This window comes from Pseudomonas sp. 300, from assembly GCF_055803035.1.
This window is the reverse complement of sequence record NZ_JAVLRV010000002.1, coordinates 3807892-3856616: the sequence shown is the minus strand read 5'-3', so window position 1 is coordinate 3856616 and position 48725 is coordinate 3807892. Positions and strand designations below refer to the sequence as shown.

The 48725-nt window shown below is 58.8% G+C and carries 47 protein-coding genes and 3 tRNA genes; 31 read left to right on the top strand and 19 right to left on the bottom strand.

What is annotated here, in order from left to right:
* The first annotated feature begins 309 nt into the window (after positions 1 to 309).
* On the top strand, positions 310 to 1647 hold the full coding sequence (gdhA, locus tag Q7W83_RS24255) for an NADP-specific glutamate dehydrogenase (protein WP_150638330.1): 1338 nt from the start codon (positions 310 to 312) through the stop codon (positions 1645 to 1647).
* On the opposite strand, the gene Q7W83_RS24250 is transcribed toward gdhA, so the two are convergent.
* The 4 genes from Q7W83_RS24250 to Q7W83_RS24235 all read right to left on the bottom strand — a co-directional run bounded on the left by Q7W83_RS24250 (position 1644) and on the right by Q7W83_RS24235 (position 5137).
* A complete protein-coding gene (locus Q7W83_RS24250; RefSeq protein WP_150638328.1) occupies positions 1644 to 2138 on the bottom strand; it encodes a GreA/GreB family elongation factor in 495 nt (164 codons plus the stop codon). The two genes, gdhA and Q7W83_RS24250, sit on opposite strands and share 4 nt — an antisense overlap.
* A gap of 70 nt (positions 2139 to 2208) precedes the next feature.
* Positions 2209 to 2565, bottom strand: coding sequence for a hypothetical protein (locus tag Q7W83_RS24245; protein WP_150633510.1), 357 nt, complete (start codon positions 2563 to 2565; stop codon positions 2209 to 2211).
* Positions 2566 to 2700: 135 nt separating this feature from the next.
* Positions 2701 to 4554 carry an Lnb N-terminal periplasmic domain-containing protein gene (locus tag Q7W83_RS24240; protein ID WP_473657381.1) on the bottom strand — a complete coding sequence of 618 codons (1854 nt, stop codon included), beginning with the start codon at positions 4552 to 4554 and terminating at the stop codon, positions 2701 to 2703.
* A gap of 94 nt (positions 4555 to 4648) precedes the next feature.
* Positions 4649 to 5137 carry a DUF3015 domain-containing protein gene (locus Q7W83_RS24235; protein ID WP_150633508.1) on the bottom strand — a complete coding sequence of 163 codons (489 nt, stop codon included), beginning with the start codon at positions 5135 to 5137 and terminating at the stop codon, positions 4649 to 4651.
* Positions 5138 to 5414: 277 nt separating this feature from the next.
* Here Q7W83_RS24235 and Q7W83_RS24230 point away from each other — a divergent pair, with 277 nt between their 5' ends.
* Both Q7W83_RS24230 and Q7W83_RS24225 read left to right on the top strand, forming a co-directional pair.
* The gene (locus Q7W83_RS24230; protein ID WP_150633507.1) at positions 5415 to 7853 is read left to right on the top strand and encodes a Lon protease family protein; all 2439 of its coding nucleotides are present in this window, start codon (positions 5415 to 5417) and stop codon (positions 7851 to 7853) included.
* Between the two features lie 337 nt (positions 7854 to 8190).
* Complete coding sequence (locus Q7W83_RS24225) at positions 8191 to 8532, top strand: PA4575 family protein (RefSeq protein WP_017340866.1); 342 nt, start codon at positions 8191 to 8193, stop codon at positions 8530 to 8532.
* 5 nt (positions 8533 to 8537) lie between these two features.
* On the opposite strand, the gene Q7W83_RS24220 is transcribed toward Q7W83_RS24225, so the two are convergent.
* Positions 8538 to 10367, bottom strand: coding sequence for a hypothetical protein (locus Q7W83_RS24220; protein ID WP_150633506.1), 1830 nt, complete (start codon positions 10365 to 10367; stop codon positions 8538 to 8540).
* 158 nt (positions 10368 to 10525) lie between these two features.
* Between Q7W83_RS24220 and Q7W83_RS24215 the strand changes: the two genes are divergently transcribed.
* From Q7W83_RS24215 to Q7W83_RS24205, 3 genes are all read left to right on the top strand, one after another.
* The gene (locus Q7W83_RS24215) at positions 10526 to 11014 is read left to right on the top strand and encodes a TIGR00645 family protein (protein ID WP_007943976.1); all 489 of its coding nucleotides are present in this window, start codon (positions 10526 to 10528) and stop codon (positions 11012 to 11014) included.
* A gap of 133 nt (positions 11015 to 11147) precedes the next feature.
* Positions 11148 to 11447, top strand: coding sequence for a DUF6482 family protein (locus tag Q7W83_RS24210; RefSeq protein ID WP_150633505.1), 300 nt, complete (start codon positions 11148 to 11150; stop codon positions 11445 to 11447).
* Positions 11448 to 11568: 121 nt separating this feature from the next.
* Positions 11569 to 12186 carry an FKBP-type peptidyl-prolyl cis-trans isomerase gene (locus Q7W83_RS24205; RefSeq protein ID WP_008028844.1) on the top strand — a complete coding sequence of 206 codons (618 nt, stop codon included), beginning with the start codon at positions 11569 to 11571 and terminating at the stop codon, positions 12184 to 12186.
* Between the two features lie 129 nt (positions 12187 to 12315).
* Here Q7W83_RS24205 and Q7W83_RS24200 read toward each other — a convergent pair whose 3' ends face one another.
* From Q7W83_RS24200 to Q7W83_RS24190, 3 genes are all read right to left on the bottom strand, one after another.
* Positions 12316 to 12573: a PA4570 family protein gene (locus Q7W83_RS24200; RefSeq protein WP_150633504.1), complete on the bottom strand. Its 258-nt coding sequence runs from the start codon at positions 12571 to 12573 to the stop codon at positions 12316 to 12318.
* Positions 12574 to 12779: 206 nt separating this feature from the next.
* The gene (locus Q7W83_RS24195) at positions 12780 to 13121 is read right to left on the bottom strand and encodes a zinc ribbon domain-containing protein YjdM (protein ID WP_010467527.1); all 342 of its coding nucleotides are present in this window, start codon (positions 13119 to 13121) and stop codon (positions 12780 to 12782) included.
* Positions 13122 to 13309: 188 nt separating this feature from the next.
* Positions 13310 to 14278, bottom strand: coding sequence for a polyprenyl synthetase family protein (locus Q7W83_RS24190; protein ID WP_017340860.1), 969 nt, complete (start codon positions 14276 to 14278; stop codon positions 13310 to 13312).
* Positions 14279 to 14518: 240 nt separating this feature from the next.
* On the opposite strand from Q7W83_RS24190, the gene rplU reads away from it, so the two are divergent.
* From rplU to Q7W83_RS24165, 5 genes are all read left to right on the top strand, one after another.
* Positions 14519 to 14833 (top strand): 50S ribosomal protein L21, encoded by a 315-nt coding sequence (gene rplU, locus Q7W83_RS24185; RefSeq protein ID WP_003176051.1) that lies wholly within the window; start codon positions 14519 to 14521, stop codon positions 14831 to 14833.
* A gap of 34 nt (positions 14834 to 14867) precedes the next feature.
* On the top strand, positions 14868 to 15143 hold the full coding sequence (gene rpmA / locus Q7W83_RS24180) for a 50S ribosomal protein L27 (protein ID WP_003215862.1): 276 nt from the start codon (positions 14868 to 14870) through the stop codon (positions 15141 to 15143).
* 193 nt (positions 15144 to 15336) lie between these two features.
* Positions 15337 to 16560 (top strand): Obg family GTPase CgtA, encoded by a 1224-nt coding sequence (cgtA, locus tag Q7W83_RS24175; protein ID WP_150633503.1) that lies wholly within the window; start codon positions 15337 to 15339, stop codon positions 16558 to 16560.
* 123 nt (positions 16561 to 16683) lie between these two features.
* On the top strand, positions 16684 to 17802 hold the full coding sequence (gene proB, locus Q7W83_RS24170) for a glutamate 5-kinase (protein WP_150654473.1): 1119 nt from the start codon (positions 16684 to 16686) through the stop codon (positions 17800 to 17802).
* Positions 17803 to 17814: 12 nt separating this feature from the next.
* A complete protein-coding gene (locus tag Q7W83_RS24165) occupies positions 17815 to 18279 on the top strand; it encodes a CreA family protein (protein WP_010467533.1) in 465 nt (154 codons plus the stop codon).
* A gap of 184 nt (positions 18280 to 18463) precedes the next feature.
* Here Q7W83_RS24165 and rpsT read toward each other — a convergent pair whose 3' ends face one another.
* Entirely contained in the window at positions 18464 to 18742 is a 279-nt protein-coding gene (rpsT, locus tag Q7W83_RS24160) for a 30S ribosomal protein S20 (RefSeq protein ID WP_008154937.1), read from the bottom strand.
* Positions 18743 to 18994: 252 nt separating this feature from the next.
* On the opposite strand from rpsT, the gene murJ reads away from it, so the two are divergent.
* On the top strand, positions 18995 to 20533 hold the full coding sequence (murJ, locus tag Q7W83_RS24155) for a murein biosynthesis integral membrane protein MurJ (protein ID WP_473657366.1): 1539 nt from the start codon (positions 18995 to 18997) through the stop codon (positions 20531 to 20533).
* Here murJ and Q7W83_RS24150 read toward each other — a convergent pair.
* On the bottom strand, positions 20486 to 20755 hold the full coding sequence (locus Q7W83_RS24150; protein ID WP_191623741.1) for a hypothetical protein: 270 nt from the start codon (positions 20753 to 20755) through the stop codon (positions 20486 to 20488). The two genes, murJ and Q7W83_RS24150, sit on opposite strands and share 48 nt — an antisense overlap.
* Between Q7W83_RS24150 and ribF the strand changes: the two genes are divergently transcribed.
* From ribF to ispH, 5 genes are all read left to right on the top strand, one after another.
* Positions 20663 to 21613: a bifunctional riboflavin kinase/FAD synthetase gene (gene ribF, locus Q7W83_RS24145; RefSeq protein ID WP_150633501.1), complete on the top strand. Its 951-nt coding sequence runs from the start codon at positions 20663 to 20665 to the stop codon at positions 21611 to 21613. The genes Q7W83_RS24150 and ribF overlap by 93 nt on opposite strands.
* Entirely contained in the window at positions 21614 to 24445 is a 2832-nt protein-coding gene (ileS, locus tag Q7W83_RS24140; RefSeq protein WP_150654472.1) for an isoleucine--tRNA ligase, read from the top strand.
* Complete coding sequence (gene lspA / locus Q7W83_RS24135) at positions 24438 to 24950, top strand: signal peptidase II (RefSeq protein ID WP_150633499.1); 513 nt, start codon at positions 24438 to 24440, stop codon at positions 24948 to 24950. The genes ileS and lspA overlap by 8 nt, the downstream gene beginning before the upstream one ends.
* Positions 24951 to 24957: 7 nt before the next feature.
* Positions 24958 to 25395 (top strand): FKBP-type peptidyl-prolyl cis-trans isomerase, encoded by a 438-nt coding sequence (fkpB, locus tag Q7W83_RS24130; RefSeq protein WP_191623740.1) that lies wholly within the window; start codon positions 24958 to 24960, stop codon positions 25393 to 25395.
* A 162-nt stretch (positions 25396 to 25557) separates the two neighbouring features.
* The gene (gene ispH / locus Q7W83_RS24125; protein WP_150633497.1) at positions 25558 to 26505 is read left to right on the top strand and encodes a 4-hydroxy-3-methylbut-2-enyl diphosphate reductase; all 948 of its coding nucleotides are present in this window, start codon (positions 25558 to 25560) and stop codon (positions 26503 to 26505) included.
* On the opposite strand, the gene Q7W83_RS24120 is transcribed toward ispH, so the two are convergent.
* The gene (locus tag Q7W83_RS24120; protein ID WP_150633496.1) at positions 26482 to 27030 is read right to left on the bottom strand and encodes a GspH/FimT family pseudopilin; all 549 of its coding nucleotides are present in this window, start codon (positions 27028 to 27030) and stop codon (positions 26482 to 26484) included. The genes ispH and Q7W83_RS24120 overlap by 24 nt on opposite strands.
* Positions 27031 to 27160: 130 nt before the next feature.
* On the opposite strand from Q7W83_RS24120, the gene Q7W83_RS24115 reads away from it, so the two are divergent.
* Genes Q7W83_RS24115 through thiO form a run of 7 tightly spaced genes read left to right on the top strand, consistent with a single transcriptional unit; the run spans position 27161 to position 33945 of the window.
* A complete protein-coding gene (locus tag Q7W83_RS24115) occupies positions 27161 to 27634 on the top strand; it encodes a GspH/FimT family pseudopilin (RefSeq protein ID WP_150633495.1) in 474 nt (157 codons plus the stop codon).
* Positions 27631 to 28080, top strand: coding sequence for a type IV pilus modification protein PilV (gene pilV / locus Q7W83_RS24110; RefSeq protein ID WP_150633494.1), 450 nt, complete (start codon positions 27631 to 27633; stop codon positions 28078 to 28080). The genes Q7W83_RS24115 and pilV overlap by 4 nt, the downstream gene beginning before the upstream one ends.
* Positions 28077 to 28790 carry a PilW family protein gene (locus tag Q7W83_RS24105; RefSeq protein WP_150638318.1) on the top strand — a complete coding sequence of 238 codons (714 nt, stop codon included), beginning with the start codon at positions 28077 to 28079 and terminating at the stop codon, positions 28788 to 28790. The genes pilV and Q7W83_RS24105 overlap by 4 nt, the downstream gene beginning before the upstream one ends.
* Positions 28791 to 28801: 11 nt before the next feature.
* Positions 28802 to 29284, top strand: coding sequence for a pilus assembly PilX family protein (locus Q7W83_RS24100; RefSeq protein WP_473657360.1), 483 nt, complete (start codon positions 28802 to 28804; stop codon positions 29282 to 29284).
* The gene (locus Q7W83_RS24095; protein ID WP_473657357.1) at positions 29268 to 32378 is read left to right on the top strand and encodes a pilus assembly protein; all 3111 of its coding nucleotides are present in this window, start codon (positions 29268 to 29270) and stop codon (positions 32376 to 32378) included. Before Q7W83_RS24100 ends, Q7W83_RS24095 begins: the two co-directional genes overlap by 17 nt.
* A 14-nt stretch (positions 32379 to 32392) precedes the next feature.
* Positions 32393 to 32791 carry a type IV pilin protein gene (locus Q7W83_RS24090; RefSeq protein WP_150633490.1) on the top strand — a complete coding sequence of 133 codons (399 nt, stop codon included), beginning with the start codon at positions 32393 to 32395 and terminating at the stop codon, positions 32789 to 32791.
* A 53-nt stretch (positions 32792 to 32844) separates the two neighbouring features.
* Positions 32845 to 33945 carry a glycine oxidase ThiO gene (gene thiO, locus Q7W83_RS24085; protein WP_473657354.1) on the top strand — a complete coding sequence of 367 codons (1101 nt, stop codon included), beginning with the start codon at positions 32845 to 32847 and terminating at the stop codon, positions 33943 to 33945.
* Positions 33946 to 34063: 118 nt separating this feature from the next.
* Here thiO and Q7W83_RS24080 read toward each other — a convergent pair whose 3' ends face one another.
* From Q7W83_RS24080 to Q7W83_RS24065, 4 genes are all read right to left on the bottom strand, one after another.
* Entirely contained in the window at positions 34064 to 35395 is a 1332-nt protein-coding gene (locus tag Q7W83_RS24080) for a sigma-54-dependent transcriptional regulator (protein ID WP_150633488.1), read from the bottom strand.
* Positions 35396 to 35397: 2 nt separating this feature from the next.
* Positions 35398 to 36987, bottom strand: a complete 1590-nt coding sequence (locus tag Q7W83_RS24075) for a sensor histidine kinase (protein WP_150638311.1) — start codon at positions 36985 to 36987, stop codon at positions 35398 to 35400.
* Positions 36977 to 37210, bottom strand: a complete 234-nt coding sequence (locus tag Q7W83_RS24070; protein WP_150633486.1) for a PP0621 family protein — start codon at positions 37208 to 37210, stop codon at positions 36977 to 36979. The genes Q7W83_RS24075 and Q7W83_RS24070 overlap by 11 nt, the downstream gene beginning before the upstream one ends.
* 124 nt (positions 37211 to 37334) lie before the next feature.
* A complete protein-coding gene (locus Q7W83_RS24065; protein WP_150633482.1) occupies positions 37335 to 38357 on the bottom strand; it encodes an outer membrane protein assembly factor BamD in 1023 nt (340 codons plus the stop codon).
* 151 nt (positions 38358 to 38508) lie between these two features.
* Between Q7W83_RS24065 and rluD the strand changes: the two genes are divergently transcribed.
* The 7 genes from rluD (at position 38509) to nadA (ending at position 44762) form a co-directional block, all read left to right on the top strand.
* The gene (rluD, locus tag Q7W83_RS24060) at positions 38509 to 39471 is read left to right on the top strand and encodes a 23S rRNA pseudouridine(1911/1915/1917) synthase RluD (RefSeq protein ID WP_150633481.1); all 963 of its coding nucleotides are present in this window, start codon (positions 38509 to 38511) and stop codon (positions 39469 to 39471) included.
* On the top strand, positions 39468 to 40193 hold the full coding sequence (gene pgeF, locus Q7W83_RS24055) for a peptidoglycan editing factor PgeF (RefSeq protein ID WP_150633480.1): 726 nt from the start codon (positions 39468 to 39470) through the stop codon (positions 40191 to 40193). Before rluD ends, pgeF begins: the two co-directional genes overlap by 4 nt.
* A 130-nt stretch (positions 40194 to 40323) precedes the next feature.
* On the top strand, positions 40324 to 42888 hold the full coding sequence (clpB, locus tag Q7W83_RS24050; protein ID WP_150633479.1) for an ATP-dependent chaperone ClpB: 2565 nt from the start codon (positions 40324 to 40326) through the stop codon (positions 42886 to 42888).
* A 298-nt stretch (positions 42889 to 43186) separates the two neighbouring features.
* Positions 43187 to 43262, top strand: a tRNA-Asn gene (locus tag Q7W83_RS24045).
* A gap of 9 nt (positions 43263 to 43271) precedes the next feature.
* Positions 43272 to 43348, top strand: a tRNA-Pro gene (locus Q7W83_RS24040).
* Between the two features lie 5 nt (positions 43349 to 43353).
* Positions 43354 to 43429, top strand: a tRNA-Lys gene (locus tag Q7W83_RS24035).
* Between the two features lie 274 nt (positions 43430 to 43703).
* Positions 43704 to 44762: a quinolinate synthase NadA gene (nadA, locus tag Q7W83_RS24030; RefSeq protein WP_150633195.1), complete on the top strand. Its 1059-nt coding sequence runs from the start codon at positions 43704 to 43706 to the stop codon at positions 44760 to 44762.
* A 134-nt stretch (positions 44763 to 44896) separates the two neighbouring features.
* Here the strand turns inward: nadA and Q7W83_RS24025 are convergent, their stop codons facing one another.
* The 4 genes from Q7W83_RS24025 to Q7W83_RS24010 form a co-directional block, all read right to left on the bottom strand.
* Positions 44897 to 45385, bottom strand: a complete 489-nt coding sequence (locus tag Q7W83_RS24025; protein ID WP_150633194.1) for an RDD family protein — start codon at positions 45383 to 45385, stop codon at positions 44897 to 44899.
* A gap of 96 nt (positions 45386 to 45481) precedes the next feature.
* Positions 45482 to 45694 carry a cold-shock protein gene (locus tag Q7W83_RS24020; RefSeq protein ID WP_007977299.1) on the bottom strand — a complete coding sequence of 71 codons (213 nt, stop codon included), beginning with the start codon at positions 45692 to 45694 and terminating at the stop codon, positions 45482 to 45484.
* Positions 45695 to 46085: 391 nt separating this feature from the next.
* Positions 46086 to 47210: a glycine cleavage system aminomethyltransferase GcvT gene (gene gcvT / locus Q7W83_RS24015; RefSeq protein ID WP_150633193.1), complete on the bottom strand. Its 1125-nt coding sequence runs from the start codon at positions 47208 to 47210 to the stop codon at positions 46086 to 46088.
* A gap of 41 nt (positions 47211 to 47251) precedes the next feature.
* Entirely contained in the window at positions 47252 to 48628 is a 1377-nt protein-coding gene (locus tag Q7W83_RS24010; RefSeq protein WP_150633192.1) for an L-serine ammonia-lyase, read from the bottom strand.
* Positions 48629 to 48725: the final 97 nt, after the last annotated feature.

The window sequence follows — 48725 nt, the reverse complement described above, 5'->3', positions numbered from 1 at the left end:
TTTTTTTTGCTTTCTGTGACACCGTGGTGCGGCCATCGCTAGCAGGCTAGCTCCCACAGGGGTTATGCGATCGATGCCAAACCACTGTGGGAGCTAGCCTGCTAGCGATGGCGATTTATCTGATGGTGCAAGACTCCAGAAGCAAATCCCTGTTTGGGTGCAAAAAACCCTCAAAAGGCCGATAAATTTATATCCTGCGCACCATTTGATTTCACAAACGCGACATTTTGCTCTGTTCCAGTGCGCATTCCGTTTGCTAAAGTCCGGCCCAATCTCTTTCAACGACAATAAATTTGCCGAGACTTTTCCATGATCGAATCCGTCGAAACCTTCCTTGCCCGACTGAAAAAACGCGACCCGGACCAACCTGAATTCCACCAGGCTGTCGAAGAAGTCCTGCGCAGCCTGTGGCCGTTTCTCGAAGCCAATCCGCATTATCTGACCTCCGGCATCCTGGAACGGATCTGCGAGCCGGAGCGGGCGATTGTATTTCGCGTTTCCTGGGTCGACGATCACGGCAAGGTGCAGGTCAATCGCGGGTTCCGCATCCAGATGAACAGCGCGATCGGCCCGTACAAGGGCGGTTTGCGTTTCCATCCTTCGGTGAACCTCGGCGTGCTGAAATTCCTCGCCTTCGAACAAACCTTCAAAAACTCCCTGACCTCGTTGCCCATGGGCGGCGGCAAGGGGGGCTCGGACTTCGATCCGAAAGGTAAAAGCGACGCGGAAGTCATGCGTTTCTGCCAGGCCTTCATGAGCGAGTTGTACCGTCACATCGGTGCGGACGTTGACGTGCCGGCCGGTGATATCGGCGTTGGTGCCCGCGAGATCGGTTTCCTGTTCGGCCAGTACAAACGCCTCAGCAACCAGTTCACCAGCGTATTGACCGGCAAGGGGCCGAGCTATGGCGGCAGCCTGATTCGCCCGGAAGCCACCGGTTTCGGCTGCGTGTACTTTGCCGAGGAAATGCTCAAGCGCAGCGGTGAAGCCGTCGAAGGCAAGCGCGTAGCGATCTCGGGTTCCGGTAACGTTGCGCAGTACGCGGCGCGCAAGGTCATGGACCTGGGCGGCAAGGTGATTTCGCTCTCGGACTCCGAAGGCACGCTTTACTGCGAGGCTGGTTTGACCGAAGAACAATGGCTGGCGCTGCTGGAGCTGAAAAACGTCACACGTGGGCGGATCAGCGAACTGGCCAGCCGTTTCGGTCTGGAGTTCCGTGCGGGTCAGTGCCCGTGGGATCTGGTGTGCGACATCGCGCTGCCTTGCGCCACTCAAAACGAACTGAATGCCGAGGCCGCGCGTACGTTGCTGCGCAACGGCTGTGTCTGCGTGGCAGAAGGCGCGAACATGCCGACCACCCTGGAAGCCGTGGACCTGTTTATCGATGCGGGGATTCTGTTTGCGCCGGGCAAGGCGTCCAACGCCGGCGGCGTTGCGGTGAGCGGGCTGGAGATGTCGCAGAACGCCATGCGACTGCTGTGGACCGGCGGGGAAGTGGACAGCAAACTCCACGGGATCATGCAGTCGATCCACCATGCGTGCGTGCATTACGGCGAAGAGAACGGCCGCATCAACTACGTCAAAGGCGCGAACATCGCCGGTTTCGTCAAAGTCGCCGACGCCATGCTCGCCCAAGGCGTGGTTTAAGCCGGTTCAATGCGGATGATTTCGATCATCTGATCGCCGGCCGGGCGTTGCCACAGCACCTCGTCGCCGAGTTGCGCCCCAAGCAATGCCCGGCCCAGCGGTGAACCCCAGTTGATCAGGCCCGCAGACGCGTCAGCCTGATCCTCGCCGACCAGTTGCACCGTTTGCTCGGTGCTGTGCTCGTCGGCGAAGGTCACGCGGCTGCCGATCTGCACTTTTTGCGTTGAGCGGGCGGCGGTCACGACCTGAGCGCTTTGCAGGCGCTGATTGAAGTAGCGCAAGTCTCGTTCAAGATCGGCCTGGCGCTGCTTGTCGGCGTGTTCGCCCTTGGACGATTGTTCGCTGTGCAATTGCTGCAGCTCGGCGACTTTCGCCTGCAATTGGGCAAGGCCTGTGGGCGTGACGTAATTAGGCTGCGTGCTGACCTGCCGTTCGACTGGCTGATCGGCTTGCGCGGCGGCGTTATCTTCGTTGACGAAGGCGCGACTCATGGTGTTCTCCCGTTATAGGGTTTGGGCCATGGTCACAGGCTTTTAGTTTCGGTGGATGTCTGGCAGCGACTCATTGCGAGCGAAACGCACGGGCGGCGTCCTGATCTTTCTGTTGTTGCCAGGCCTTTTCACGTTCATCCCAATGATGGCTGCGATAGTCTTCGCGGTCTTCGCTTTCACGCATGGCCTGGCACTGCCGGAAGCCATCACTCCAGCCTTCGGCGTATTGCTTGTCCTTGAGATAACGCGGGACGTTCTTGCGAAATTCACCGGTGATCGCCCCGGCGGCCTGTCGGCCACTGCTGCAGCCGTCATCGAAGCCATCGGCGAACGCGGGGGGATAACCCTTGGCGATCAGATCTTCGTGGGTTGTCTGACAGCCCATGATCAACATCAATACACCCACCACACCCACGCAACGCCACATCTCGGACTCCCGGCCGTTCAACGGCCTATACGTGAAGTCTAGGAGTGGATTCGTGAGGCGTTTGTGAAAGGAGCGTGATGGATCTGTCAGGAAGCGAAAATCCGTTATAGGAGCCGGCTTGCCGGCTCCTACAGGTCAGTAGTGATACCACTTCACCTCAAGCATCACTTCGTTTTCGGGGGAAGCGAGGTGGCTGAACTCGCGCTGGGCGCTCAGGCGTAAGCCGAGGTTGCGCGACAATTCCCACTGCTGGTTCAGACTCACGCTACGGCGTACTTCGCCATTGATGAAAAAATCCCCCTTGGCCTCCAGGCTGAAATTGCCCAGCGGATTCTTCCACAGCACACCGCTGTTGAAACCCGCCGCAGGGGCAATAAAACCGGCGAAGTCGTTGTTGTGCTCGACACGCACGGTGCCCAAGGCAAAACCGAGCATGTCGTCGGCCAGTTGCCAGGTGCCGCCGCCACCGCCGTTGACGTGACTGACCAGCGTCTCGTCATCATGTTTGCCCGGCACCCGTTCAAGGCCACCGGTGACCTGCCACGACAGCGGTTGCAGCAGCTCGTTGCGCGGGGTCAGGGAACGGATGGTCGCCAGATCCAGTTGCTGCAACTGCCACTGGTTGCCTTCGTACTGGCGCAGTTTCATCTGCAGGATTTCGATCTGCGCGCCGAGGGGAAAGCTTTCCGAGTTGTCGTTGAGATCGTGATACGCCATGCGCAGGCCATATTCACCGAAGGCCTTGTCGCCCCGGGTGCCAATGCCAGCCTGCCAGGTGCGCGATTCATGACCGTCCTCGGGCAGGCCGGGTTGCGGGATGTCCAGCTCCGGCGCCGGGTTCTGGTTAATCGCCCGCAGCAATTCAAAACTGCGTTGAGCCCGCTGCGGATCGCGTTCCTGGCCGTTGGCGCGGTAGCGTTCGAGGCGGTAAGCCGCGTCGATGATCAGCGCCTGACGCTCGCGCGGTTGCGCTTTGAACGCCGGCTCCTGCAACTGTTTCTGGTCGGCGCTGACTTTCAGCACCCACTGCTGTTCTTCTGGATTCAACGGTTCGGCGCGGCTGAGCAGTTCACGTTCGCGGGACGGCCGATACTGAATGGATTCCACCAGGCCGGCTTCTTTCACCGCTTTGACCGTGTCGGTGGGAATGGCGGTCAGCGGGAATTGTTCAGTCAGGCGCAGGCTCGGACGCGCCACTTGCAGCAATTCCAGCAGGCGATAGGAGCAGTTTTCGTCGAAGAAAAAATAGTCGAACTGGATCTGCTTGAGTTCCCAGATGTGCTCGACCATGCGCTCGGTTTCTTGCTGCGTCAGGTTCAGCCGGTACTCCCACAGGTCGCGGTTTTCCAGGCTGCGGTATTCCGAGAGTTTTTCCTGATACGGCACCAGCGCAAAAAGGCCCGGATAGCCGCCCATCAAACCTTTCCAGGCGTAGAGGATGCTGTTGTCCGAGCCTTCGATGTAGGCGCCGAAGTTGATTGCGTAGCTGAGCAATGACGTCTTGTCGCTCTGCACATCCGCCTGATCGATGCGCAACAACGTGTGGCCGAACATCGATGACGGACTGTTCAAATAGGCGGCCGGAAAAATCATCACCGCGCTGTGGGGCGAGACATCCTTGAACCATTGCTTGAACTCGGCGCAGTCCAGTGTCGGCAAATCGGACAGATTAAGTTGTGCCTTCAGCCAGCGAGTCCGCGCCGGGTAGACGCATTGCGCGTGTTGTTCGCCGGCACTGGCCGGGGCGTACAGCGCCTGCACGGTGGCTGTCAGTTCGCGGTCGGGGTGTTCGTCGCCGTCGGGCGCCAGAAAGAACTTCTTGTCGCTGACATAGCTGCGCCAGCCACCCAGCTTGGCAGTTTCGTAATGACCTAGGGAAATCCAGAAGGGATCGTTGGCCAGTTGCTGCAAACGTTGATTGTCGATGGTAGGCGCGGCGGACAGCGGGGCGCAGACACAGAGCGCCAGCCAGGCAAGGCGTTTGAGCATAGTGGGCAACTTAGATATTCGAGAATAAAGACCCAAAAAAGGGGCAGGTCCAAAAAATAAAACCCGCTCCCCGAAAGGAGCGGGCGGGTCGAGCTTAAGCTTGAGTTGCGTACTTGGCCAGACGAGGATCGGCCTTCAAAATGGCCAGGGTGTTGGTATGCACGTCATCAGCGGTCACGTCAGCCTTGCTGAAAATCTGCTGGAAGTGCTCGTGAGTCACAGCAGCGAAGTGCGCACGGTCTTCCGGCGCCACGCCCAGTACCACGGCGTAAGTGGTCAGCGCTTCGCCCTGACCCTTGGCCATGTCTTCGGACAGCTCGTTCATCATGCCATTCATGGCAATCCAGGATTTGCCGCCATAGGTCAGCGACGCATTAGTCGAGCAACCGTTGGTACCGGAGGTCATACCGAAGGTTGCGTTGCCGGAAGTGCCGTTGGTGGTGGATGCCAGGAAGTGAGCCGGGGTGCCACGCTGACCTTCGAACAGCATGTTGCCCCAACCGCAATCCGGGCCGCCTGGCGCCTGAGCCATGGCATTGAGGGATACAGCGGTGAAGAGAGTACCGAGAAGAATCCGTTTCATAGCTTTGTTCTCTTTTATGTGCATACCAATGGACAAGGGGTCTGGCCCTATCTGGCGCCAGTGGGCCGGTTATTGTTCCAGCCGCGCAGTTTGGAGTTTAGGCATGTTCCAAGGGTTCCGTGACTTTTTCGGAAACATTCGTTGAAAACATTGATTTCACACCGGCCCGCGTGGCCATGTCGGCTTGGCTATGCTTTGGCGAAAGGCGCGCCTTGCAAGAGAGGTATGGGCAGCGCCAGAATGCCGCTATCTGCCCCGCCTGATGTAAGGAAGCCCGATGCCTGATCCTGTTGCTGCCAGCTTGCGTCTAGCGCCCGAAGCGCTGACTCGTCCGTTTTCCGCTGAACAGTTCAGCTTCTCTACCACCAATGATCTGGAGCCCTTCCGCGGTGTGCTTGGCCAGGAACGTGCGGTCGAAGCCTTGCAGTTCGGTGTGGCCATGCCACGCCCCGGTTACAACGTATTCGTCATGGGCGAGCCCGGCACCGGCCGGTTTTCGTTCGTCAAACGCTACCTGAAGGCCGAAGGCAAGCGCCTGCAAACCCCGGCGGACTGGGTCTACGTCAACAATTTCGATGAGCCCCGCGAGCCTCGCGCCCTGGAGTTGCCCTCGGGCACTGCCGGCGCGTTTATCGGTGATATCAACGCGCTGATCGACAACCTGCTGGCGACTTTTCCGGCTGTGTTCGAACACCCGTCCTACCAGCAGAAGAAAAGCGCCATCGACCGCGCTTTCAACCAGCGCTACGACAAGGCGCTGGACATCATCGAGCGCCTGGCGCTGGAAAAGGAAGTCGCGCTGTACCGCGACGCGAGCAACATTGCGTTTACCCCGATGAGCGACGGCAAGGCGCTGGATGAAGCGGAATTCGCCCAGTTGCCGGAAGCCGATCGCGAGCGTTTCCACGAAGACATTTCCGGTCTGGAAGAGCGTCTGAACGAAGAGCTGGCCAGCCTGCCGCAGTGGAAGCGCGAGTCGAGCAATCAACTCCGTCATCTCAACGAAGAAACCATCACCCTGGCCTTGCAACCGTTGTTGTCGCCGCTGTCGGAAAAATACGCCGAGAACGCGGCGGTGTGCGGTTACCTGCAGGCGATGCAGGTTTACCTGCTGAAAACCGTGGTCGAGCAACTGGTGGACGACAGCAAAGTCGACGCCGTTGCCCGCAAGATGCTGGAAGAGCAATACGCGCCGAGCCTGATGGTCGGTCATTCGTCCAGCGGCGGTGCGCCGGTGGTGTTCGAACCGCACCCGACTTACGAAAACCTGTTTGGCCGCATCGAATACAGCACCGATCAGGGCGCGCTCTACACGACTTATCGTCAACTGCGACCGGGCGCGCTGCACCGCGCCAACGGCGGTTTCCTGATCCTTGAAGCGGAAAAAATGCTCAGCGAGCCGTTCGTGTGGGATGCGCTCAAGCGCGCCCTGCAATCGCGCAAACTGAAAATGGAATCACCACTGGGTGAGCTGGGCCGTCTGGCCACTGTGACGCTGACACCGCAACACATTCCGCTGCAGGTCAAAGTCGTCATCATTGGTGCCCGGCAGTTGTACTACACGCTGCAGGACCTCGATCCGGACTTCCAGGAGATGTTCCGCGTTCTGGTGGACTTCGACGAAGACATCCCGATGGTCGACGAAAGCCTGGAGCAGTTCGCCCAGTTGCTGAAAACCCGTACCTCCGAGGAAGGCATGGCGCCGCTGACCGCCGACGCGGTGGCGCGCCTGGCGACCTACAGCGCGCGTCTGGCTGAGCATCAGGGGCGTTTGTCGGCGCGGATCGGGGACCTGTTCCAACTGGTCAGCGAGGCGGATTTCATTCGTCAGCTGGCGGGCGACGAAATGACCGACGCCGGGCACATCGAGCGTGCGCTCAAGGCCAAGGCCACTCGCACCGGGCGCGTTTCGGCGCGGATTCTCGATGACATGCTGGCCGGGATCATCCTGATCGACACCGATGGCGCGGCAGTCGGCAAGTGCAACGGGCTGACGGTGCTGGAAGTCGGTGATTCGGCATTCGGTGTGCCGGCGCGAATTTCCGCCACGGTCTATCCGGGCGGCAGCGGCATTGTCGACATCGAGCGCGAAGTTAACCTCGGCCAGCCGATTCACTCCAAAGGCGTGATGATCCTCACCGGGTATCTGGGCAGCCGTTACGCTCAGGAATTCCCGTTGGCGATTTCCGCGAGTATCGCCCTGGAGCAGTCCTACGGTTACGTCGATGGTGACAGTGCTTCGCTGGGCGAGGCGTGCACGCTGATCTCGGCGCTGTCGAAAACGCCACTCAAGCAGTGCTTTGCGATCACCGGCTCGATCAACCAATTCGGTGAGGTGCAGGCGGTGGGCGGGGTCAACGAGAAGATCGAAGGCTTCTTCCGTCTCTGCGAAGCCCGCGGGCTGACCGGTGAGCAAGGGGCAATCATTCCTCACGCCAACGTGGCGACGCTGATGCTCGATGAGAAGGTATTGGCAGCCGTGCGCGCAGGTCAATTCCACGTTTACGCCGTGCGCCAGGCTGACGAAGCGCTGAGCCTGTTGGTGGGTGAGCCTGCCGGTGCGCCGGATGAAAATGGCGAATTCCCTGAGGGCAGTGTGAATGCGCGGGTGGTGGAGCGCTTGCGGGTGATCGCGGAAATGATCAGCGAAGAAGACCTGAAAGAGGCCGAGAAGGAAGCTGCGCAGGAAGCCTTGGTCGAAGCCAAACCGGCCTGACATACAACCAATCAGAAATCGCACCGATCCTGTGGGAGCGAGCTTGCTCGCGATAGCGGACTGTCAGCCAACAGAGATGTTGAATGTCAGTGCTTCATCGCGAGCAAGCTCGCTCCCACAGTTTTTGAGGTGTCGTCGAAAGTCATACTCCACTCAAAAAAGTGCCATCACTCTGACGTCAATATTCACACAATGACCATTCGGCGCCTTCTGGTCTCAGTTGACGTGCGGGTCTGACTTTTCTTCTATTCTCAGCTCAAGGATATCGACAGTAATCACTGGATCGAGACAGCTCTCCCGTGGGGGCTGAATACCGGATCTAACGAGGGTCGCCGCCATGTCGCGCAACCTCTGCCTCACCCGTCAGTGTTTGGGTCTTGTGACCCGTATCGAATGCGCTATCAAGCCATTGGCTGGCGATACGGGCATGTGGACCTTGCTGTTTGCCGCCGGAATGGCTGGCGAACAACCGTCAGCCATCAAGGCCCAGGGCCCGTTTCATGGTCCGTTCGTGGCTGAGTCGATCCTCGACACCATCGTTGAAAGCCTGACTTTGCACGGCTATGAACTGGCCGATGACCCGCAAATCTGGTGCCTGCATTTGCAAGCCCAGCTTCGGGAAATCAATGGTGGACGCTGCCGCAACCTGGGCGGCTTCGAGTTTCGTCCCGACCACTGAGACGACTACTGGGCAAGGTCGGACGTATCAGCCTTGTCGAGCTTGACCTCGAAACCATATTGCACGGTGGTAAGGTCGGTTCGCTGATAGGTTTCCAGGCGTGTGGGTTGGCCATAAAAGTAATGCACGCCGAATAACGCTGGGCCTTGCGCGCTCGCATCGTGAATGACCGAAAGAATCTCCTTGAGATAGTGACCGCTGTCGTCCCTGGCGAAAAAGCGCCAGTCCTGGGCGGGAAACAGCTTCAGATCAACCACCAGCGCATTGCCTTTCAATTCCAGGCCTTTGGGCAGTTGGGCGGCGTCAAGTGTTTGCTTGTCGACCGTGGCCAGGAACAGCGGCATGGAGCCCACCGCAAACGCCGGCGTTTGCGCGAACAAGTTCAGGTCATAAGTGATGATGCCGCGCAGAGGATCGACCTGGTAAGCCTCGGGCGGCAGTTCAATGGGCTCATCGCGTTGACCGCTGCTGTCCTCGGTAAAGAAACTGACGGGGCTATCGCCAGGGTTGAAGGAGGTGCCCAGCAGTTCATCATTGAAGCTTCGGGTGTGATCGAATTCGATGCGCGCCGCGCTCGGGTCGTCCACCGATTGCCGGATGCTGACGCTTTTCTTCAGTTGCTCCTCGGTGAGCGTCGCGCCTTTGAGCCATATCGGCGCCTGATCGTCGTACACCACCACGGGCAATGTCAGTGGCTGGATGGTTTTTGCCGTGGTGTGTTGATCGAAGCGACGGATCGGCAAGTCCAGGTCTTTGCGCGTCACCGTGGCCGTTGAAAAGTCCAGCAGGCTGACTTCAAGGGTCTCGATCGGGCCGTTGAAATACACCTTTGAATAATGCTTGGTTTGTTGCTTCTCAAACGCGCGTTGTTCATCTTCGAGCTGCTTTTCGAAGGCCTCGCTCCAGCCCTTCTGCTGTTGCATTTTCACCAGTTGTTTCTGATAGAAGGCGATTTGCGCGGCCGTTTCGTTGATCGAGCCCGAACGTGAGAGAAATTGCCCGGTGGAATCCTTGGCCTGGACGATCAGCGGGTTAAGGGGTGTCTCGCTGACCTCGGGCGCCAGCGGTGCGCTGTTGTTGAATTCGATTTCGGCGTAGTTGTTTGTCAGTGACAGCAGGGTGACGCTGAGGTTGTCGTTGGTGCGGGTCTGGCCAATGTCTTTTTTTGTCAGGTCGACGCTATAGAGCCGGCGCGGGGCGACGACTTCGACCTTGCCTTGCAGGCTGACCGGTTGCGGCTGGTTCTTGTTTTCCACGTCCAGACCGTCGATGAAGGGGTAGGTCACGGTGAGATCGTCGGGGTTGGTCAGGTTGGAGCTCGACGGGCTCAGTTGAATACCCGGATCGGTTTCCGACCACTCCGGCTGGAACGGGATTACGCGTTTGTTGCTGAGGGTCACCGACTGCCATTCCAGGCCATGTGGAAAGAGAAACTCGGCCGGAATGTTGAAGTTGTACGGGAACACCGGTTGCAGGTCGGTCAGGTAGTCGGAGCTGGAATCCTTGTGCAGCACAAACAGGCCGTTAATGTACGTGTCGACCAGTGCCTGTGGCGTGGGGTAGTGCTTGAGCACCGCAAGGACGTCCTCACCGTACTCGGTGACCACGGGTTTGCTGTCGAGTTTGAGTTGTGCACGCTCAAGCAACAGCAGCGAGCCACCCAATTCGGCCACGGCATCCTTGAGTTTCGGGTCCTGGATGGCCTCAAGGGACGTCTCGAACTGCGCGGTTTTTTCCTCAAGGCTGACCTGGCGTTTGTCATCGCCGGGTGAGCAGCCGCTCATCAGCAGAGCCAGACAAACCCCGGCGCTCATTAAAGGCAATCGCACATCCATTTCCCGTCTTCCTGTCCGATGTCGCTGAGCTGTCAATGGTTTGGACACTAGCAGAAAAACCTTGTGACACACGTGCAGGTTGCGGATTTTCCGACTGTTTCTGGCTGTAACGGGGGGCTGGTATACTCGCGGCCATTTCCAGCCCAAGTGTGAGATTTATGGAACGCTTTATCGAAAACGCTATGTACGCCTCCCGCTGGCTGCTCGCGCCTATCTACTTCGGTCTGTCCCTCGGGCTGCTGGCCCTGGCGCTGAAATTCTTCCAGGAAGTCTTCCACGTCATCCCCAACGTGTTCTCCATGGCCGAATCGGACCTGATTCTGGTGCTGCTGTCGCTGATCGACATGGCGCTGGTGGGCGGTTTGCTGGTGATGGTGATGATTTCCGGCTACGAGAACTTCGTCTCTCAGCTAGACATCGACGACAGCAAAGAAAAGCTCAACTGGCTGGGTACCATGGATTCGTCTTCGTTGAAGATGAAGGTCGCGGCGTCCATCGTGGCGATTTCGTCGATCCACCTGCTGCGGATTTTCATGGACGCCAAGAACGTCGATCCCGAGCATTTGAAGTGGTACGTGATCATTCACATGACTTTCGTGGTGTCGGCGTTTGCCATGGGGTATCTGGATAAGCTGACCAAGCACTGATTGCTGCGTTTTACCTTCGCACTCCGCCCGTCTGTTGCGAAACAGACGGGCGGCGTCGTTTATGGCTTGTACTTTGATGCGCTGAGGCCTATGCCTGTAAGGATGTTGGCTCGCCACTGTGTGAGGTGCGTTCATGAATCTGCAAGAGCTCAATGCCTATGCCATCGCCGGGAAGGTCGATGAGTTGAACCTGATCTCCATGGAAGGTGGAATCTACCTGCTGGAAGCGCGCATGCATGGCGCGGCGTATCCATTGAGTGACGCCCACGGCAAGGCGTTTCCTGTGCGCTCGGTCGAGCATGCGCGGGACCTGCTTCACGCCTTTCCCACGTTGCCTTTCAATCTTGTGCACACCTCGGTTCATGACGAAATGTGCGGGCTCAGCGCCAGTGCAGCTGAATGCCTGAAGGTGCCGATCGCCTGGCAGCACTGACAGGCCTCATCAGCGCAACGACATCTGTGCTAGTCTGCTGGCCCTTTTGGTTCCGGGCGCTCCGGGACGCGCTGTGCACGCACGGCAAGTTCCAGGGCCGTCCGCACAGCGGAGCAGTGTCATGTCCGAAGTAAATCTGTCCACCGACGAAACCCGCGTCAGCTACGGTATCGGCCGTCAGTTGGGCGACCAACTGCGCGACAACCCGCCACCGGGCGTTAGCCTGGACGCGATCCTGGCTGGTCTGACTGACGCCTTCGCCGGCAAGGAAAGCCGTGTAGGTCAGGAAGAAATGTCCGCGAGCTTCAAGGTTATTCGCGAAATCATGCAAGCCGAAGCTGCTGCCAAAGCTGAAGCGGCTGCTGGCGAAGGCCTGGCGTTCCTGGCTGAAAACGCCAAGCGCGATGGCATCACCACCCTGGCTTCCGGTCTGCAATTCGAAGTGCTGACCGCCGGTGAAGGCGCCAAGCCGACCCGTGAAGACCAAGTGCGTACTCACTACCACGGCACCCTGATCGACGGCACAGTGTTCGATAGCTCCTACGAACGCGGTCAGCCTGCAGAATTCCCGGTAGGCGGCGTGATCGCTGGCTGGACCGAAGCGCTGCAACTGATGAACGCCGGCAGCAAATGGCGTCTGTACGTGCCGAGCGAACTGGCTTACGGCGCTCAAGGCGTTGGCAGCATTCCTCCGCACAGCGTACTGGTCTTCGACGTCGAGCTGCTCGACGTTCTGTAAGCCCTGGCCCGATGTTCCGTCGGGCTAATGTGGGAGCCAGCCTGCTGGCGATAGGAGCGACCGGGTTTCTTCAAGACCGCGTTGATACCATCGCCAGCAGGCTGGCTCCCACAGTTTTTACGGCGCTATTCATACTTCAAACTTGTTATGCAGTTCACTCGACGGGCGCAACGCCCGGGCATAGCAGAACAGAAACAGATTGCGCACCAGTTCCTTGAGCACCACCGGCTCGCTGGAACTCAGGCCGTTGACGTCCAGATCACCCTGATCCTGCAGCTCGTTCAAGGCTTCTTCTTCAAGCACCGCACAGACTTCTCCGGTTTCCCGATGCAGGATCCTGAGGTAAGGGTGTGGGCGGTCCAGCCAGGCATCGATCAAATAAGTCATGGGTCTCATCTCCATTGATGGGTTTCAATGAGAATAATTCTTATTCATCAAATAGCAAGGACCTATTGGCGGTTTGTGGTTTTTTCCGGGTAAAGAGTGCGTAAGGTCAAAACGGCTGGCGTATGGCTATTGCGAGGAAATGCGGGGCGCAGCGGGAGAGGGCAAAGCACCATCCCACGCAGGGCGCGGGATGGATTACAGCAGGCTCAGACTTTTCTGACGAACTCGGATTTGAGCTTCATCGGCCCGATGCCGTCGATCTTGCAGTCGATGTCGTGGTCGCCATCGCACAGGCGGATGTTCTTGACCTTGGTGCCGACCTTGACCACCAGCGATGTGCCTTTGACCTTGAGGTCCTTGATCACGGTGATGGTGTCGCCGTCCTGCAGGACGTTGCCCACCGAATCTTTTTTCACGGTGTCATCGGAGGCCGCTTCAGCTTCGCCGCTAGCGGACCACTCGTGGGCGCACTCCGGGCAGATCAACTGCGCGCCGTCTTCATAGGTGTATTCGGAATTGCATTTCGGGCAGGGTGGCAACGTGCTCACTAAAGCTCCTCGGATTCAGGATCGCTAAAAAGCGCACATTGTATAGGGTTTTAGGCGGGAGAGGGCCGTACGCCGATAAACCTGTGGGAGCGAGCTTGCTCGCGATGGCGCTGTGTCAGTCAACATCACAGTCGACTATCAGATCGCAATCGCGAGCAAGCTCGCTCCCACAGGGTTTTGCAGTGTTGTCAGTGCGTGCGAGCTACTGCGAATTCACTCAATTCCACCAGTGCATCGCGGTATTCGCTGGCGGGCAGCGCGTCGAGGCATTTGATCGCACGGGCCACGTAGTCGCGGGCCAGTTGTGCGGTGTACTCAAGGGAGCCGGAAGCTTCAACGGCCTCGCGGATGCTCTCGAGGTCTTCGATACCCCCTTTCTGGATCGCCTTGCGCACCAGGGCAGCCTGTTCCGGCGTGCCTTCGCGCATGGTGTAGATCAGCGGCAGGGTCGGCTTGCCTTCGGCCAGATCGTCACCGACGTTCTTGCCCAGGGTCTCTGCGTCACCTTTGTAGTCCAGCAGGTCGTCGACCAGTTGGAAGGCGACGCCCAGGTGGTCGCCAAAGGTGCGCAGGGCTTCGGCCTGTTCCGGCGTGGCTTCGCAGAGGGCGGCGGCGCTGTGGGTCGAAGCCTCGAACAGCATCGCGGTTTTACCGCGGATGACTTCCATATAGGTTTCTTCGGTGGTGCTCGCGTCACGAACCTTGGACAGCTGCAGCACTTCGCCTTCGGCGATGATGCGCGTGGCTTGCGAAAGGATTTTCATCACCGGCATGGAGCCCAGTTCGACCATCATTTCGAAGGAGCGCGAGTACAGGAAGTCGCCCACCAGCACGCTTGGCGCATTGCCCCACATGGCGTTGGCAGTCGAGCGGCCACGGCGCATGCCGGACATATCGACCACGTCGTCATGCAGCAGGGTGGCGGTGTGCAGGAACTCGATGGTCGCGGCCAGCAGGCGCAGGTCATCGCCTTCGCGGCCCAGGGCCTTGCCGCACAGCAGCACTAATAAAGGACGCAGGCGTTTGCCACCGGCCGAAGTGATGTAATCGCCGATTTTCGAAACCAGCGGCACTCGGGAAGTCAGCTGCTTCTTGATGATGCCGTCGACGGCGCTAAAATCGTCCGCCACCGCGCGGTAGAAAGCTTGGGGTTGCATCAGCGACAGTTGCTCCAGAAGGGTTGCGCGGCATGCTAGGACCCACGTCGGCGGGTGTCAAGGCGCGATGGATGGCCTCTTGCATCGCCCCGGCAGCTTGCGTACAATCGCGCACCCTGAACTTCCTGGGCAGCACCTGCCTTACGCAATTGCAAACAGGCCTTCCAGCCCTATGCAGCCATGCCAGCCAATACCTCTTCTTATAAAGAGCTGGGTGAGCAGGATTATCGGAGAAATACCATGTCGTACGCAGTAATTGTTACTGGTGGCAAGCAATACAAGGTCGCCCCAGGTGAATACCTGAAGATCGAGAAACTGGAAATCGCTACTGGCGAATCCGTTACTTTTGATCGCGTTCTGTTGGTCGCCAATGGCGATGACGTGAACATCGGCGCTCCAGTTGTTGCCGGCGCTACCGTTGTGGCTGAAGTGATCTCCCAAGGTCGTCACGATAAAGTCCGCATCATCAAGTTCCGTCGTCGTAAGCACCACATGAAGCGTATGGGCCACCGCCAGTGGTACACCGAGATCAAAATCACCGGTATTCAGGCTTAATTTCAGCCTAATTCCTCACTAGGAGAATTGACTCATGGCACACAAAAAAGCTGGTGGTAGTACCCGTAACGGTCGCGACTCAGAAGCCAAACGCCTTGGCGTGAAGATGTATGGCGGCCAGGTTATCATTCCGGGCAACATCATCGTGCGTCAGCGCGGCACCCAATTCCACGCCGGTTACGGTGTTGGCATGGGTAAAGATCACACTCTGTTCGCTAAAATCGACGGCGTGATCAAGTTTGAAGTAAAAGGCGCTTTCAATCGCCGTTACGTGAGCATTGTCCCGAAGACTGAAGTCGTCGCGGCATAATTACGTAGATGCTGGAAAAGCCCTGTCTCGCGACGGGGCTTTTTCGTTTGTGGGGTGAGTCTCTTGCAAAGCTGTTTGTAATGAGCTCCAGCGCTGGATTTGCGGTCGTTGATTGAGGTCGCTGCGCTCATTTTTGCAAGAGTCTTATGTCTGGATTTTTTCGGCTCGTCCGTATGGCGAGAGGCGTTTTGTTATGAAGTTTGTTGATGAAGTATCGATTCGAGTAAAGGCCGGTGACGGCGGCAACGGTTGCATGAGCTTCCGTCGCGAGAAATTCATCGAAAATGGCGGCCCGAACGGCGGCGACGGTGGTGATGGCGGCTCGGTCTACATGATCGCCGATGAAAACCTCAATACCCTGGTGGACTACCGCTACACCCGGCACTTCGATGCCGAGCGCGGCTCCAATGGCGGCAGCACCGATTGCACCGGCAAGAAAGGTGAGGAGCTGGTGCTGCGCGTGCCGGTTGGCACGACCGTCATCGACGCTGCTACTCAAGAAGTGATCGGCGACCTGACCAAGGCTGGACAAAAGCTGTTGGTTGCTCATGGTGGCTGGCACGGTCTGGGTAACACCCGTTTCAAATCCAGTACCAACCGCGCTCCGCGTCAGACCACTCCGGGTAAGCCGGGTGAGGCTCGTGACCTGAAGCTGGAAATGAAGGTGTTGGCAGACGTTGGTCTGCTGGGTTTGCCGAATGCTGGCAAAAGTACCTTCATTCGCTCGGTATCGGCCGCCAAGCCGAAAGTCGCCGACTACCCGTTCACCACGCTGGTGCCGAACCTGGGTGTGGTCAGCGTCGATCGCTGGAAGAGCTTTGTGGTCGCGGATATCCCTGGCCTGATCGAAGGCGCTTCCGACGGCGCGGGCCTGGGGATTCGCTTCCTCAAGCACTTGTCGCGTACGCGTTTGCTGTTGCACCTCGTGGACATGGCGCCGCTCGATGACGCCAGTGCTCCGGATGCGGCCGAAGTGATCGTCAGCGAACTGACCAAGTTCAGCCCGTCTCTGGCTGAGCGTGATCGTTGGCTGGTGCTGAACAAGTGCGACCAGATCCTTGAGGAAGAGCACGATGCGCGCGTCAAGGAAATCGTTGATCGTCTGGAGTGGACCGGTCCGGTTTACGTGATCTCTGCGATCTCCAAGCTCGGCACTGAGCGTCTGTGCCATGACATCATGCGTTACATGGAAGATCGTGCCGATCGTCTGGCGAACGACCCTGCTTACAGGGAAGAGTTGGCCGATCTCGATCAGCGCATCGAAGATGAGGCTCGTGCTCAGCTGCAGGCCCTGGACGACCAGCGTGCCCTGCGTCGCAGTGGCGTGAAGTCGGTTCATGACATCGGCGACGATGATTGGGACGAAGAAGACGTGGATGATGAAGACGGTCCGGAAATCATTTACGTGCGTGACTGATCCGTTGCGATAAACTTGAACGCCGCTCCCAGGAGCGGCGTTTTAGTATCTGGAAATCGGTAGTCACGAATAACGTTACGGGCAGCGCTGGGTCGTGCTGCCCTCAAGCTAAGGTTGAAGATGATGCGGAGCAAGGTGACAGGTGCGCAGCGTTGGGTCGTGAAAATCGGCAGCGCGTTGCTGACCGCGGACGGCAAAGGCCTGGATCGCGCGGCAATGAGTGTCTGGGTCGAACAGATGGTGGCCTTGCATGAGGCGGGCGTCGAGTTGGTGCTGGTGTCCTCCGGGGCGGTGGCGGCGGGCATGAGCCGTCTGGGCTGGACCGTACGACCCAGTGCGATGCACGAATTGCAGGCGGCTGCCGCCATCGGTCAGATGGGGCTGGTTCAGGCGTGGGAGTCGAGCTTTGCCGAGCATGGCCTGCACACTGCGCAGATTCTGCTGACCCACGACGACCTGTCCGACCGCAAGCGCTACCTGAACGCCCGCAGCACCTTGCGTGCGCTGGTCGAGTTGAAAGTGATCCCGGTGATCAACGAAAACGACACCGTGGTGACGGATGAAATCCGTTTCGGCGACAACGACACGTTGGCGGCGTTGGTGGCCAACCTGGTCGAAGCTGATTTGCTGGTGATCCTTACCGATCGCGACGGCATGTTCGACGCCGATCCGCGCAATAACCCCGATGCTCAGCTGATTTACGAAGCGCGTGCTGATGATCCGGCGCTTGATGCGGTGGCGGGCGGTACTGGTGGTGCGTTGGGTCGCGGCGGGATGCAGACCAAGTTGCGCGCTGCACGTTTGGCGGCGCGTTCCGGTGCGCACACCATCATCGTTGGCGGACGCCTCGAGCGTGTGCTGGATCGCCTGAAGGCGGGCGAGCGTATCGGCACCTTGCTGTCACCTGAGCGCGGCATGCTGGCGGCGCGCAAGCAATGGCTGGCCGGGCATCTGCAAACTCGCGGTACGCTGGTGCTGGACGCTGGTGCGGTGGCGGCGTTGTCCCAGGGTAATAAAAGTTTGCTGCCTGTGGGCGTCAAACTGGTTCAGGGCAGTTTCCGTCGCGGCGAGATGGTCGTGTGCGTGGCGCCGGACGGTCGTGAAATCGCCCGTGGCCTGGCCAATTACAGCGCATTGGAAGCACAAAAAATCATCGGTCAATCGTCTGAGGCGATTGTCGGTCTGTTGGGTTACATGGCGGAACCGGAACTGGTTCATCGCGATAACCTGATCCTGGTCTGAAGGAATATTTGAATGCGCGTGGCAAAAGGATTATTGGGTCTGCTGTTGGCAATGCCACTGCTGGCCTCGGCCGAGGAGATTGGCCAGGTGTCGACGGTGTTCAAGTTCGTCGGCCCGAATGACCGTATCGTGGTCGAAGCATTTGACGATCCGAAGGTCGAGGGTGTGACCTGCTATCTGTCCCGGGCCAAGACCGGTGGTGTGAAGGGTGGTCTGGGTTTGGCTGAGGATCGTGCTGAGGCGTCCATCGCTTGTCGTCAGGTCGGTCCGATCAGCTTCAAGGGTGAGTTGAAGGATGGCGATGAGGTGTTCAAGGAGCGTACATCGCTGGTGTTCAAGACTATGCAGGTCGTGCGATTCCTCGACAAGAAGCGCAATACGCTGGTGTATCTGGTGTACAGCGATCGCTTGATCGAGGGCAGTCCGCAGAATGCGGTGACGGCCATTCCGATTTTGCCGTGGACACACGCCCAATAATCTAGCGAAGATCCAAATTGTGGGAGCGAGCTTGCTCGCGATGACTGACTGACATTCAATATCTCTGTTGACTGAGAGTCCGCTATCGCGAGCAAGCTCGCTCCCACATTTTTTTGCAGTGTTTTCACGAATCGCAGGCAATAAAAAACCGACCCTGGGGTCGGTTTTTCAACAAGCTTATCGCTTATGCGGCAACAGCAAGGTTCAGAGCCTTGACGTGACCGTTCAGGCGGCTCTTATGACGAGCAGCCTTGTTCTTGTGGATGATGCCTTTATCGGCCATACGGTCGATAACTGGCACGGCCAGAACGTAAGCTGCTTGAGCTTTTTCAGCGTCTTTTGCGTCGATGGCCTTAACTACATTCTTGATGTAGGTACGAACCATGGAACGCAGGCTGGCGTTGTGGCTGCGACGCTTCTCAGCCTGTTTTGCACGTTTTTTGGCGGAAGGTGTGTTGGCCACCGTCGAGCTCCTCGAAAGACTTTTTAGGAAATAGCAAACAAAATAGGCCGCGAATCATGCCGATGAGTTGATGTCTTGTCAAGGGCGGTTGAGACGTTCCGCTAAGTGGTAGGTATAAAGAGGCGGGATATTTATTTCCGGCGCTTGACCTGTAAACTCGCGAGCTTTGGCTCTGTGCTGCTGCGGCGCGGAGTATCGCATAAGTAGGCGCGTTGTTCGCCTGCTGTTTATCGACAGGCACAAACTCTTTCAATGAATCTGCTCAAATCGTTGGCCGCCGTCAGCTCTATCACGATGCTTTCCCGGATTCTGGGGTTCGTCCGTGACACCCTCATTGCGCGTACATTTGGCGCGGGGATGGCGACGGACGCCTTCTTTATCGCCTTCAAACTGCCCAATCTGCTACGACGGATCTTCGCAGAAGGGGCGTTTTCCCAGGCATTCGTGCCGATTCTTGCCGAATATAAAAACCAGAAGGGCGAGGAGGCGACGCGCACTTTTGTTGCCTATGTCTCAGGTCTGCTGACGTTGGTGCTGGCGCTGGTCACTGCACTGGGCATGCTCGCGGCGCCGTGGGTGATCTGGGTGACGGCGCCAGGTTTTACCGACACCCCGGAAAAGTTCGAGCTCACGTCCAACCTGTTGCGGGTGACCTTTCCTTATATTTTGCTGATCTCCTTGTCTTCATTGGCCGGAGCGGTCCTCAACACTTATAACCGCTTCTCGGTGCCGGCCTTCGTGCCGACCTTGCTCAACGTCAGCATGATCATCTTTTCGGTGTTCCTGACCCCGTACTTCGATCCGCCAGTCATGGCGCTGGGTTGGGCGGTACTGGCGGGTGGCCTGGCGCAATTGCTCTATCAGCTGCCACACCTGAAAAAGATCGGCATGCTGGTGCTTCCACGTCTGAACCTGCGCGACAGCGGCGTGTGGAGGGTCATGAAGCAGATGTTGCCGGCGATTCTCGGCGTTTCGGTGAGCCAGATTTCGCTGATCATCAACACCATTTTTGCGTCGTTCCTGGTCGCCGGTTCCGTGTCGTGGATGTATTACGCCGACCGCCTGATGGAGTTGCCGTCCGGTGTGCTGGGTGTGGCGTTGGGCACGATCCTGCTGCCGACCCTGGCCAAGACCTACGCCAGCAAGGACCGCGCCGAGTATTCGCGGATTCTCGATTGGGGCCTGCGCTTGTGCTTCATGCTGGTGTTGCCGTGCTCATTGGCGCTGGGGATTCTGGCTGAGCCGCTTACGGTTTCGCTGTTCCAGTACGGCCAATTCAGCGCCTTCGATGCGGCCATGACTCAGCGAGCGCTGATTGCTTATTCGGTCGGGTTGCTCGGGATTATCGTGATCAAAGTGCTGGCGCCGGGCTTTTATGCGCAACAAAACATCCGTACGCCGGTGAAAATCGCGATTTTCACTCTGGTGGTTACGCAGTTGTTCAACCTGGTGTTGATCGGTCCGCTGGCCCACGCCGGCCTGGCTCTGGCGATCAGCGCCGGTGCCTGCCTCAACGCCGGGCTGCTGTTCTATCAACTGCGCAAGCAGCAGATGTATCAGCCGCAGCCGGGTTGGGCGAAGTTTGGTGCGAAGCTGGTGGTCGCGGTGTTGGTGATGTCTGCAGTATTGCTGGCCGGAATGCACTTCATGCCGGCCTGGGATCAGGGACACATGCTTGAGCGGTTCCTGCGCCTGGGCGCTCTGGTGGGTGCTGGCGTGGTCTCGTATTTCGGCATGTTGCTGTTAATGGGCTTCCGTTTGCGCGACTTCAATCGCAAGGCGCTGAGCTGAGGCTTTTGCCTCGATAAACACGGGCGGGCCGGTGGTTTTGTCGGTTCGATCACTTTGGGTTACGGTGTTGCCTGTCGTCGGCCGCCGGGTGTGGTTATAATCGACCACTTTATGAGCAAGAAGCGCGTTATGCAGCTGGTTCGAGGCCTCCACAACCTGCGCCCCCAGCATCGGGGCTGTGTCGCCACTATTGGCAACTTTGACGGTGTTCACCGTGGTCACCAGGCTATCCTGGCGAGGCTGCGTGAGCGAGCGCTCGAGTTGGGCGTGCCCAGCTGCGTGGTGATTTTCGAGCCGCAGCCACGGGAGTTTTTCGCCCCGGAGACAGCGCCGGCCCGCTTGGCGCGCTTGCGCGACAAACTCCAACTGCTGGCAGATGAAGGCGTCGACCGGGTCCTGTGCCTGGCCTTCAACCAGCGCCTGAGCAAGCTCAGCGCCAGCGAGTTCGTTGATACGATCCTGGTGGACGGCCTCGGCGTGCAGCATCTGGAGGTCGGTGACGACTTCCGCTTCGGCTGTGACCGGGTAGGGGATTTCGATTTCCTGCAACAGGCCGGCGTCATGCAAGGCTTCACCGTCGAAGCGGCGCAAACCGTTGAGCTGGACGGCATTCGCGTCAGCAGCACCCAGGTGCGAAATGCCCTGGCCGCTGCAGATTTTGCCTTGGCCGAACGCCTGCTCGGTCGTCCGTTCCAGATTACCGGGCGTGTGTTGCACGGCCAGAAGCTGGCGCGCCAGTTGGGTACGCCAACCGCCAACATACAACTCAAGCGTCGTCGCGTGCCGCTCACCGGGGTTTACCTGGTCAACGTCGACATCGACGGCAAGACCTGGCCAGGCGTCGCCAACATCGGCGTGCGGCCAACGGTTCAAGGGGATGGCAAGGCCCACCTCGAAGTCCATCTTTTAGATTTTGCCGGCGATCTGTATGACCGGCGTTTGACGGTGGTTTTCCACCACAAGCTGCGTGAAGAGCAGCGTTTCGCCTCTCTGGAGGCGCTTAAGACGGCGATCAATGCGGATGTCGCCGCCGCCCGTGCCCTGTCGCACCTAGCGCCAATCGCTAATGAAGAGCCATAAATGACCGACTATAAAGCCACGCTAAACCTTCCGGACACCGCCTTCCCAATGAAGGCCGGCCTGCCTCAGCGCGAACCGCAGATTCTGCAGCGCTGGGACAGCATTGGCCTGTACGGTAAGTTGCGCGAAATTGGCAAGGATCGTCCGAAGTTCGTACTTCACGACGGTCCTCCGTACGCCAACGGCACGATTCACATCGGTCATGCGCTGAACAAGATCCTCAAGGACATGATCATCCGCTCGAAGACCCTGTCGGGTTTCGACGCGCCTTATGTTCCGGGCTGGGACTGCCACGGTCTGCCGATCGAGCACAAAGTCGAAGTGACCCATGGCAAGAACCTGGGCGCGGACAAGACCCGCGAACTGTGCCGTGCCTACGCCACCGAGCAGATCGAAGGCCAGAAATCCGAATTCATCCGTCTGGGAGTGTTGGGCGACTTCGCCAACCCGTACAAGACCATGGACTTCAAGAACGAGGCCGGTGAAATCCGTGCCTTGGCCGAAATCGTCAAGGGCGGTTTCGTGTTCAAGGGCCTCAAGCCCGTGAACTGGTGCTTCGACTGCGGCTCGGCCCTGGCTGAAGCGGAAGTCGAATACGAGAACAAAAAGTCCTCGACCATCGACGTGGCCTTCCCGATTGCCGACGAAGCCAAACTGGCTGCCGCATTCGGTCTCGCGTCCCTGGCCAAACCGGCTTCGATCGTGATCTGGACCACCACCCCGTGGACCATCCCGGCCAACCAGGCGCTGAACGTTCACCCGGAATTCAACTACGCCCTGGTCGACGTCGGCGACAAACTGCTGGTTCTGGCTGAAGAGTTGGTCGAGTCGTGCCTGGCCCGTTACAGCCTGGAAGGGGCGGTCATCGCGACCACTACCGGTAAAGAGCTGGAACTGATCAACTTCCGTCACCCGTTCTACGATCGTCTGTCGCCGGTTTACCTGGCCGAGTACGTGGAACTGGGCGCCGGCACCGGTGTGGTTCACTCCGCACCGGCCTACGGCGTGGACGACTTCGTGACCTGCAAGAAATACGGCATGGTCAACGACGACATCCTCAATCCGGTGCAAAGCAACGGCGTATACGCGACCTCGCTGGAGTTCTTCGGCGGCCAGTTCATCTGGAAAGCCAACCCGGCCATCGTCGACAAGCTGACCGAAGTCGGTGCGCTGCTGCACACCACAATCATCGAACACAGCTACATGCACTGCTGGCGCCACAAGACCCCGCTGATCTACCGCGCCACCGCGCAGTGGTTCATCGGCATGGACAAAGAGCCCGTCACTGGCGACACCCTGCGCAAGCGTGCAATCAAAGCCATCGAAGAGACCAAATTCGTTCCGGCCTGGGGTCAGGCGCGTCTGCACTCGATGATTGCCAACCGTCCGGACTGGTGCATCTCCCGTCAGCGCAATTGGGGCGTGCCGATCCCGTTCTTCCTGAACAAGGAAAGCGGCGAGCTGCACCCACGTACCGCCGAGCTGATGGAAGAAGTCGCCAAGCGCGTCGAAGTCGAAGGCATCGAAGCCTGGTTCAAGATGGACGCTGCCGAGTTGCTCGGTGACGAAGCGCCGCTGTACGACAAAATCAGCGACACCCTCGACGTCTGGTTCGATTCGGGCACCACGCATTGGCACGTCCTGCGCGGTTCGCACCCGATGGGCCACGAAACCGGTCCACGCGCCGACCTGTACCTGGAAGGTTCGGACCAACACCGTGGCTGGTTCCACTCGTCGCTGCTGACGGGTTGCGCGATCGACAACCATGCGCCGTACCGCGAACTGCTGACCCACGGCTTCACCGTCGACGAGTCCGGTCGCAAGATGTCCAAATCGCTGGGCAACGTGATCGCGCCGCAAAAAGTCAACGACACTCTGGGCGCCGACATCATGCGTCTGTGGGTCGCTTCCACCGACTACTCGGGTGAAATGGCGGTTTCCGAGCAGATCCTGCAACGCAGTGCGGACGCCTACCGGCGGATCCGTAATACCGCGCGCTTCCTGCTCTCCAACCTGACCGGTTTCAACCCGGCTACCGACATCCTGCCGGCCGAAGAAATGCTCGCGCTGGACCGTTGGGCCGTGGACCGCACGCTGCTGCTGCAACGCGAGTTGCAAGAGCACTACGGCGAATACCGCTTCTGGAACGTCTACTCCAAGATCCACAACTTCTGCGTGCAGGAGCTGGGCGGTTTCTACCTCGACATCATCAAGGACCGTCAGTACACCACTGGCGCCAACAGCAAGGCCCGTCGTTCGGCGCAAACCGCGCTGTATCACATCTCCGAAGCGCTGGTGCGCTGGATCGCGCCGATCCTGGCGTTCACCGCCGACGAACTGTGGGAATACCTGCCGGGCGAGCGTAACGAATCGGTAATGCTCAACACCTGGTACGAAGGCCTGACCGAACTGCCGGAAAACGTCGAACTGGGCCGCGCCTACTGGGAGCGGATCATGGCGGTGAAGGTCGCAGTCAACAAGGAAATGGAAATCCAGCGCGCGGCCAAAGCCGTCGGTGGCAACCTCCAGGCCGAAGTGACGCTGTTCGCCGAAGACGCGCTGAGCGCCGACCTGGCCCAGTTGAGCAACGAACTGCGCTTCGTACTGATCACCTCGACCGCCAGCGTTGCGCCTTTTGTTCAGGCACCAGCGGACGCGGTAGTCACCGAAGTCAGCGGCCTGAAGCTGAAAATCGTCAAGTCGGCCTTCGCCAAGTGCGCCCGTTGCTGGCACTGCCGTGAAGACGTCGGCGTGAACCCGGAGCATCCGGAAATCTGCGGTCGTTGCGTCGACAACATCAGCGGCACTGGCGAGGTTCGTCACTATGCCTAACGCCATTGGCCGTTTCGGACGGCTGGGCTGGCTCTGGTTGAGTTTGCTGGTCCTGGTCATTGACCAGGCCAGCAAGTTCTACTTCGAAGGCAAGCTTGCGATGTACCAGCAGATCGTGGTGATCCCCGATTACTTCAGCTGGACCCTGGCCTACAACACTGGCGCGGCGTTCAGCTTCCTGGCTGACAGCTCGGGCTGGCAGCGCTGGTTGTTTGCCCTGATCGCAGTGGTGGTCAGTGCGGTGCTGGTGGTGTGGCTCAAGCGTCTGGGGCGCAACGAAACCTGGCTGGCGGTTGCGCTGGCCCTGGTGCTCGGTGGCGCGCTGGGCAATCTGTACGACCGCATAGCCTTGGGCCATGTGATCGATTTCATTCTGGTGCATTGGCAGAACCGCTGGTACTTCCCGGCGTTCAACTTCGCCGACAGTGCAATTACTGTCGGTGCGGTGATGCTTGCACTGGATATGTTCAAAAGTAAAAAGACCGGAGAAGCCGTTCATGACTGAACAGGTATTGGCTGAGCAACGCATCCGCCAGAACACGGAAGTCACCTTGCACTTTGCACTGCGCCTGGAGAACGGCGACACCGTCGACAGCACCTTCGACAAAGCCCCGGCGACCTTCAAGGTCGGCGACGGTAACCTGTTGCCAGGTTTCGAAGCGGCGCTGTTCGGCTTCAAGGCTGGCGACAAGCGTACGCTGACGATTCAGCCGGAAAACGCTTTCGGTCAGCCGAACCCGCAAAACGTGCAGATCATCCCGCGTTCGCAGTTCAAGGACATGGACCTGTCACCGGGTTTGCTGGTGATCTTCAACGATGCGGCGAATACTGAGCTGCCGGGTGTGGTGAAAGAGTTCGATGACGAGCAAGTGACCATCGACTTCAATCATCCGCTGGCTGGCAAGACATTGACCTTTGACGTCGAGATCATCGAAGTCAAATCGCTGTAACTGACCGAATACGGTCAAAATGTGGGAGTGAGCTGGCTCGCGATGAGTACCTGACATTCAACATTGATGTTGAATGACACTCCGCCATCGCGAGCCAGCTCGCTCCCACAGTGTTTTTTCACGGTTTTCGCTATTTCTTGCGCGCAAGACACGAGGCACAGCATGCAAATCAAACTCGCCAACCCCCGTGGCTTCTGCGCCGGTGTGGACCGGGCGATTGAAATCGTCAACCGCGCCCTGGAAGTCTTCGGGCCGCCGATCTATGTGCGTCACGAAGTGGTCCACAACAAATTCGTCGTTGAAGACCTGCGCGCTCGCGGTGCGATCTTCGTTGAAGAACTGGATCAGGTGCCGGATGACGTCATCGTGATCTTCAGTGCCCACGGCGTTTCCCAGGCTGTGCGTACCGAAGCTGCCGGCCGTGGTCTGAAGGTGTTCGACGCCACGTGCCCGCTGGTGACCAAAGTGCACATCGAAGTCGCGCGTTACAGCCGCGACGGCCGTGAATGCATCCTGATCGGTCACGCCGGCCACCCGGAAGTCGAAGGCACCATGGGCCAGTACGATGGCAGCAATGGTGGCGCGATTTACCTGGTCGAGGACGAGAAAGACGTCGCCGAGCTGCAGGTGAACAACCCCGAAAAACTGGCGTTCGTGACCCAGACCACCCTGTCCATGGACGATACCAGTCGTGTCATTGACGCCCTGCGTACGCGCTTCCCGGCGATTGGTGGACCGCGCAAGGACGACATCTGCTATGCCACGCAAAACCGTCAGGACGCCGTCAAGACGCTGGCCGACGAATGCGACGTGGTGTTGGTGGTCGGCAGCCCGAACAGCTCCAACTCCAACCGCCTGCGTGAGCTGGCCGAACGGATGGCCACTCCAGCCTACCTGATCGATGGCGCCGAGGACCTGCAAAAGAGCTGGTTCGACGGTGTCGAGCGCATCGGCATTACCGCAGGTGCATCTGCACCGGAAGTACTGGTGCGTGGCGTGATCCAGCAGTTGCAGGCCTGGGGTGCTACCGGTGCCGATGAACTGGCCGGTCGCGAGGAGAACATCACGTTCTCGATGCCTAAAGAGTTACGCGTTCGTTCGTTGCTCTGAGTCCTCTCCTCCGACGCACAGCGCCTGCTCGGTCTTTTTACTGCGCAGGCTGACGAGGCCGGTCCGGGCCAGCACTACCTGGTGCTGACTCACCGGCTCTCGAGCTACGCAAATATGTAGTGTTCCTGCTTGAAAGGCGCCGCTGGGCAACAATGGCTCTCCCAGACCGCTAAATCGTACGAATCTCCTGACCGGTCGATTGCCGATCACTGGCACCCGAGTGTCACTCCGGCGCTCAACCAGCAGTGGATTGCTGCTGTCCTCATGCCCTTTGCCATTTAAATCCAGAATCATTCGCCAGCCTTGGCCCCAATCGTCGTTTATTCCGTGAATGACGACGGTCTGGTTTCGCGTAATCGCCTCGCTTCTGGCGCTGCGAATGCCGCTGACGAGCGACTCCGCTGCCACCTCTCGATGGTTCGATTCAGTCAGCGCTGCGAACGCCGGACTGACCAGATGCAGAACAATCCCGACAATCGTCAGTCCCATGAGCAGTTCAATCAGACTGAAACCCTGCTGACGCATGACATCACCCTCCCTGGAATGCGGTAGCCCGCGCAATCCTTGCGCGAGTAATGACAAAACAACCGACATCTGTCGGTCGAATGTTCTAGCGTGTAACAGCAGGTATAGCCGACGGCAACGGAGGGCATCGATGGATCATCGTACAAAAGGTTTCACGCTGATCGAGTTGCTGGTCGCGCTTGCGGTCTTTCTGATTCTGATCACCCTCGCAGTGCCGGCGTTTACCCGTTCGGTGCAGGGCACCAAGGCCGACACCGAGATCGGCGACCTGCAGCGCGCTTTGAATTTCGCCCGGCTTGAAGCCATCGACCGCGGTGTCACCACTCGGGTGCGGCCGACGGCGGGCGGCAGCGTCTGGACCGGGGAACTGGCGGTCTATGACGGTACTGGCAATGCGGCGAATGTATTGCGGGTTGTTCCCGCGATGAGCAGCGGTGCGACTCTGACGCTAACCTCAGGAGTGACCGCCATCGATTTCAACAATCTGGGCGGTCTGTCGGCACCGTCCACGGCGGTGGTGATCAGCTACGTACTGGGGGCGCAAAGCAGGACGCTGAATGTGTGTTTGAACGGACGAATTCTATTGGGTGGAAGTTGCGGATGAGGGGATGGAGCAAGCGTGCACAGGAGGGCATGACGCTGATCGAGGTTCTCGTGGCGTTATTGATTCTGAGTGTGGGTCTGTTGGGGGCCGCGGCGTTTCAGCTTAATGCGTTGAAGTACACCGACAGTTCGCGGATGACCAGCCAGGCGAGCTTTATCGCCTACGACATGATGGACCGCATTCGCGCCAACTCCGGCGCCGATTACACTGTCACGCCGCCGACGTCGGGCAACCTCAACGTTGCCCGGGATCAGGACCTCTACGACTTCACCTCCAATATCGTCAGTATTCTCGGCGCCACCGCTACGGGCAGCGTCACCCTCAATCAGCGGGTTTACACCATCACTATCACCTGGGACGACTCACGGGCAGCCAACACCGCCAACTCCCGTCGCAGCTTTGTGCTGACCAGTCGCGCCGCTGTCGATCCGGTGGCGACGCCATGAAGCGGCTCAACAAAGGTTTTGGCCTGATCGAAATGTTGATCGCGTTGGCATTGAGCCTGGTCGTGGTGCTCGGCGTGGCGCAGATTTTCATCGCAGCCAAAAACACTTATGTCAGCCAAAACGCCGCGGCCAACATGCAGGAAGACGCGCGTTTCGTGCTGAGCAAGCTGATTCAGGAAATTCGCATGGTGGGAATGTTTGGTTGTCTGGGAACAATAACGGATGCAAGCGCCGGGGCTAGTTTCACCGCCAGCCAGGTAACACCGATCAGCTGGGACAATCCCACCCTCAAGCTGACCCTGGTGACCGCCGATGTCGGAGCGGGTGGCGGTACGCCGACCTGGACGGTGGTTTCGGATTGCCGAAACACGGCGACGGCCTACTCCAATAAGCAGGACCCTGCGACAGGACAAGTGGCGTTTCCGATTCGGCGGCTGATCTACAGCCTCAAGAACGGCCAATTGACGATGGGCAGTGGCATCGGTACGCCGACTCAGGCAGTGCTTGTCGACAACGTCAGCAAATTCGACGTGAGTTTCGGCCTCGCTGCGTCGGCCACCGACACGTCTGCTTCCAGTTACAGCCCCAATCCGTCCGACCCTGCGCGAATCCGTAGCGTGCGCCTGACGCTGACGCTGAGAGATCCAAACAGTCGCGTGCGCGATCAAACCTTCAACGTGGTTGCCGCTTTGCGCAACCGCTTGCCATGAGGGGAGGGCCGATGAATTTTTCTCCCGCCGCCCCTCGCGCCCAGCGCGGCATGGCGCTGCTGGTCAGTCTGGTGTTCCTTCTGTTGCTGACGCTGATTGGCATTTCATCGATGCAAAACGCGACCCTGCAGGAAAAAATGGCCAGCAGCGTGACCCTGCGCAATCAGTCCTTCCAGATCGCCGAAGCCGCGTTGCGTATCGGCGAAAGTGCGGTTCAGCTCGATACCTATACATTGCCGGTTTGCAGCGGCAATCAATGTTTGCCGCCCGCCGAGTCATCGACCATTACGGCTGCCGGTCTCAATGCCTTCTCGGGGGTTACCTGGGTCGCGGCTGCCAACGGTTTCTACGGGGTACAGAACATCGGCACCGCGAAGAATGCCGTGAATGTGCCGAGCAACACCTCTGCGACGCTTTATCGGGTCACGGCAGTGGCCATCTTGGGCAATAACGTGCGCAGTGTGGTGGAGAGCATTTATGCCAAGTTCGAATAGGTGTTCAGGGATCTGGCGGTTGCTGACTGGCGCTGCATTGGGTCTGTACCTGTCCGCCCCCGCGTACGCGTTCACGCCTTCGGACTCACCCCTGTTGAGCGCTGCGGCGGTTCCGCCCAACGTGATGCTGCTGATCGATGATTCGGGGAGCATGAACAACATCATTTGGGCGCCGGGTTTCGATCCGACGGTCAGCCGCCCGCAAATTGCCAATTGCAGTTCGAACAGCTCGTGTGTGTTCGGTGAGAGTCTGGACATGGACGATACCAACATCGCCTTGTCGAGCCTCAATCGTGGCGGTTGCTCCACCAATGGCAACTGGTACGGTTTTTATCGGGGCTTCTTGGGACTGTCATCGATATGCCTGAAGCTGCCCGACCCGGTGGGCAATGAAAACACACGTTACACGGCTAACTATTTGTCTTATCTGGTAACACTGGCCAACGGTTCGAGCCGGGACTTCACCACGGGTACCGGTGCGATCCCCAATGATTACCGCATGAGTGTTGCGCAGGATGTTTCCACCAATCTGGTTACCAGCAATCGCTCATTGAGAATAGGCCTGGCGACATTCAACCCGCCGATCAGCAGCAACTCCGGCCCCGGTGGTTTTATAGCCCGCGCGATCAGTGATCTGTCTCCCGTCAGTGGCAGCGTTACCCAGGCCCAGGCGAACACCAACTACAACGCCTTGATCTCTTCGATCAACGGTTTGAGTGCCATCGCCAATACTCCGTTGGCGGAAACCTATTACGAGATCACTCGGTACATGCGCGGCATGGCGCCGTTCTACAACTCGACGCCAACCACTTACACCAGCCCGATCCAGTATCGCTGCCAGAAAAATTACGGCGTGGTGATCACCGATGGCCTGCCTACGTTCGACCGGAGCTTCCCGAGCGACCCGCTCGGTGGCAGCCGTTTGCCGAACTGGGACGGCAACAGCGCGAACGATGGCGACAACCTCACCGGTGATGGCGAGGGGGATACGTTGTACCTGGATGACATCGCCAAGTTCGCTTTCGACATCGACATGCGCACCACCGGTACCGACATCGCGGGCAAGAACTGGAACGCCGCAGATTTCCCTACGCAAAACATGAACACCTACACCGTAGGCTTCACTGCCGCCAATCAGATGTTGTCGGACGCCGCCAGATACGGTCAGGGCAAGTACTACCAGGCGACGGACAGCGCCGGCCTCAATAGCGCGTTGTCATCGGCGCTGGGCGACATCACATCGAAAGCCGGTTCCGGGGGGGGCGGCACCACCAGCAGCGCAATTGTCGGGGTCGGCTCCTCTTACTACCAGACCAGTTACGACCCCAAGGATTGGCGTGGCACCATCAAATCCTTCGGGTTCACCTCCACCGGCTCGGTTAATACTTCCACGGTGCAGTGGACGACTGACACGGCCATCGTGCCCGGCGCCACAGCGCCTGTTTACCAGTCGTGGAACACCGTGAGCAATGCGCCCGTCACCTTGGCTTACACCAATTTCGCCCCGACACAGCAGACAGTGCTGAATCAGGGCTTGCCCACCGGCATCACGGGCAGCGACCTCGTGGAGTGGAGCAAGGGCACCAACAAGACCGGGTTGAAAGCACGCAGCGTGTTGCTCGGCGACATCATCAATTCGCCTTTGGTGCTGGCCTCGCCGACGGAAAAAACCGCAACCGATCTGGTGAGCGACACCAGCTACAGCACTTATCTGGCCACCAAAACCAGCAACATGGACACCAGCCTGGTGGTCAACGCCAATGACGGTTTTGTCAGCGTCATCAACTCCGGTAACGGCGCCAGGCGTTATGCCTACATGCCTTCCAGTGTTTTGCCATCGTTGCGCTATATCGCCGATGCCGCTTACATCAACGGCGTCAGCCACAAGTTTCTGGTCGACGGTCAAATAGGCGTATTCGATGCACAACTCAACAGTGCCTGGAAAACCCTGGCGCTCGGCGGGACAGGGGCGGGCGGCAAAACGTTCTACGCCCTGCAGCTGTTTGACGCTTCGGCCGGTAACGTGACCAAGGCGTTGTGGGAAATCAGTGCACCCGCCACAGCAAACTCGGCGAACGTTTTCAATGATCTGGGTTATGCCTATGCTCGCCCGGAAGTGGCACGCTTGGCGGATGGTCGTTGGGCGGCCTTCATCTCCAACGGCTACGGCAGCAATTCGGGCGTGGCGGCGTTGTACGTGGTGGATATCCGCGATGGGTCGTTGATCAAGAAAATCGTCATCGACAGCACGGAAACCACCAACGGCCTGTCTTCGGTGGAGCTCAAGGTCAATTCGCAGAATGTGGTGCAGGCGGCCTATGGTGGCGACCTGAAAGGACGGCTATGGAAGTTTGATCTGAGTGGTGCCACCACCGATACCTGGGGCGTGGCGTTTTCCGGAAAACCGTTGTTCACAACGGCGGGCGGCGCCACCCAGCCGATCACCGCGCAGCCATTGCTGGCAGACAATCCACTGGGCGGTAAAGTGGTGTTTTTCGGCACCGGAAAGTTTAACGAGACCGTCGACAAGACCAACAAGGATCTGCAGGCGTTCTATGCAGTATGGGATGCTGACGGTGGTTCCGGGCAGATCACAACGTCCAGTTTGCAGGTCCAGTCGGTGACGGGCGTGTTCTCGGCAAGCACGGGGCAGTTCATCACCACCAGCCAGAACGAAGTGACGTATCCGGCGGAGAAAGGCTGGTATTTGCCACTGGTCTACAACAGCGTATTGACCGGTGAACGGGTGATTAACCAGGCGGCTCTGGTATTGGGGCGAATCGTATTTACCACGGCCATTGTGGACACCACGGATCCTTGTGCCAGTTTCGGCACTGGTAAAGTGGTCGAGCTGGATGCGTTCAGCGGTAAGATGCTCAACTACGCGGTGCTCGATACCACGAACGATGGCCTGATCGATAGCAAGGACTCTATTTCCAGTGGTGTGATCATGACGAGTGGAATTCCGATTGTGAACAACATCTTCAACGGTGGAACCAAAAAGAACGTGGGCGATACCAGTGGCACGGTGACCACGCTGACCGAAAAAGGCGGCGGTGGCAGCCGTCGCATCATGTGGCGACAAATTCAGTAAGTGAGAGTTGAGGCATGCGCAGATCCAACCGAGGTTTTACCCTGATCGAAATCATGATCGTGATTGCGATCATCGGGATCGTCATCACCATTGGCTACCCGAGCCTCACCGAATACGTGAAAAAGGGCCGCCGGGCTGAAGTGGCCGGGCTGCTCTCCGAACAGGCGCAGATGCTCGAACGGTTTTACTCGAAGAGTAATGTCTACACCGGTGCAGTCGGCCTGAGCACCGGCAATGACTACTACACCATCACCCCGACCCTGACCGACCAGACCTTCCTGCTGACCGCTACCCGCAAGGCCGGCAGCATGGCGACTGACAAGTGTGGCGATTTCACCATCACCAACACCGGCGTCAGAAGCATGGTCAATGCGACGGCCGGACTGACCACCAAAGATTGCTGGGGTCGCTGATTTTTTTCGGGCGCCTTTTGCGCCTCCTGTCTATTTAACGGTTGGATCGGAACATGACCATGCAACAGCAAGTGGTGATAGTCGGCGGCGGTGTGATTGGCCTGCTGACGGCGTTCAATCTCGCGTCCGAGGTACAGAGCGTTGTGCTACTGGACCGTTCGAATGTCGGTCAGGAGTCGTCATGGGCCGGCGGTGGCATCGTTTCGCCGCTTTACCCATGGCGCTATAGCCCGGCAGTTACCGCGCTGGCCCATTGGTCTCAGGACTTTTATCCACAGCTGGGCGAGCGCCTGTTTGCCGCGACCGGGGTTGATCCCGAGGTGCACACCACCGGCCTGTATTGGCTGGACCTGGATGATGAAGCTGAGGCGCTGGCCTGGGCCGAGCGGGAAAACCGTCCGCTGCGGGCTGTGGATATCTCGGCTGCGCATGATGCGGTGCCGGTCCTGGGTGCCGGTTTCTCTCGGGCGATCTACATGGCCGACGTGGCCAACGTGCGCAATCCGCGGCTGGTGAAATCCCTCAAGGCGGCCTTGCTGGCGCTGCCGAATGTGACGATTCATGAACAGTGCGAAGTCAGCGGTTTCGTTCGTGACGGCGAAAAAGTCGTTGGCGTGCAGACTTCGTCGGGCGCGATCCACGGTGATCAGGTGGTGCTGACGGCTGGCGCCTGGAGCGGTGATTTGCTCAAAAGCCTGGGCCTGGCGTTGCCGGTTGAGCCCGTGAAAGGGCAGATGATTCTTTACAAGTGCTCGGCGGACTTCCTGCCGAGCATGGTGCTGGCCAAGGGGCGTTATGCGATTCCCCGTCGGGATGGACACATTCTGATTGGCAGCACGCTGGAACATGAAGGCTTCGACAAGACGCCGACCGGCTCTGCGCTTGACAGTCTGAAAGCGTCTGCGGTGGAATTGATTCCAGCGCTGGCGGAGGCCGAGGTGGTCGGGCATTGGGCGGGGCTGCGACCGGGCTCGCCGGAGGGCATCCCCTACATCGGCCGGGTGCCGGGTTTCGATGGGTTGTGGCTCAACTGCGGGCATTACCGTAACGGGTTGGTGCTGGCGCCGGCGTCGTGCCAGTTGTTTGCGGATGTGATGCTGGGCAGGGCGCCGATCATTGATCCGGCGCCGTATGCGCCGACCGGACGAATTTAATCGCGGTGTCTGTTATATCGCCATCGCGGGCAAGCCCGCTCCCACAAGGATTGCGTCGATCAGAATATTTTCAATCGACGCAAAACCTGTGGGAGCGGGCTTGCCCGCGATGAGGCTCTCAATCCAGCCCGAATTTTTTCAGCCTGTAACGCATCGACCGAAACGACAAATTCAATCGCTGAGCCGCCGCGGTGCGGTTCCAGCGAGTCTCCTCCAGGGCCTGGAGGAGGAGTTTGCGTTCGACGTTGTCCAGATAGTCTTCCAGGTTGTCGATCTGCGTCAGGTCCGGCACACCGCTGTCGGCGCTGCAATTGCCTTCGGCCAGCCGCAGGTCGCTGGCTTCGATCTGCTTGTTGTCGCACAGGGTGTGAGCGCGTTCGAGCATGTTCTCCAATTCCCGCACATTGCCCGGAAAGCGATAGCTTTTCAGCGCTTCAAGCGCTTGTGGGTGGAGTTTGGTGGCGGGTTGGCCGCTGCCGGCAGCCAGACGCTTGAGCACATGACTGGCCAATGACTCGATGTCGTCGCGGCGTTCGCGCAACGGTGGAACCCGCAGTTCGATCACATTCAGCCGGTAGTACAAATCCTGGCGAAAGCGTTCGGCGGCGACTTCGGCGTCGAGGTCTTTGTGAGTGGCGCAGAGGATCCGCACATCGACCACGGACTCCTGTTGACCACCCACGCTGCGAATGGCTTTCTCCTGAATCGCCCGCAGCAGTTTGACTTGCATCGCCAGCGGCAAATCTGCCACTTCGTCGAGGAACAGCGTGCCACCCTGGGCGGCCTGGAACAGCCCGGGCTTGTCTTCGATAGCGCCGCTGAAGCTGCCTTTTCGATGGCCGAAAAACTCACTCTCCATCAGTTCCGACGGTATCGCCCCGCAATTGACCGGGACAAACGCCTGGTTGGCACGCGGTCCTTGTTCGTGGATCAGTCGGGCGACCAGTTCCTTGCCGCTGCCGGATTCGCCACTGATGTAGACCGGCGCCTGACTGCGGGCCAGTTTGTCGATTTGTTTACGCAGGCTGCGCATGGGCAGCGAGTCGCCCAGTAACCGTCGGTCGATGGCGGCGCCCGGTGCCGGCATGCGCAGGGCGCTGGTGACCAGTTCGCGCAGTCGCGTGAGGTCCACCGGTTTGGTCAGGAAGTCGAAGGCGCCGGCCTTGAGGGCGTTGATCGCCGTTTCGAGGCTGCCGTAAGCGGTGATCATCGCCACCGGCAGGTTTGGGTAGCGTTGCTGAATATGTTGCACCAGTTCAAGACCGGTGCCGTCCGGCAGGCGCATGTCGGTCAGGCACAGATCGAACGTTTCTTGCTTCAACAGCGCTTGGGCTTCGCCGAGATTGCGGGCGCTGAAGGTGTCGAGTTTCATCCGTCCCAGGGTGATTTCCAGGAGTTCGCGAATGTCCGGTTCGTCGTCGACGATCAGGACTTTTTGCCGTGGGCTCATGTTCAACTTTGTTTCCGTCCGTGAGCAAAGGTGATGCGAAAGCAGCCGCCATCGTGGCGTGGCTTGAAGTCTAGGCGGGCCTGGTTGCTTTCGCACAATTCACGCGACAGATATAGCCCCAGGCCGGTGCCTTGGGCGCTGGTGGTAAAGAACGGTTCGAACAAATGCACCTGTTGATCCGGTGCTACGCCGGGGCCATCGTCGCGAACCTCGATGATTGGCAACTGGCTGACGGGGTCGACAAACAAATCGAGCCAGACCTGAGCCTGATCGTGCGCCTGTGCGCTATGACGCCAGGCGTTACGCAACAAATTGTCGAGAATCTGCGTGAGCTGGTTCGGGTCCATCAGGGTATTGAATTCGCCTGAATCGATGTGCAGGTGAATCTGCTGACTGTCGATCGCTCCTTCGCGACTTTGCGCAACGAACTGTTCCAGCCACGGCTTCAGATCGAGTCGTTGCGGCACGGTTTGCTGGCGGCGGGACAGTTGCAGGACGTTTTCGATAACCCGATTCATTCGCTGAGAGTGGTCTTGAATAATCTGGGTCAGACGTCGATCCGCGCCGTTCAGTTCCTCCGATTCCTGCAATAGCTGAGCGGCATGACTAATGGCGCCCAGAGGATTGCGAATTTCGTGGGCAATACCCGCCGTCAGGCGCCCGAGGGCGGCGAGCTTCAGTTGTTGGGCTTGTTGGGCTATTTGTGCGAGATCCTCAAGGAAGACCAGGGTTTGGTGGTGTGGGCCTTGGGCCAAGGCAATGAAGCTCGGTTGCAGTTCCAGGCCACTGTTGGCGATCTTCAGGCTCTGGGGGCGCAACGTCGGATTGTTCAGCCACAGTTGCAGGCGTTCGACCAGATCGGGCGAGCAGTCGTCGATCCGTTGGCCTTCGAGATTGACTCGGCCCAGTAGGGCCAGCGCGCTGTGGTTGGCCAATTGCACTCGGCGCTGGTCATCGAGCACCAGGATGCCGGTGCGCATGCGCTGCAGGATCAATGCATTGAGGGCTTCGAGACCCACCACTTCGCTGGCCCGTTGTTCGGCGAGGGTTTCGCTGACTTCCAGGCGTTGGATCAAGCCTTGCACCAGCAACGCTGCGGCAAAGCACAGTGCGCCGAGGGTGCCGGCTTGCAGGTAATCGTTGGGGCTGGCGGGATGGCTGAAGCTTAGGAGAAAGCTCAGCCCGACGATGCCGAGCGCACCGACGGCGGCGATCAGCAGGCCGATGCGGCTTCGCAGCAAGGCATTGCTGATAGCCACCGAGACGATCAGCAGGTTGCCGATGGCGCTGGCGACACCGCCAGCGGCGTAGAACAGGCCACATAGCAGCAAGACATCAATCAGCGCGAGCCCGAACAGTTGCGCCGGGCGGCGGGTGTTCTCGAAGAAGACCACCAACAAAATGTTCAGCACCAGGTACAACCAGCTGCCACTGCGCAACAGGTTGTCATTGGCGAACGTCAGCAACTGGTTGTCCAGGTTGCTGGAAATCAGCAGCACCAGAGTGATGCCGACGCTTAGACGGTAAAGGTGATAGAGGCGCAGCAGTCGCTGAGCCTGTTTGCTGCCGGGACTGGAGGTCTCAGCGATCACTGGAGCCCGGGCCTTGCTCAAGATGAGCCTGGCTGCAATACCACTGTTGTTGAAGGCTCAGCGCGCGGTCGCGGGGCAGGTGTACGCCGCAATGGGCGCAGCGAACCATGGGCGCCGCCTCCAGCTCGGCAGAGGACTTGGGCGCAGAGGCCTGGCCCTTGAACTTGCGCCAGAACCATACCGCAGCGGCAATAAGGGCGATCCAGAACAGTAAACGAAGCATGGGGAGCTGCTTTATGACGAGTGATTCTGCAGTTTAGCCAAGGAGATGACGGGCGCACAGCGTAATAAATCGCGGAAATAAAAAGGGAGACTCAAGAGTCTCCCTTTTTGCACAACCCGGTGTATCAGTCGAACACACCGAAGGTCATGTAGCTGAACCACGAGCGATCGCTGTTATTGCCTTCCGCTTCGTGTTCCTCTTCTTCGATCACGTCACCATTTTCATCTTTAGGCTTGAGATCGTTCGGGATCGCGTCCTTGGCGTCCTGGAACTGCTTCTGCACGTCCTGGTTGGCGCGGGTTTCACCCGGCGGCAGTGGTGGACGCGACTCGATCAGGCCCAGGGTGGCCTTGCTCAGCCACGAACGGTTGTCGGCTTCGTCGACCGACGGCACGAACTGACCGTCCACCAGGGTTGGGTGGTTCGGGTAGTTGAGCTTCAGTGTTTCGAGGCTGGTGGCCGCCAGGTCGTCCAGGTGCAGACGCTGGTAGGCTTCGGTCATGATCGCCAGGCCGTCACCGACCGATGGGGTTTCCTGGAAGTTTTCCACGACGTAACGACCACGGTTCGCGGCAGCGACGTAGGCCTGACGGGTCAGGTAATAGTCGGCGACGTGAATCTCGTAGGCTGCCAGCAGGTTGCGCAGGTAAATCATGCGCTGCTTGGCGTCCGGCGAGTAGCGGCTGTTCGGGAAGCGGCTGGTCAACTGGGCGAACTCGTTGTAGGAGTCGCGAGCAGCGCCCGGGTCACGCTTGGTCATGTCCAGCGGCAGGAAACGCGACAGCAGGCCGACGTCCTGATCGAAAGAGGTCAGGCCCTTGAGGTAATAGGCGTAATCCACGTTCGGATGCTGTGGGTGCAAACGAATGAAACGCTCGGCGGCAGACTTCGCAGCCTCAGGCTCAGTGTTCTTGTAGTTGGCGTAGATGAGTTCGAGTTGAGCCTGATCGGCGTAGCGACCGAACGGATAACGCGACTCCAGCGCCTTCAGCTTGGCTGTGGCGGCGGTGTAGCTATTGTTGTCCAGATCGCGCTGTGCCTGCTGGTACAGCTCGACTTCGCTCAGGTTTTCGTCTACGACTTCCTTCGATGAGCAAGCAGCGGTCAATGCGAGGATGGCGATCAGCAGCAGGTGTTTCACTTGCATGGCGGCTTGCGTCCCTATGACGGCCGCTGTCTTGGGCGGGGCCGTCCTGTTATGATGAGCGCCCCGTTGAATAGCCTCGGGGCAAAAGACGCCGTATTTAACCACAAGCGCGCAGCCGAAACCAAAGGCTGTGCCGACGCCTAGTCTGAGCATGTCCGATAAAATTGAACTTCGCGCAGAGGTGCCGTCCGAATTGGGCGGCCAACGCCTCGATCAAGTCGCCGCACAATTATTCGCTGAGCACTCGCGCTCGCGCCTTTCCGCCTGGATCAAAGACGGCCGCCTGACTGTGGATGGGGCGGTTATCCGCCCGCGAGACATCGTTCACGGTGGCGCCATTCTTGAGTTGACTGCCGAGCAGGAAGCTCAGGGCGAATGGATCGCTCAGGACATCGAGCTGGATATCGTCTATGAAGATGACGACATCCTGGTGATCAACAAGCCTGCGGGCCTGGTGGTGCATCCGGCTGCCGGTCACGCTGATGGCACCTTGCTCAACGCCTTGCTGCACCACGTGCCGGACATCGTCAATGTGCCCCGCGCCGGTATCGTGCATCGCCTGGACAAGGACACCACCGGTCTGATGGTGGTGGCCAAGACCATTCAAGCGCAGACGCAGCTGGTAACACAGTTGCAGAGCCGCAGCGTCAGCCGTATCTACGAGTGCATCGTGATCGGTGTGGTGACCGCAGGCGGCAAGATCAACGCGCCGATCGGTCGTCACGGCCAGCAACGCCAGCGCATGGCCGTGATGGAAGGTGGCAAGCAAGCCGTCAGCCATTACCGCGTGCTCGAGCGTTTCCGCTCCCACACTCACGTGCGGGTGAAGCTGGAAACCGGTCGTACGCACCAGATTCGCGTGCACATGGCCCACATCAACTACCCGTTGGTCGGAGATCCTGCCTACGGCGGTCGTTTCCGTATTCCGCCGGCAGCCAGCCAGACCATGGTCGATTCCTTGAAGACGTTCCCGCGTCAAGCGCTGCATGCGCGCTTCCTGGAGCTGGATCACCCGACCACCGGTAAGCGCATGAGCTGGGAATCGCCACTGCCTGATGATTTCGTCTGGTTGCTGACCCTGCTCAAGCAAGACCGCGAGGCGTTCATCGGATGAGTGACTGGCTGATTCCCGACTGGCCTGCGCCTGCCGGGGTGAAAGCCTGCGTCACCACCCGAGCGGGCGGCGTCAGTCTGGCGCCGTTCGACAGCCTCAATCTCGGCGATCACGTCGACGACAGCCCTGAGGCTGTTGCCGAAAACCGTCGCCGCCTTACCGATCATTTCTCTATTCAACCGGCTTGGTTAAAGCAGGTTCACGGCATTGTCGTGGCTCATGCGGACCCCGAGCAGGTAGCCACTGCCGATGCCAGCTGGACGGCAACGCCCGGCATTGCCTGCGCGGCGATGACGGCTGATTGCCTGCCGGCGCTGTTCTGCGACCGTGCCGGTACTCGCGTCGCAGCGGCCCATGCCGGTTGGCGCGGGTTGGCGGCGGGTGTGCTCGAAGCGACGCTCGACGCGCTGGCGGTGCCACCGGAAGACGTGCTGGTCTGGCTCGGCCCGGCGATTGGCCCGCAAGCCTTTGAAGTCGGCCCGGAAGTGCGCGAAACCTTCGTCGAGCAACTGCCTGAGGCCGCCAAAGCCTTTGTGCCCAGTGCAAATACCGGCAAGTTCATGGCCGATATCTACGAGCTGGCGCGCTTGCGTCTGGCTGTTCGCGGCGTTACCGCTATATATGGCGGCGGTTTCTGCACCGTGACCGATCCGCGCTTCTTTTCTTACCGCCGCAGTCCACGCACTGGTCGGTTTGCCTCCCTTGTCTGGTTAGAACACTAGACTTCTCTGATCTACATCAACTGTACGACGCTTGAAACTCCCAGAATCGACCGCATCTATAACGGTATCTGGCAGGTTTCTTCATTCAGGATGTTTTATAGGTCCGGCCTGCTCAAAAGGAAGGTGACCCATGCGTATCGATCGTTTAACCAGCAAATTACAGTTAGCACTCTCCGACGCCCAATCGCTGGCCGTCGGTCTTGACCATCCCGGCATTGAGCCGGCGCACTTGATGCAAGCCATGCTTGAGCAGCAGGGTGGTTCAATCAAACCCCTGTTGATGCAGGTCGGTTTCGACGTCAACAGCCTGCGCAAAGAGCTGACCAAAGAGCTCGATCAGCTGCCAAAAATCCAGAACCCGACCGGCGACGTCAACATGTCGCAGGATCTGGCGCGCCTGCTCAACCAGGCCGATCGACTGGCCCAGCAGAAAGGTGATCAGTTCATTTCCAGTGAGCTGGTGCTGCTCGCCGCGATGGACGAGAACAGCAAACTCGGCAAATTGTTGCTCGGTCAGGGCGTCAGCAAAAAAGCCCTGGAAAACGCGATCAACAACCTGCGTGGCGGCGAAGCGGTCAACGACGCCAACCACGAGGAATCGCGTCAGGCGCTGGATAAGTACACCGTCGACCTGACCAAGCGCGCCGAAGACGGCAAGCTCGATCCGGTGATCGGTCGTGACGACGAAATTCGCCGGACCATTCAGGTGCTGCAACGCCGCACCAAGAACAACCCGGTACTGATCGGTGAGCCTGGCGTGGGTAAAACCGCCATTGCCGAAGGCCTCGCCCAACGGATCATCAACGGTGAAGTGCCAGATGGCCTGAAAGGCAAACGCCTGCTGTCCCTCGACATGGGCGCGCTGATTGCCGGCGCCAAATACCGTGGCGAGTTCGAAGAGCGCCTGAAATCCCTGCTCAACGAATTGTCGAAGCAGGAAGGGCAGATCATTCTGTTCATCGACGAACTGCACACCATGGTCGGTGCCGGTAAGGGCGAAGGCTCGATGGATGCGGGCAACATGCTCAAGCCAGCGTTGGCCCGTGGCGAGTTGCATTGCGTCGGCGCGACCACGCTCAACGAGTATCGCCAATATATAGAGAAGGATGCGGCCCTCGAGCGGCGTTTCCAGAAAGTGTTGGTGGACGAGCCGAGCGAAGAAGACACCATCGCCATCCTGCGTGGCCTGAAAGAGCGTTACGAGGTTCACCACAAAGTGGCGATCACCGACGGCGCGATCATCGCCGCCGCCAAGCTCAGTCACCGTTACATTACGGACCGTCAGCTGCCGGACAAGGCCATCGACCTGATCGACGAAGCCGCCAGCCGCATCCGCATGGAGATCGACTCCAAGCCGGAGGTACTGGACCGTCTGGAGCGTCGTCTGATTCAGCTGAAGGTGGAATCCCAGGCGCTGAAGAAAGAGAGCGACGAAGCGGCGATCAAGCGTCTGGAAAAACTCCAGGAAGAAATCGTTCGTCTTGAGCGTGAGTATTCGGACCTCGAAGAAATCTGGAACTCGGAAAAAGCCGAAGTCCAGGGTTCTGCACAGATCCAGCAGAAAATCGAACAGTCCCGTCAGGAACTGGAAGCCGCACGCCGTAAAGGCGACCTGAACCGCATGGCCGAGTTGCAATACGGGGTGATCCCGGACCTGGAGCGCAGCCTGCAAATGGTCGACCAGCATGGCAAAAGCGAAAACCAGTTGCTACGCAGCAAGGTGACCGAGGAAGAAATCGCTGAAGTCGTCTCGAAGTGGACCGGCATTCCCGTGTCGAAAATGCTCGAAGGCGAGCGCGACAAGCTGATGAAGATGGAAAGTCTGTTGCACCAGCGTGTGATTGGTCAGGACGAAGCGGTGATCGCGGTTTCCAACGCGGTGCGGCGTTCGCGGGCCGGGTTGTCCGACCCGAATCGCCCAAGCGGTTCGTTCATGTTCCTCGGCCCGACCGGTGTCGGTAAAACCGAGCTGTGCAAGGCGTTGGCCGAGTTCCTCTTTGATACCGAAGAGGCGATGGTGCGGATCGACATGTCCGAGTTCATGGAGAAACATTCCGTGGCCCGGTTGATCGGTGCGCCACCAGGCTACGTAGGTTACGAGGAGGGCGGTTACCTGACCGAGGCGGTGCGTCGCAAGCCTTATTCGGTGATCCTCCTGGATGAGGTCGAGAAGGCCCACCCGGACGTGTTCAACATCTTGCTGCAAGTGCTGGAAGATGGTCGCCTGACTGACAGCCATGGCCGCACGGTGGATTTCAAGAACACTGTGATTGTCATGACGTCCAACCTGGGCTCGGTACAGATCCAGGAGCTGGTCGGTGATCGTGAGGCTCAGCGCGCGGCGGTAATGGATGCGATTTCCACGCACTTCCGGCCGGAGTTCATCAACCGGGTCGACGAAGTGGTGATCTTCGAGCCACTGGCGCGGGATCAGATCGCGGGCATTACCGAGATCCAGTTGAGTCGTCTGCGCAGTCGTTTGACTGAGCGCGAACTGAAGCTGGAACTCAGCCCTGAGGCCATGGACAAGCTGATCGCGGTCGGCTACGACCCGGTGTACGGCGCACGGCCGCTGAAACGGGCGATTCAGCGCTGGATCGAAAACCCGCTGGCACAGCTGATTCTGTCGGGTCGTTTCATGCCCGGCGATACCGCCAAAGGGGTCGTGGAGAACGACGAAATCGTTTTCGCCTGATCCACATCCACGGCAAAAATGAAGAGGCCTCGCATTGCGAGGCCTTTTTTTCGTCAGGTTGTTGAACTTAAAGGAAAAGGCTTGTAAAGTGCGCCCCGCAGTAAGTCACCCGGAAGGGTTTCTGCTCCCCAAGCAGAAATCTGAAATAAGTTGCAAATCATTAACTTGAATGCAATTTAGGGGGTTGACAGAGGTGCTTAAAATTGTAGAATAGCGCGCCTCAGACACACTAACGCAGCGATGCGAACGGGTCGAAGAGGTGAAGCAAGCTTCACAGTTGTAAATTGAAATATGTAGTTCCGTGATAGCTCAGTCGGTAGAGCAAATGACTGTTAATCATTGGGTCCCAGGTTCGAGTCCTGGTCACGGAGCCAATTTCAAACCGGGGTATAGCGCAGTCCGGTAGCGCGCCTGCTTTGGGAGCAGGATGTCAGGAGTTCGAATCCCCTTACCCCGACCATTTTTGGGTCGTTAGCTCAGTTGGTAGAGCAGTTGGCTTTTAACCAATTGGTCGTAGGTTCGAATCCCACACGACCCACCATTTTTGTAGCAGTTTTAAAAGTCTGGAAGGCCCACGCAAGTGAGGATTTCCGGATTTTTTTTTGCCCGCGATTTAAGGTCGACCCCGTTCGGGGCTGCACTGCGTGACACAGGTCAGAATCATCTTTTGCATCATCGGGATATTCTGTAGCCTTGCGCAGCTTCAACGCTGTCCATGCCTGATGAACACTCACTCTCCCGGCGGTACCCCTGAAGGGTCCAGAGCCAGGTGTATACTCGACTTTCGCGCGTAAGCGCTTGCAGGTCTTGCGAACATGACGCAGATTTCCGAACGCCTTCTGGTTCAAGCCCACCTCGACGCCAAGCAGCCCAAACCGCTGACAGTCGAGGAAGAGGCCTATTACCGTGCTGCCATCGCTGCCGAGCTCAAGGCTCAGGACGCGGTGCTGGTCGCTCACTTTTATTGTGATCCGGTCATTCAGGCGCTTGCCGAAGAGACCGGTGGCTGCGTCTCCGACTCGCTGGAGATGGCCCGCTTCGGCAATGCTCACCCGGCCAAGACCGTGGTGGTCGCCGGTGTGAAATTCATGGGCGAAACCGCCAAAATCCTCAATCCTGAAAAACGCGTGTTGATGCCGACTCTGGAAGCGACGTGCTCGCTGGACCTGGGGTGCCCGGTAGACGAGTTTTCGGCGTTTTGCGATCAGCACCCGGAACGTACCGTGGTGGTGTATGCCAATACCTCGGCAGCGGTCAAGGCCCGGGCGGACTGGGTCGTGACTTCAAGCTGTGCGCTGGAAATCGTTGAAAGCCTGATGGATAACGGCGAAACGATCATCTGGGGCCCGGACAAGCACTTGGGCACCTACATCCAGCGCCAGACCGGTGCCGACATGCTGCTATGGGACGGTGCCTGCATCGTTCACGAAGAGTTCAAGTCCAAGCAGCTCGAAGATATGAAAGCGTTGTACCCGGACGCGGCCATTCTGGTGCACCCTGAATCGCCGACCTCGGTGATCGAACTGGCGGACGCCGTCGGCTCCACCAGTCAATTGATCGCAGCGGCGCAGAGCCTGCCGAACAAGACGCTGATCGTGGCCACTGACCGTGGCATCTTCTACAAGATGCAGCAGTTGTGCCCGGACAAGGTCTTCATCGAGGCGCCAACGGCGGGTAACGGCGCGGCGTGCCGCAGTTGCGCACACTGCCCGTGGATGGCGATGAACACGCTTGAGCGGACGCTGAAGGCCTTGAAGGAGGGGACGAACGAGATCTTTGTTGATCCGGCGTTGATTCCTCAGGCGATCCGCCCGTTGAAGCGCATGCTCGACTTTACGCAAGCAGCGCGGATGAGGCTGGCCGGTAACGCCTGAGATTGTTCAGTCAATTTGCAAAAACTGTGGGAGCGAGCTTGCTCTCGATAGCGGTCTGTCAGTCATATCAATGTTGACCGATGCGCCGCTATCGCGAGCAAGCTCGCTCCCACAGTGGTTTTCGTATGGCTGGATTACTTGGTCTTCTTCGGAATTCGAACCAATTGCGTGTTCGAGTACATGTCATGCCAGCTGCGTTTCTGTTTATCGAACAGTGACCAAAAGAACCCAAGGCCAACGCACAACAGCGACGCAATCGACACGACAAAGCGCAGCAGCGCCTGCCACAGGCTGATGGATGATCCATCGGCATTCTGCACACGAATGCCCCACACCTGCATGCCCAGAGTCTGGCCGGACCAGGTCCAGAATTTGGCGAAGAAGCCGAACAGCACGAACAACAACACAGTCGACAGCAACGGGTCACCGTCCAGCGCGCCTGCTTCGGTCAGGGTGCGCATTTTGTCTTCGCCGATGATTGCCATCTGAATCATCTTGTAGAGGCCGCTGGTGACGATCAGCAGCGCAGTGCATAACAGGAAGTCATAGAACATCGCTGCCAGGCGACGGCCCAGGGTCGCGGCGGGAAAGTCGCCCTGAGGGTTGAGCAAGTGTTTCGACATGGCAGGGCTCTCGACGAAAAAAGAAGCCATTTTACGGATTTACGCGCACAAAAAAGCCCCTGATGTCAGCATCAGGGGCTTTTTCGTAACAGAAGGTTAGGCTTCTGCTTGTACTTCGTCAGCCTGCATGCCTTTCTGGCCTTGCACGGCGATGAAGGTCACTTTCTGGCCTTCTTTCAGGCTCTTGAAGCCGTTGCCCTGAATAGCGCGGAAATGCACGAACAGATCCGGACCGCTTTCTGGAGTGATAAAACCAAAACCTTTCTCGTCGTTAAACCACTTGACGGTACCGCTCTGACGTTGGGACATTTCTTATTTCCTTTGACGCAAAAATTAATGACAGTCTCTTTCTCATGAAAGAGTACTGGGGCTGGTTGCAGGAGAGTAAGAAGACGTCGAACGGGATGTAGCTAACTTGTAGGCTACTGCCCAGGTCACGATTCCAAGCGACCCATGCAAACACAGTGAACAAACTCTACGCCAACTACGGGAGGAAAAACAAGCCCCGCGAAAGGGCTGGTTTTGCTCAGGTTGGCCGCAGTAGTACGTGTACTAGCGTTGGCTTATTCGATAGGGGTGTTCAATTGTTTTCGAACGTTATAAGGCAAGTTCATAATCGAAACGCTGCACTGTTTTATGGCGGTTGCGTTACACATTAGTGCACTGTTAACGCAACCGCGTTACTTATAGAAACAGTCAATCAACCACGATAGTAGCGTTGTGGAACGAATGGCATTTTGCTTACAAGCAATGGCACCTTTTTCCCACGAACGATTGCGAACACTGGTGTGTCGATGGCGATATAAGCGCTGTCGAGGTAACCCATGGCCAAAGGACCGCCCAGGGTCGGACCGAAACCGCCGCTGCACACGGTGCCGATGATGTCGCCCGCTTCATTGACGATTTCTGCACCTTCGCGTACCGGCGTACGTTCCTGCGGCAACAGGCCCACGCGCTTGCGGCTGACACCGGCTTGTTGCTGGGCGAACACGGTTTCAGCGCCAGGGAAGCCGCCAGCCCGCGCGCCATCGGCGCGACGTGGCTTGGAGATGGCCCACAACAAGCTGGCTTCGATTGGGCTGGTCTCGGTGTTCATGTCGTGGCCGTAGAGGCACAAGCCGGCTTCCAGACGCAGGGAGTCGCGTGCGCCCAGGCCGATGGCTGCCACTTCCGGTTCGGCCAGCAGGGCACGAGCCAGGGCTTCGGCGTTGGCGGCCGGCACGGAGATTTCGAAACCGTCTTCACCGGTGTAGCCGGAGCGGCTGACAAAGCAGTCCACACCCAGCAGTTTCACGCGGGCGAACTGCATGAAGGTCATCTTCGCCACTTCCGGTGCCAGGCGTGCGAGCACGGTGACGGCGGCCGGGCCCTGCAATGCCAACAGCGCACGTTCTTCGAACAGCGGCTCGATAGTGCACTGATCGCCAATGTGCTGACGCAGGTGCGCCAGGTCCTGATCCTTGCAAGCGGCGTTGACCACCAGGAACAGTTCGTCGTTACCCAGGTTGGCAACCATCAGATCGTCAAGAATGCCGCCGGACTCATTGGTGAACATCGCATAGCGCTGCATGCCCACTGGCAGGTCGATGATGTCCACCGGCACCAGGGTTTCCAGGGCCTTGGCGGCATTGGCGCCGGTCAGGCGGATCTGGCCCATGTGCGAAACATCGAACAACCCGGCCTGATCACGGGTGTGCTGGTGTTCCTTCATGACGCCCAGCGGGTACTGCACCGGCATGTCATAGCCGGCGAACGGCACCATGCGGGCGCCGAGTTCGATGTGCAGTGCGTGCAACGGGGTTTTCAACAGTTGTTCGGTGGACATATCCAGCTCCTGAAAAAGTGTGCAGATGCAGTGAGCGCGCATCAGCACTCGATAATGTTGACCGCCAAACCGCCACGGGCGGTTTCCTTGTATTTGCTTTTCATGTCGGCGCCGGTCTGGCGCATGGTGCGGATAACCTTGTCGAGGGAAACGAAGTGTTGACCGTCGCCGCGCAGGGCCATGCGCACCGCATTGATGGCTTTCACCGAACCCATGGCGTTGCGCTCGATGCAAGGCACTTGCACCAGCCCGCCAATCGGGTCGCAGGTCAGGCCGAGGTTGTGTTCCATGCCGATTTCGGCGGCGTTTTCCACTTGCTGCACGGTGCCGCCAAGCACTTCGCACAAGGCGCCGGCCGCCATCGAACAGGCCACGCCGACTTCACCCTGACAACCGACTTCGGCGCCGGAGATCGAGGCGTTTTCCTTGTAGAGAATGCCGATGGCTGCGGCGGTCAGCAGAAAACGTACGACGCCGTCCTCGTTGGCGCCGGGAATGAAGCGCATGTAGTAGTGCAAAACCGCCGGGACAATGCCCGCTGCACCGTTGGTGGGCGCGGTAACCACACGTCCGCCGTTGGCGTTTTCCTCGTTGACCGCCAGGGCGTACAGATTGACCCAGTCCAGCACCGACAGCGGATCGCGCAGTGATGACTCCGGGTTTTTGCACAGTTGCCGATGCAGCGCTGCCGCTCGCCGTTTGACCTTCAAACCGCCGGGCAGAATGCCTTCGTTACGGCAGCCGGCGTCGACGCAGTCCTGCATCACTTGCCAGATCTTCAGCAGGCCGGCGCGGGTTTCCGCTTCCGGGCGCCAGGCGCTTTCGTTGGTCAGCATTATCTGGCTGATCGACAAACCGTACGTGGCGCAATGGCTGAGCAGGTCCTTGGCGCTTTTGAACGGGAACGTTAGCGGTGTGGCGTCTTCGACGATGCGGTCGGCGCCGGCGGCGTCTTCATCGACCACAAAACCGCCGCCGACCGAGTAGTACTCGCGACTGCGGATTTGCAGACCCGCCGCGTCGAACGCGCGAAAGATCATGCCATTGGGGTGATAGGGCAATGGTTTGCGGATCATTGCCAGGTGTTCTTTCTCGTTGAACGCAATGCTGTGTTCGCCGAGCAGGTTCAAGCGACCGTTGCCACGAATGTCTTGCAGACGGGCGGCGACGGTTTCGGTGTTCACGGTGTCCGGGTGTTCACCTTCCAGGCCCAGCAACACAGCCTTGTCGCTGCCGTGGCCCTTGCCGGTGGCGCCGAGTGAGCCGTAGAGCTCGACTTTGACACAGGTGGTGGCGGCCAGCAGCCCTTCACGGCGCAAACCTTCGGCGAAACGCGCAGCGGCGCGCATCGGGCCGACGGTGTGGGAGCTGGAGGGGCCGATGCCAATCTTGAACAGGTCGAACACGCTTAACGACATGGTTGTTCTCCGGTTTCTTGTTATAGGAATTCACGGAATTTCAGGCTAGGCACGATTCTGTGGGAGCTGGCCTGCCAGCGATGACGGAGTGTCAGAC

What these genes read in the sequence shown, in the direction of transcription:
- Q7W83_RS24205 (WP_008028844.1), top strand. Translation starts at nt 11,569, where the DNA reads ATGTCCGAAGTAAATCTGTCCACCGACGAAACCCGCGTCAGCTACGGT.
- Q7W83_RS24105 (WP_150638318.1), top strand. Translation starts at nt 28,077, where the DNA reads ATGAAGCGGCTCAACAAAGGTTTTGGCCTGATCGAAATGTTGATCGCG.
- pgeF (WP_150633480.1), top strand. Translation starts at nt 39,468, where the DNA reads ATGAGTGACTGGCTGATTCCCGACTGGCCTGCGCCTGCCGGGGTGAAA.
- Q7W83_RS24100 (WP_473657360.1), top strand. Translation starts at nt 28,802, where the DNA reads ATGAATTTTTCTCCCGCCGCCCCTCGCGCCCAGCGCGGCATGGCGCTG.
- proB (WP_150654473.1), top strand. Translation starts at nt 16,684, where the DNA reads ATGCGGAGCAAGGTGACAGGTGCGCAGCGTTGGGTCGTGAAAATCGGC.
- ispH (WP_150633497.1), top strand. Translation starts at nt 25,558, where the DNA reads ATGCAAATCAAACTCGCCAACCCCCGTGGCTTCTGCGCCGGTGTGGAC.
- Q7W83_RS24225 (WP_017340866.1), top strand. Translation starts at nt 8,191, where the DNA reads ATGTCGCGCAACCTCTGCCTCACCCGTCAGTGTTTGGGTCTTGTGACC.
- Q7W83_RS24210 (WP_150633505.1), top strand. Translation starts at nt 11,148, where the DNA reads ATGAATCTGCAAGAGCTCAATGCCTATGCCATCGCCGGGAAGGTCGAT.
- ribF (WP_150633501.1), top strand. Translation starts at nt 20,663, where the DNA reads ATGCAGCTGGTTCGAGGCCTCCACAACCTGCGCCCCCAGCATCGGGGC.
- Q7W83_RS24010 (WP_150633192.1), bottom strand. Translation starts at nt 48,628, where the DNA reads ATGTCGTTAAGCGTGTTCGACCTGTTCAAGATTGGCATCGGCCCCTCC.
- Q7W83_RS24080 (WP_150633488.1), bottom strand. Translation starts at nt 35,395, where the DNA reads ATGAGCCCACGGCAAAAAGTCCTGATCGTCGACGACGAACCGGACATT.
- rplU (WP_003176051.1), top strand. Translation starts at nt 14,519, where the DNA reads ATGTCGTACGCAGTAATTGTTACTGGTGGCAAGCAATACAAGGTCGCC.
- Q7W83_RS24230 (WP_150633507.1), top strand. Translation starts at nt 5,415, where the DNA reads ATGCCTGATCCTGTTGCTGCCAGCTTGCGTCTAGCGCCCGAAGCGCTG.
- Q7W83_RS24250 (WP_150638328.1), bottom strand. Translation starts at nt 2,138, where the DNA reads ATGAGTCGCGCCTTCGTCAACGAAGATAACGCCGCCGCGCAAGCCGAT.
- Q7W83_RS24215 (WP_007943976.1), top strand. Translation starts at nt 10,526, where the DNA reads ATGGAACGCTTTATCGAAAACGCTATGTACGCCTCCCGCTGGCTGCTC.
- Q7W83_RS24220 (WP_150633506.1), bottom strand. Translation starts at nt 10,367, where the DNA reads ATGGATGTGCGATTGCCTTTAATGAGCGCCGGGGTTTGTCTGGCTCTG.
- Q7W83_RS24120 (WP_150633496.1), bottom strand. Translation starts at nt 27,030, where the DNA reads ATGCGTCAGCAGGGTTTCAGTCTGATTGAACTGCTCATGGGACTGACG.
- rpmA (WP_003215862.1), top strand. Translation starts at nt 14,868, where the DNA reads ATGGCACACAAAAAAGCTGGTGGTAGTACCCGTAACGGTCGCGACTCA.
- nadA (WP_150633195.1), top strand. Translation starts at nt 43,704, where the DNA reads ATGACGCAGATTTCCGAACGCCTTCTGGTTCAAGCCCACCTCGACGCC.
- Q7W83_RS24095 (WP_473657357.1), top strand. Translation starts at nt 29,268, where the DNA reads ATGCCAAGTTCGAATAGGTGTTCAGGGATCTGGCGGTTGCTGACTGGC.
- Q7W83_RS24190 (WP_017340860.1), bottom strand. Translation starts at nt 14,278, where the DNA reads ATGCAACCCCAAGCTTTCTACCGCGCGGTGGCGGACGATTTTAGCGCC.
- Q7W83_RS24245 (WP_150633510.1), bottom strand. Translation starts at nt 2,565, where the DNA reads ATGTGGCGTTGCGTGGGTGTGGTGGGTGTATTGATGTTGATCATGGGC.
- Q7W83_RS24065 (WP_150633482.1), bottom strand. Translation starts at nt 38,357, where the DNA reads ATGCAAGTGAAACACCTGCTGCTGATCGCCATCCTCGCATTGACCGCT.
- lspA (WP_150633499.1), top strand. Translation starts at nt 24,438, where the DNA reads ATGCCTAACGCCATTGGCCGTTTCGGACGGCTGGGCTGGCTCTGGTTG.
- pilV (WP_150633494.1), top strand. Translation starts at nt 27,631, where the DNA reads ATGAGGGGATGGAGCAAGCGTGCACAGGAGGGCATGACGCTGATCGAG.
- Q7W83_RS24070 (WP_150633486.1), bottom strand. Translation starts at nt 37,210, where the DNA reads ATGCTTCGTTTACTGTTCTGGATCGCCCTTATTGCCGCTGCGGTATGG.
- Q7W83_RS24115 (WP_150633495.1), top strand. Translation starts at nt 27,161, where the DNA reads ATGGATCATCGTACAAAAGGTTTCACGCTGATCGAGTTGCTGGTCGCG.
- Q7W83_RS24240 (WP_473657381.1), bottom strand. Translation starts at nt 4,554, where the DNA reads ATGCTCAAACGCCTTGCCTGGCTGGCGCTCTGTGTCTGCGCCCCGCTG.
- Q7W83_RS24090 (WP_150633490.1), top strand. Translation starts at nt 32,393, where the DNA reads ATGCGCAGATCCAACCGAGGTTTTACCCTGATCGAAATCATGATCGTG.
- murJ (WP_473657366.1), top strand. Translation starts at nt 18,995, where the DNA reads ATGAATCTGCTCAAATCGTTGGCCGCCGTCAGCTCTATCACGATGCTT.
- gcvT (WP_150633193.1), bottom strand. Translation starts at nt 47,210, where the DNA reads ATGTCCACCGAACAACTGTTGAAAACCCCGTTGCACGCACTGCACATC.
- clpB (WP_150633479.1), top strand. Translation starts at nt 40,324, where the DNA reads ATGCGTATCGATCGTTTAACCAGCAAATTACAGTTAGCACTCTCCGAC.
- Q7W83_RS24165 (WP_010467533.1), top strand. Translation starts at nt 17,815, where the DNA reads ATGCGCGTGGCAAAAGGATTATTGGGTCTGCTGTTGGCAATGCCACTG.
- cgtA (WP_150633503.1), top strand. Translation starts at nt 15,337, where the DNA reads ATGAAGTTTGTTGATGAAGTATCGATTCGAGTAAAGGCCGGTGACGGC.
- thiO (WP_473657354.1), top strand. Translation starts at nt 32,845, where the DNA reads ATGACCATGCAACAGCAAGTGGTGATAGTCGGCGGCGGTGTGATTGGC.
- Q7W83_RS24025 (WP_150633194.1), bottom strand. Translation starts at nt 45,385, where the DNA reads ATGTCGAAACACTTGCTCAACCCTCAGGGCGACTTTCCCGCCGCGACC.
- Q7W83_RS24200 (WP_150633504.1), bottom strand. Translation starts at nt 12,573, where the DNA reads ATGACTTATTTGATCGATGCCTGGCTGGACCGCCCACACCCTTACCTC.
- ileS (WP_150654472.1), top strand. Translation starts at nt 21,614, where the DNA reads ATGACCGACTATAAAGCCACGCTAAACCTTCCGGACACCGCCTTCCCA.
- rluD (WP_150633481.1), top strand. Translation starts at nt 38,509, where the DNA reads ATGTCCGATAAAATTGAACTTCGCGCAGAGGTGCCGTCCGAATTGGGC.
- Q7W83_RS24020 (WP_007977299.1), bottom strand. Translation starts at nt 45,694, where the DNA reads ATGTCCCAACGTCAGAGCGGTACCGTCAAGTGGTTTAACGACGAGAAA.
- gdhA (WP_150638330.1), top strand. Translation starts at nt 310, where the DNA reads ATGATCGAATCCGTCGAAACCTTCCTTGCCCGACTGAAAAAACGCGAC.
- Q7W83_RS24235 (WP_150633508.1), bottom strand. Translation starts at nt 5,137, where the DNA reads ATGAAACGGATTCTTCTCGGTACTCTCTTCACCGCTGTATCCCTCAAT.